At 47.3% G+C, this 57,671-nt stretch carries 43 protein-coding genes, 1 pseudogene and 1 riboswitch (1 of these 45 running past the window's edge); of the genes and pseudogenes, 36 read left to right on the top strand and 8 right to left on the bottom strand.

Annotation, left to right across the window (positions count from 1 at the left end; all coding sequences use genetic code 11):
- Window positions 1–633: the 3' portion of a mismatch-specific DNA-glycosylase gene (locus Ga0451573_RS16320; RefSeq protein WP_231685223.1), read on the top strand. It extends 378 nt beyond the left edge of the window; 633 of the gene's 1,011 nt are visible here — the last part of the coding sequence; its start codon lies off the left edge, out of view; the stop codon is at window positions 631–633.
- A 19-nt stretch (window positions 634–652) separates the two neighbouring features.
- On the opposite strand, the gene Ga0451573_RS16315 is transcribed toward Ga0451573_RS16320, so the two are convergent.
- Window positions 653–970: a MoaD/ThiS family protein gene (locus Ga0451573_RS16315; RefSeq protein WP_231685222.1), complete on the bottom strand. Its 318-nt coding sequence runs from the start codon at window positions 968–970 to the stop codon at window positions 653–655.
- Between the two features lie 225 nt (window positions 971–1,195).
- Between Ga0451573_RS16315 and Ga0451573_RS16310 the strand changes: the two genes are divergently transcribed.
- Window positions 1,196–2,413, top strand: coding sequence for an EAL and HDOD domain-containing protein (locus Ga0451573_RS16310; protein WP_231685221.1), 1,218 nt, complete (start codon window positions 1,196–1,198; stop codon window positions 2,411–2,413).
- A gap of 26 nt (window positions 2,414–2,439) precedes the next feature.
- Window positions 2,440–2,958, top strand: a complete 519-nt coding sequence (locus Ga0451573_RS16305; protein WP_231685220.1) for a DUF2726 domain-containing protein — start codon at window positions 2,440–2,442, stop codon at window positions 2,956–2,958.
- A 12-nt stretch (window positions 2,959–2,970) separates the two neighbouring features.
- Here the strand turns inward: Ga0451573_RS16305 and Ga0451573_RS16300 are convergent, their stop codons facing one another.
- Complete coding sequence (locus Ga0451573_RS16300) at window positions 2,971–3,186, bottom strand: hypothetical protein (protein ID WP_231685219.1); 216 nt, start codon at window positions 3,184–3,186, stop codon at window positions 2,971–2,973.
- Window positions 3,187–3,369: 183 nt separating this feature from the next.
- Window positions 3,370–3,456: riboswitch (cyclic di-GMP riboswitch) on the top strand.
- 146 nt (window positions 3,457–3,602) lie between these two features.
- Here Ga0451573_RS16300 and Ga0451573_RS16295 point away from each other — a divergent pair.
- Window positions 3,603–4,016, top strand: coding sequence for a hypothetical protein (locus Ga0451573_RS16295; protein ID WP_231685218.1), 414 nt, complete (start codon window positions 3,603–3,605; stop codon window positions 4,014–4,016).
- Here Ga0451573_RS16295 and Ga0451573_RS16290 read toward each other — a convergent pair.
- Together Ga0451573_RS16290 and Ga0451573_RS16285 are read right to left on the bottom strand one after the other, a co-directional pair.
- Window positions 3,989–4,306: a hypothetical protein gene (locus Ga0451573_RS16290; protein WP_231685217.1), complete on the bottom strand. Its 318-nt coding sequence runs from the start codon at window positions 4,304–4,306 to the stop codon at window positions 3,989–3,991. The two genes, Ga0451573_RS16295 and Ga0451573_RS16290, sit on opposite strands and share 28 nt — an antisense overlap.
- A 153-nt stretch (window positions 4,307–4,459) precedes the next feature.
- Entirely contained in the window at window positions 4,460–4,675 is a 216-nt protein-coding gene (locus Ga0451573_RS16285; protein ID WP_231685216.1) for a hypothetical protein, read from the bottom strand.
- 272 nt (window positions 4,676–4,947) lie between these two features.
- On the opposite strand from Ga0451573_RS16285, the gene Ga0451573_RS16280 reads away from it, so the two are divergent.
- The 20 genes from Ga0451573_RS16280 to Ga0451573_RS16185 all read left to right on the top strand — a co-directional run bounded on the left by Ga0451573_RS16280 (window position 4,948) and on the right by Ga0451573_RS16185 (window position 36,265).
- Window positions 4,948–6,006 carry a stalk domain-containing protein gene (locus tag Ga0451573_RS16280; protein ID WP_231685215.1) on the top strand — a complete coding sequence of 353 codons (1,059 nt, stop codon included), beginning with the start codon at window positions 4,948–4,950 and terminating at the stop codon, window positions 6,004–6,006.
- A gap of 23 nt (window positions 6,007–6,029) precedes the next feature.
- Window positions 6,030–7,205: a copper amine oxidase N-terminal domain-containing protein gene (locus Ga0451573_RS16275; protein WP_231685214.1), complete on the top strand. Its 1,176-nt coding sequence runs from the start codon at window positions 6,030–6,032 to the stop codon at window positions 7,203–7,205.
- 226 nt (window positions 7,206–7,431) lie between these two features.
- Complete coding sequence (locus Ga0451573_RS16270) at window positions 7,432–10,848, top strand: DNA polymerase III subunit alpha (RefSeq protein WP_231685213.1); 3,417 nt, start codon at window positions 7,432–7,434, stop codon at window positions 10,846–10,848.
- 85 nt (window positions 10,849–10,933) lie between these two features.
- Complete coding sequence (gene mtrB, locus Ga0451573_RS16265) at window positions 10,934–11,161, top strand: trp RNA-binding attenuation protein MtrB (RefSeq protein ID WP_269438353.1); 228 nt, start codon at window positions 10,934–10,936, stop codon at window positions 11,159–11,161.
- Between the two features lie 137 nt (window positions 11,162–11,298).
- A complete protein-coding gene (locus Ga0451573_RS16260; protein WP_231685212.1) occupies window positions 11,299–11,496 on the top strand; it encodes a glutamate decarboxylase in 198 nt (65 codons plus the stop codon).
- A 200-nt stretch (window positions 11,497–11,696) separates the two neighbouring features.
- Window positions 11,697–12,569 (top strand): acetyl-CoA carboxylase, carboxyltransferase subunit beta, encoded by an 873-nt coding sequence (accD, locus tag Ga0451573_RS16255; RefSeq protein ID WP_231685211.1) that lies wholly within the window; start codon window positions 11,697–11,699, stop codon window positions 12,567–12,569.
- Window positions 12,550–13,509, top strand: a complete 960-nt coding sequence (locus tag Ga0451573_RS16250) for an acetyl-CoA carboxylase carboxyltransferase subunit alpha (RefSeq protein WP_231685210.1) — start codon at window positions 12,550–12,552, stop codon at window positions 13,507–13,509. Before accD ends, Ga0451573_RS16250 begins: the two co-directional genes overlap by 20 nt.
- Window positions 13,510–13,557: 48 nt before the next feature.
- Complete coding sequence (gene pfkA / locus Ga0451573_RS16245) at window positions 13,558–14,520, top strand: 6-phosphofructokinase (RefSeq protein WP_231685209.1); 963 nt, start codon at window positions 13,558–13,560, stop codon at window positions 14,518–14,520.
- Between the two features lie 14 nt (window positions 14,521–14,534).
- Window positions 14,535–16,286, top strand: a complete 1,752-nt coding sequence (pyk, locus tag Ga0451573_RS16240; RefSeq protein WP_231685208.1) for a pyruvate kinase — start codon at window positions 14,535–14,537, stop codon at window positions 16,284–16,286.
- 329 nt (window positions 16,287–16,615) lie between these two features.
- On the top strand, window positions 16,616–23,092 hold the full coding sequence (locus tag Ga0451573_RS16235; RefSeq protein WP_231685207.1) for an S-layer homology domain-containing protein: 6,477 nt from the start codon (window positions 16,616–16,618) through the stop codon (window positions 23,090–23,092).
- Between the two features lie 160 nt (window positions 23,093–23,252).
- The gene (locus Ga0451573_RS16230) at window positions 23,253–24,455 is read left to right on the top strand and encodes a glycosyltransferase family 4 protein (RefSeq protein WP_231685206.1); all 1,203 of its coding nucleotides are present in this window, start codon (window positions 23,253–23,255) and stop codon (window positions 24,453–24,455) included.
- Between the two features lie 26 nt (window positions 24,456–24,481).
- The gene (locus Ga0451573_RS16225) at window positions 24,482–26,722 is read left to right on the top strand and encodes an amylo-alpha-1,6-glucosidase (protein ID WP_231685205.1); all 2,241 of its coding nucleotides are present in this window, start codon (window positions 24,482–24,484) and stop codon (window positions 26,720–26,722) included.
- A gap of 5 nt (window positions 26,723–26,727) precedes the next feature.
- Window positions 26,728–28,230, top strand: a complete 1,503-nt coding sequence (locus Ga0451573_RS16220) for an alpha,alpha-trehalose-phosphate synthase (UDP-forming) (RefSeq protein WP_231685204.1) — start codon at window positions 26,728–26,730, stop codon at window positions 28,228–28,230.
- On the top strand, window positions 28,227–29,048 hold the full coding sequence (gene otsB, locus Ga0451573_RS16215; protein WP_231685203.1) for a trehalose-phosphatase: 822 nt from the start codon (window positions 28,227–28,229) through the stop codon (window positions 29,046–29,048). Before Ga0451573_RS16220 ends, otsB begins: the two co-directional genes overlap by 4 nt.
- A 5-nt stretch (window positions 29,049–29,053) precedes the next feature.
- Complete coding sequence (locus Ga0451573_RS16210) at window positions 29,054–30,280, top strand: glycosyltransferase (RefSeq protein WP_231685202.1); 1,227 nt, start codon at window positions 29,054–29,056, stop codon at window positions 30,278–30,280.
- 241 nt (window positions 30,281–30,521) lie between these two features.
- Entirely contained in the window at window positions 30,522–34,082 is a 3,561-nt protein-coding gene (locus Ga0451573_RS16205; protein WP_231685201.1) for a S8 family serine peptidase, read from the top strand.
- Between the two features lie 182 nt (window positions 34,083–34,264).
- Complete coding sequence (locus Ga0451573_RS16200) at window positions 34,265–34,915, top strand: HAD-IA family hydrolase (RefSeq protein WP_231685200.1); 651 nt, start codon at window positions 34,265–34,267, stop codon at window positions 34,913–34,915.
- A 112-nt stretch (window positions 34,916–35,027) separates the two neighbouring features.
- Window positions 35,028–35,429, top strand: coding sequence for an Hsp20/alpha crystallin family protein (locus Ga0451573_RS16195; RefSeq protein WP_231685199.1), 402 nt, complete (start codon window positions 35,028–35,030; stop codon window positions 35,427–35,429).
- 169 nt (window positions 35,430–35,598) lie between these two features.
- Entirely contained in the window at window positions 35,599–35,877 is a 279-nt protein-coding gene (locus tag Ga0451573_RS16190) for a hypothetical protein (RefSeq protein ID WP_231685198.1), read from the top strand.
- A 208-nt stretch (window positions 35,878–36,085) separates the two neighbouring features.
- The gene (locus tag Ga0451573_RS16185) at window positions 36,086–36,265 is read left to right on the top strand and encodes a hypothetical protein (protein ID WP_231685197.1); all 180 of its coding nucleotides are present in this window, start codon (window positions 36,086–36,088) and stop codon (window positions 36,263–36,265) included.
- Between the two features lie 116 nt (window positions 36,266–36,381).
- Here Ga0451573_RS16185 and pduL read toward each other — a convergent pair whose 3' ends face one another.
- Complete coding sequence (gene pduL, locus Ga0451573_RS16180) at window positions 36,382–37,614, bottom strand: phosphate propanoyltransferase (protein WP_231685196.1); 1,233 nt, start codon at window positions 37,612–37,614, stop codon at window positions 36,382–36,384.
- Window positions 37,615–37,850: 236 nt separating this feature from the next.
- On the opposite strand from pduL, the gene Ga0451573_RS16175 reads away from it, so the two are divergent.
- The 10 genes from Ga0451573_RS16175 to Ga0451573_RS16130 all read left to right on the top strand — a co-directional run bounded on the left by Ga0451573_RS16175 (window position 37,851) and on the right by Ga0451573_RS16130 (window position 55,398).
- Entirely contained in the window at window positions 37,851–40,280 is a 2,430-nt protein-coding gene (locus Ga0451573_RS16175) for a glycogen/starch/alpha-glucan phosphorylase (RefSeq protein ID WP_231685195.1), read from the top strand.
- Window positions 40,281–40,444: 164 nt separating this feature from the next.
- The gene (locus tag Ga0451573_RS16170; protein ID WP_231685194.1) at window positions 40,445–41,107 is read left to right on the top strand and encodes a TetR/AcrR family transcriptional regulator; all 663 of its coding nucleotides are present in this window, start codon (window positions 40,445–40,447) and stop codon (window positions 41,105–41,107) included.
- 15 nt (window positions 41,108–41,122) lie between these two features.
- Window positions 41,123–41,827 carry an ABC transporter ATP-binding protein gene (locus Ga0451573_RS16165; protein WP_231685193.1) on the top strand — a complete coding sequence of 235 codons (705 nt, stop codon included), beginning with the start codon at window positions 41,123–41,125 and terminating at the stop codon, window positions 41,825–41,827.
- Entirely contained in the window at window positions 41,827–44,184 is a 2,358-nt protein-coding gene (locus Ga0451573_RS16160; RefSeq protein WP_231685192.1) for an ABC transporter permease, read from the top strand. The genes Ga0451573_RS16165 and Ga0451573_RS16160 overlap by 1 nt, the downstream gene beginning before the upstream one ends.
- A gap of 43 nt (window positions 44,185–44,227) precedes the next feature.
- Window positions 44,228–45,457: an efflux RND transporter periplasmic adaptor subunit gene (locus Ga0451573_RS16155; protein ID WP_231685191.1), complete on the top strand. Its 1,230-nt coding sequence runs from the start codon at window positions 44,228–44,230 to the stop codon at window positions 45,455–45,457.
- A 55-nt stretch (window positions 45,458–45,512) separates the two neighbouring features.
- Window positions 45,513–46,811, top strand: a complete 1,299-nt coding sequence (locus tag Ga0451573_RS16150) for a CCA tRNA nucleotidyltransferase (RefSeq protein ID WP_231685190.1) — start codon at window positions 45,513–45,515, stop codon at window positions 46,809–46,811.
- Window positions 46,798–48,009, top strand: a complete 1,212-nt coding sequence (larC, locus tag Ga0451573_RS16145; protein ID WP_231685189.1) for a nickel pincer cofactor biosynthesis protein LarC — start codon at window positions 46,798–46,800, stop codon at window positions 48,007–48,009. Before Ga0451573_RS16150 ends, larC begins: the two co-directional genes overlap by 14 nt.
- A 182-nt stretch (window positions 48,010–48,191) precedes the next feature.
- A complete protein-coding gene (locus tag Ga0451573_RS16140; protein ID WP_231685188.1) occupies window positions 48,192–50,654 on the top strand; it encodes a cyclic nucleotide-binding domain-containing protein in 2,463 nt (820 codons plus the stop codon).
- Complete coding sequence (locus Ga0451573_RS16135; RefSeq protein ID WP_231685187.1) at window positions 50,654–52,021, top strand: amidohydrolase; 1,368 nt, start codon at window positions 50,654–50,656, stop codon at window positions 52,019–52,021. The genes Ga0451573_RS16140 and Ga0451573_RS16135 overlap by 1 nt, the downstream gene beginning before the upstream one ends.
- A gap of 236 nt (window positions 52,022–52,257) precedes the next feature.
- Window positions 52,258–55,398, top strand: coding sequence for an S-layer homology domain-containing protein (locus tag Ga0451573_RS16130; protein WP_231685186.1), 3,141 nt, complete (start codon window positions 52,258–52,260; stop codon window positions 55,396–55,398).
- A 60-nt stretch (window positions 55,399–55,458) separates the two neighbouring features.
- Here Ga0451573_RS16130 and Ga0451573_RS16125 read toward each other — a convergent pair whose 3' ends face one another.
- Window positions 55,459–55,722: a hypothetical protein gene (locus Ga0451573_RS16125; protein WP_231685185.1), complete on the bottom strand. Its 264-nt coding sequence runs from the start codon at window positions 55,720–55,722 to the stop codon at window positions 55,459–55,461.
- A 151-nt stretch (window positions 55,723–55,873) separates the two neighbouring features.
- Here Ga0451573_RS16125 and Ga0451573_RS16120 point away from each other — a divergent pair, with 151 nt between their 5' ends.
- Complete coding sequence (locus tag Ga0451573_RS16120) at window positions 55,874–56,524, top strand: hypothetical protein (RefSeq protein ID WP_231685184.1); 651 nt, start codon at window positions 55,874–55,876, stop codon at window positions 56,522–56,524.
- On the opposite strand, the gene Ga0451573_RS16115 is transcribed toward Ga0451573_RS16120, so the two are convergent.
- Window positions 56,521–56,706: a hypothetical protein gene (locus tag Ga0451573_RS16115; protein ID WP_231685183.1), complete on the bottom strand. Its 186-nt coding sequence runs from the start codon at window positions 56,704–56,706 to the stop codon at window positions 56,521–56,523. The two genes, Ga0451573_RS16120 and Ga0451573_RS16115, sit on opposite strands and share 4 nt — an antisense overlap.
- 186 nt (window positions 56,707–56,892) lie before the next feature.
- Between Ga0451573_RS16115 and Ga0451573_RS16110 the strand changes: the two genes are divergently transcribed.
- Window positions 56,893–57,225, top strand: a complete 333-nt coding sequence (locus Ga0451573_RS16110; protein ID WP_231685182.1) for a hypothetical protein — start codon at window positions 56,893–56,895, stop codon at window positions 57,223–57,225.
- A 113-nt stretch (window positions 57,226–57,338) separates the two neighbouring features.
- On the opposite strand, the pseudogene Ga0451573_RS16105 reads toward Ga0451573_RS16110, so the two are convergent.
- A pseudogene (locus Ga0451573_RS16105) lies at window positions 57,339–57,671 on the bottom strand (hypothetical protein); the annotation flags it as partial.

Raw genomic sequence — 57,671 nt, 5'->3', positions numbered from 1 at the left:
GTTGGGACCACAAGGATTTTTGTCGCCCCTTCTACTTCTGCCAATGCCCATAAGTACTGGGATGAGAAATGGTGGCAGTTGCTTGCTGACAGTGTGGGTTCCTGTTTTTCCAGGGTCAGTGTGAACAACTATTTTGAGCCTGATGAGATATGCAAATTAATGGAGAATATCGATTTTGTCACAGGAGTCGTGACCAGGACCACTGAAAAAGATTTTATCAGGGCAGTAAGTGATATTGAACTTCATTCCAATATTCCTTTACACATTAAGAATATATTTGAAATTGCCAAGGCTCTGTTTGCTTATGGATACCTATATTACCCATTCTGCACTGTTGCTGTGGAACAAGCCTTAAAGAGCCTGGAGGCGTTAATATCGGAAAAGTATGAGGTTTTCGGGGGGGCGCGGGTAAAAAGAAAAGGCAGTTATCCGGTGTTAAGAGATAAAATTAATTATCTCTATTCGAAGGGATTGGTATCCGGGCAGCAGAGAGAAATACTGCATGATTTCCGTCATCTGCGCAATCTGACATTTCACCCGAAATACCAGCAGATTCTTGGGCATTATGACGGCACACTTCGCGTACTTGCCCATTTAATGAATGAAATTTGGCTGGCCGAGGTTAAAGAGTAACGGCGCTGTCTGGAGCACTTTAATTATTGGGCAGCTTTTTTATGCCCAGGAGCACCCTGTAAGGTCCGGGAGTCCCGGGCGGGATAAAGGCTACCCGGTCCCCTGGTTTTACCACTCCTTCCTCAGGCTGATAGGCTTTTCCGTTGATAAAGACAGCTTCAATCATTTCAGCCGGAAGCTCCAGGGTTTGGGCCAGTTCCTTTGCAGAGCATTCTTTGTCAAGTTTAAGGTAATGGGGGAAGGACCAACCGCGTTCATCAAAAAATTTTTTCAGGAAATTAAAGGCGCGGATTTCAACAGTTTGATTTTGTGGAGAGTCCAGCTCATTTGTTTTCATTTTAGCAATCCTCCAAAAAAAATTATTATGTGGAATCATAGTTTAGATTTGTGGATAACTATACCTAAAGTTATCATATCAGGAAAAACTGATTTTAACAAGAATGTGGTACTGCCGGGAAATAAATTGTTAACAGTTGTAGTAACTTAACAGAGAAGGAAAATTGTAGTCTGATGTAGAATTAAATAAGAATATGGCAAGAAAAGCATCCAGGAGGGGAAAACTATGGATGTATTCGTAGCCCGGCAGCCGATATTTAATAGGCAGCAGCAGGTATTTGCCTATGAACTTCTATATCGCATGGGAACAGACAACTTTTATAACGATCCCGATGGAGACCATGCGACCTCAGAGGTTATCGCCAACAGTTTCCTGCTTTTTGGGTTGGAGTCACTTACAGGTGGTAAGAGGGCATTTATCAATTTTACCGAGAACCTGCTGAAAAATGAGGTCGCCGCGAATCTGCCCAACAACCTGATAGCTGTTGAGATTTTGGAACACGTCAGGAGAAACAAAGAGATTGTGGCGGCATGCAAAAGGCTTAAAGAACTGGGATACATGCTGGTTCTGGACGATTTTGTGTGTGATTCCATTTATGAACCACTTATGGATATTGTGGATATTATTAAGATTGATTTTCTGGGGACCCCGCCTCAGGAACGGAAGAACCTGATACGTAAGTGCGGGGACAGAAAGGTGGAATTTCTGGCGGAAAAAGTTGAAACCATCAGGGATTTTGAACAGGCTTTGGAAATTGGATTTACATATTTTCAGGGGTACTTTTTCAGCAAACCGGTAATCATATCCGGGAAGGATATCCCAGCCAACAAGATGAACTATCTTCAACTGCTGCAGGAGATTAACAGGCCGGACCTGGATTTTGACAGAATAGACAATATTATGAGACGTGACGTTTCCTTGTCCTATAAGCTGCTCAGGTACATTAATTCAGCCGCCTTTGGTTTCAGAAGTAAAATAACTTCGATTAAGCATGCTCTGGTGATGCTTGGGATACGGGAAATTAAAAAATGGCTGTCATTAATTGCATTAAAAGGCATGGTCGAAGATAAACCTAATGAAATACTGACCAGTTCAATTATCAGGGCTCGGTTTGGCGAATTGATCGGACAGAAATGCGGTTTAGCGGACCGGAGTTCGGATATGTTTCTGGTTGGCATGTTCTCCATGATTGATGCCCTTATTGGCAGGCCGATGGCAAAAATTTTAGCTGAACTTCCGGTCTCTGACGATATTAAAAAAGCCTTGTTGGGTGAACAGCATCGCTACAGGGAGATTTTTGAACTGACTGTATCATATGAAAAGGGTGACTGGGAGAGGTTTTCTTATTTTGCATCCCGGATAGACCTGGATGAAAAAGAGATCCCCCGATTTTATATGATGTCTCTGGAATGGGCTAATGGTTTTAATCAAATAGGAATTTAAATTTTATTATTATTAGGAGGGACTGTATGGCAGGGTATGTTTTACTGCTGGTGGTACTGGCAGCAACAGTTTATCTGGTCAAAATTAATAACCGGGCGAATACTATAGCCCAGGAAGGGAATACAGATGAAGATGTTTATGAAATACGTGACAGCCTGTTAAGTGATGTGGAAAGGGATGCTTACATTAAACTAAAGAACATATCAGCCAGGTATCAATGCACTGTATTTCCCCGGGTCGGGCTTCCCAGTCTGGTGGAGATACCAAGGGGTACCGATAACTGGTTGAGCTTCTGGAACCGGATTAATTACAGGTATGTCGACTTCGCAGTCTGTAAGGCAGACAGCTTGGAGCCGCTGGCAGTAATTCAGCTGGATGATTCCGCTCAAAAGGATGCCAAAATTGAAAAAGATGATTTTGTTGAAAAGGTGCTGAAGCAGGTCGGACTGATCGTCCTCAGTATTGACGTTTCCGGATTAGGGGAAGACGAATTAGCTGCTAAATTAGAACCGCTGCTAAATTCTAAGGGAAAAGAGGGGGGTTGAACCCCCTCTTCTTTATTTTCCTGTAAGCATATGAATCTTTGATTTCTCCTTAAATATGTCATGAACTGCCTGGGCGATCATATACCCTACACTTACTGCGCCAATTATTGCATCAGCTGCTGCATTTACGTCCAGATTAAGGTTTTTACCGAAGAATGTATGCAATGTTAGTACTATCAAGGTAAGCAGGGCAACAATGAATTTCTTATAGCCATCGATTTTATTCATATTATTAGCCCCCTTTCAGCCCTTCACTCAACACATTATATTCGCGGCAGTATTCACTTGTTACTTGCTGCATTTTAACCCCTAAAAACCGCATTTTAACCCCTGAAAACCGTATTTTGAGCCGTTTGGCAGGAAAATGAGAATTAATGTTGAAATGAGAATTAAGGAGAAATAAGAAACAAGTTAATATTTTGGCAAACCCAGCGAAAGCCGGGGACGCAAAGCCATGGGTCTAAGGTGATTTTTCACTAGGACTGCCAGGTTGCCGCTCAAGCGAATTACCCCTTTATTCATGGCGAAAAAAGGGGTTGTTATTTTCTTATAGCGGCTCACCGACTTAAAATAGTACGCATTAGCGTAATAAAGATATGGTGAAGTGCTATGCTGACTTAAAGTTAACATAGGGAGGGATATGTATGCATTTTTCGGTAGGAATCTGGGATACCCTGTTTGGGGAAAGGATTCAGCTTGAGATTCCCGACAGTTGTGGGAATACGGTAAGGCGGTCGGTGACAAAAAAGTGGTTTGAGTTGATGAAAAACCAGGAAAGTATACTCAGTCTCTATAAACAGGTCCTCCGTGTTCATATGCTTGATGTTGTTAAGGGATACCGGGTCCTGTACTGGGTTGTCGGTGAAAACATTGATGAAGCAACAGCCAGGATGTTTATGAATCAGGATACGGGGGATATTTATGCAATATATTATTATGAACAGGATGAACCCAAAACTGAAGTGCTAACCAGAAAACGCTGGGATATAGCATACAATAAGATCTATGGGGAATCAGCCGAGGTAGAAAATCAGGTTATCTCGCCTTCCACCTCATAATTAATATAATGGCTCACCGTAAACCTGTTTGCCAGGATATAACTCCTGTTGATCAGAGGTACTTCCCCCACAACCCGGCCATCTTCAGCAAGCACCGGGTATATTGAGAGTTCAATGGGCTTTTTAACTGGTCTGGGGGGCCGGCCTGTTGACATCAGGTGATTGAATAGCCTGATATAACGGTCATCAACAAGGCGGCCGTGACCAAGAAGTTCTCCTTCAGGTGAAATAACCGGATACAATTTTGAGTTCTCCCATTTCAAACAGTTTTTTTTCTGAACAGATGACATGTGATAGCCCCCCAAGGTTTCTATAATCTATCTGTTCGTCAGGCTGGCAATATTTCCTTTACATTGACTGAAAAACAAGAAAACTGACTCCGAAAAAGTTATCTTCGGTGTCAATTTTCTTGTTCAAAGGGGGCACACCCCCGATAACCCGGATTACGGGCTTATTTTTATTGTTTTTCCCTGCCTTCCCTCCAGTTCCCGAGCCTTTTCAGCCGCTTCCATAGGAAGTTTTCCCATTACCACGTGTTCTGCCGCATTATCGAATCTCATCACAATCTTGTCCCCTGGTTCCAGGGCGAGCCTGTCCCTTACTGCCGGCGGAATGTCAATACTGTTATCCTGGTTCACTTGCACAATGTATTCTGGCATCTTCAATCCTCCTCTAAGTTTTCTTTAGAAATATAACCTTAAACATATAATGTAAAATGTGGGCGGTAAATATGCATTCCTGTCAGCATACGCGCCTGGCGGGGAGAACACAGTAATTATTACAAAAACAATACCCAATATTCATAAAAACACAGCAATATCCACAAAAACAATCGCAATATCTTGATAGCATTTATACTTATCAAAATAGTACAATGACTTTAAGTGCAGATTTGTTTTTTCTGTAGAAAACTGTTCGGAAAGGGGGTGTGATGATGAAACAGAGACAGATGTCTCTTTGTACATTACTGGTTTCAGGCATAATGTTATGTAATATGTTCTTTTTCACACCTGTATCAGCGGCTCTTACCTTTCCTATAAAGTATGATCCAATCATCGAGGATCCCTCATTAATAATTGATAATCCTATAATTGATAACCCTATAATTGATAACCCTATAATAATTGACGATTCACTTATCCGTGGGCCTCTAATTGTTGTACCTGCCGCACCATCTGATTTAATAATCGGGGCAACTACTTCCACTGAAATAACCATAGAATGGAGTGACAACTCATCTAATGAAACAGGTTTCACGGTCGAACGGAGGACCGGCAGCAGTAACTGGAGCCAGGTGGGGGAGGTTGGACCAGATGAAACCTATTTTACCAGTGACGAACTTTCTCCTGAGCGGACTTACTACTTCCGGGTTGCAGCATACAACAGTGCCGGCACTTCAGGTTATTCCAACCAAGTATACGGCACTACCGACCAGCCGGCTCCGGTAACAAATATCTATGAGGATAACTCTGAAACAATCATAAATGAAACAGATATAACAAATGAGGCTAATACAACGGTAAATATAAGTGACAGCACAATTACCAACAGCAATATTGCCAGCAACAACCAGGTTAACCAGACAACTACAGTGGCCAACTATAATTCGGCCAGCACGGCTGTCGAGTATGTGAAGATTGTTGTCAATGGTGAGCAGATGAATCCCGGTGATGCCCCGCCATTTATCAATAAGAACAACCGGGTAATGGTCCCGTTCCGGGCCATAGCCGAAAAGTTGGGTGCAGCGGTCCAGTGGGACCCTAGGGAAAGAATTGCCGCTCTCAGCCAGGGGCAGAGAGTTGTCCGGGTTCCTATCGGACAACAGGTTATCGAAGTGGACGGAAACGTGCAGGCAATGGATACCCTGGCTGTTATTAAATCTTCACGTACATATATACCGGTCCGGGCTGTAAGTCAGGCGCTGGGAGCCACTGTGGAATGGGATCAGGCCAACAAAACTGTGATTGTTAAAACGGGTGCCGGGCTGTAAGAAGAAAAAGGGAGATGAAGGTATTGAACAAAAAGGTTTTAAAGAAGAGGGTTCTAAGCCTGGTTTTGGCGCTGGCTTTGGTTATTTCCTTTGCAGTTATGGCCTATGCTGAAGAAACAATTGGTCCTGTTCCGGGAGTTACCGGAGATATAGGAGCAGGAACTACTAATACAACGATCAACAATAACACCACAACCGATAATACCTCGAACATAAATATTAACATATCAGGGAATACCACCATAAATAACAGCAATATCGGCAGCAATAACCAGGTTAACCAGCAGAATACGGTGACAAATACAAATACGGTAACAGTAAAGAAATATGTTACCGTAAATGTTAACGGCGTACCCCTGGAAGCGGATGTCAAGCCGTTTATCAACCAGGACAACAGGACAGTGCTGCCCTTACGGGCGATTGCTGAGGCCTTCGGAGCAGAGCTCCAGTGGGACCCTGCTGCGCAGACAGTTTTACTTACCCTTGGCGACCGGTCTGTAAGGCTTAAAATCGGTGATAAGACCTTTGAGGTTAATGGTCAGGTATTTACCATGGATACCACTGCGTTTATTGAAGGCGGCAGGACATTTCTTCCTGCCAGGGCCATCGCAGAGGCATTGGGATTGACAGTTGGCTGGAATGCCGAAACCGATACAGTTGATATAACTGCACCGGACCAGCCCAACAACGGAACCCAGCCTGCTGCCCCTCCGGCAGCAACACAGCCTGCAAACCCGCCGGCTGCACAGGTGGAAGATACCTCCTGGCAGAATATTTTCCCACTTACGGCTCATAACCGGAATGATAAAATAGACGATGATTCTGACCAGCACATGGAGTCCAATGCTACTCTAAATAGTGCAGGATTTTTACAGGTGACCACCCGGACCTGGACAGATGCCAGGACGTCCGGATTTACCGGAGGAGTTGCAGTAGGTCTTCTTGATGCCAATAATGTTATTATCTGGGTTTCATCACAGCAGAGCTATGGAGTAGATGGTTCGTGGATAGGCACAAATGACCGCACGGAAAACTGGAGTGCAACTGTCCCTCAGGATAAACTGAAAGTAGGGGTTAAGCTTCTTATAGTACATGATCATGCCGGCAAGAACCGCCTGGTAGAGTTTGTCGGCGGGGTCGGTGAAGCAGTTTCAGACGGCGTTGACCTGCTTACACCTGACCTTCCCTGGCCGTTCTAAAATTAGTACGGCAATCGGGCTTCACTAAACTAAAAGTAAGATCTGATCCCGGATAAACCCAAAAGAGCCCTCCTATGGTAAAATAAAAAACTACTATAGGAGGGCATTTGTATGTGGAAACAGACAAAAACATAAACCTGTAGAGGAAATAATACTTTTTAGAGCGAATTATAAGTCAGGGAATTTTACTCTCAAGATATGGCGATTTTAATGGAGGCCAATAATTATGCAGGATTTCGTTCATCTTCATGTACACACCGAATACAGCCTCCTTGACGGGGCGGCCCGCATCAGGGAACTGGTTGCCCTTGCCGCTGAAAGGGGTATGCCGGCGCTGGCCATTACCGACCATGGGGCTATGTTTGGGGTTATCGATTTCTATAAGGCGGCTCACAAAGCCGGCATAAAACCTATCCTTGGCTGTGAGGTCTATGTGGCACCAAGGTCAATGGAGAATCGGGAAGCGGGTAAGGATGATGCCAATTACCACCTGGTCCTTTTGGCTGAAAACGAGACAGGCTACCGCAATCTGCTGAATATAGTTTCCTGTGCCTATACCCATGGCTTCTATTATAAGCCCAGGACCGATAAGGAAGCCCTAAGGAAACACGGCCAGGGGCTGATTGCCCTGAGCGCCTGCCTGGGCGGGGAAGTTGCCACCGCAATCAAGAATTCGCAGTTTAACCTGGCCAGGGAAGCAGCCAGGGAGTATGAAGACATATTTGGCAGGGGGAACTTTTTCCTTGAAATGCAGGAACACGGCTTGGAGGGTCAGCGGGCGGTAAATGCTGAGCTGGTTAAGATAAGCCGCGAACTGGGGATTCCTCTGGTGGTCACTAATGATATTCATTATGTCAAAAAAGAAGATGCCGAGGTCCAGGATGTACTCCTCTGTATTGGAACCGGAAAGACCTTGGGGGACACAGACCGCATGGACTTTGGGACTCAGGAGTTCTATTTCAAGGATGCTGCCGAGATGCGCCTGCTTTTCGGAGAATACCCGGAGGCCCTGGCCAATACGGTGAAAATAGCCGCAAGGTGCAATGTTGCGCTTGACTTTGAACATACTTACCTGCCTGATTACCGGATTCCCCAAGGCCATACTGTGGAAAGTTATCTGGAGGAATTGTGCCTCAAGGGGCTGGCTGACCGTTATCCCGGGGCCGGGCCGGAAGTCAGGGAGAGGCTGGATTATGAGCTTAAGGTAATTGCTGACATGGGGTTCCCCGGTTATTTCCTGATAGTATGGGATTTTGTCAGGTTTGCCAGGGAGAACGGAATTCCGGTAGGTCCGGGGCGCGGCAGCGCTGCCGGGAGCCTGGTCGCCTATGTTCTGGGGATTACTAATGTTGACCCACTTAAATATGACCTACTGTTCGAGCGGTTTCTGAACCCCGAACGGGTGTCCATGCCTGATATCGATATCGACTTTTGTTATGAAAAACGGGAACAGGTCATCCGTTATGTGGTTGAGCACTATGGGGAAGACCGGGTGGCCCAGATTATCACCTTTGGTACCATGGCAGCCCGTGCTGCCATCAGGGATGTGGGCAGGGCGCTGAATATGCCATATGCCGATGTGGACCGGGTGGCCAAGCTGGTGCCTGCGGAACTGGGCATCACCCTTGACCGGGCGCTGGAGAACGGGACTGAACTGCGTCAGCTTTATGACATTGACCCCGGTGTGAAGAAGCTGCTTGATATGGCCAGGGCTATAGAGGGTATGCCCAGGCATGCCTCCACCCATGCCGCCGGGGTGGTGATCGGGAAAGAGCCGCTGACTGCCTATCTGCCCCTGTACAGGGCCACTGACGGTCTGGTGGCAACACAGTTTCCCAAGGATACTGTGGAAGAAATCGGGCTCCTGAAAATGGATCTGTTGGGTCTGAAGACCCTGACCATAATTGATGATGCCCTGACAGTTATCAAACACACCTTAGGTGAGGAGATAGATATTGACAGCATCCCCATGGATGACCCGGCTGCCTTTGAGATGCTGGGGAGGGGGGAGAGTATCGGGGTTTTCCAGCTGGAAAGCTCCGGGATGAGAGCGATTCTTAAGGAGTTAAAGCCAGAGGTCTTTGAAGACATCATTGCCCTGGTGGCCCTGTATCGTCCCGGTCCTCTGGGGAGCGGGATGGTCGAAGACTTTATCAGGCGCAAACACGGCGAGAGCGCGAGTACGTACCTGCACCCGTCATTGGAACCGATTCTGCGGGAGACCTATGGTGTTATTCTGTACCAGGAACAGGTTATGCGGATTGCGGGAGACCTGGCCGGCTTTACCATGGGAGAAGCCGATTTGCTGAGGCGTGCCATGGGTAAAAAGAAACCCGAAGTAATTTCCGGGCTCAGAAGCCAGTTTATTGAGGGCGCCAGGGGAAAAGGAATTGCCCCGGAGATTGCCGGACAGATTTTTGACCTGATGGAGTACTTTGCCGGTTACGGCTTTAATAAGAGCCACAGTACCGCTTATGCCCTGGTGTCATACCAGACTGCTTATTTGAAGGCCAATTATCCGGTAGCCTTTATGGCAGCGCTGCTCACCGGAGCTATCGATTCCGGTGACAAGGTGGCCCTGTATATTGAGGAATGCCGTAAGGAAGGGATTGATGTCCTTCCACCCGATGTTAATGAAAGCCTGGTCAGTTTTACGGTTGTGGGTGACAAGATCCGGTTTGGCCTGGCGGCTGTGAAAAATGTCGGCCGGTCAGCAATTGAGAATATCATTGCCGCCCGCAAAGAGGACGGGCCGTTCGGGTCACTGCAGGATTTCTGTGAACGGGTGGACCACCGTCACGTTACCAAACGGACCTTGGAGAGTCTGATTAAATGTGGGGCTATGGATTCGCTGGGGGCAAAACGCGCCCAGCTAATGGCTGCTACTGACAGATGTATGGATGCCGCCCAGCAAAGTCAGAGGGACAGGGCTAATGGTCAGATATCCCTCTTTGATCTGGGAGAGGACAGTCCTGTTCTGGACAAGACTGCGGAGCCCCTGCCTGATGTTCCTGAGTTCCCTGCCAGGGAGATGCTGGCAATGGAGAAGGAACTTCTGGGGCTGTATATTAGCGGGCATCCCCTGAAAGAATATGAGGGTATTCTCAGGGAAAAGGTTTCCCATAATACGGCACAGCTTGCAGAGTTGGCCGACGAAACCCCGGTTATTATCGGCGGGATGGTGGCAGGGATGCGTCAGATTACCACCCGGAAGGGGGAACCCATGGTCTTTTTAGTCCTGGAAGACCTGCTTGGCAGTGTGGAAGTGGTGATTTTCCCAAGAGTATACAGGGAAAACCGGTTTCTCCTGAAACCTGATGCGGCTCTACTTGTCAGGGGAAGGATCAACTTCAACACCAGGGATGAGCAGGCCAAGGTGATTGCAGAAAAGATTTCCGGTCTTGATGAGAGGCATCCGGCAACCGTTTACCTAAAGGTGCCCGAAGGAGATGGAGAGGACCCGTTATCAGGAATAAAGGAAATTTTGCGCCGTAATCGGGGAGATAACCCAGTAGTACTATACTTTGAATCAAACAAAAAGGTCGTCAAGACGACCAGGGAGTGGTGGGTAGACGGTCGGCCCGGAGCTCTCGCAGAATTGGTCCGGCTCCTGGGTGAGGAGTCTGTATGTCTTAAGGATTAAGGCGTTTGCTGCCAGGGATTTCTTGCAAAGAACCACAAATTGTGGTATCATTACTTTGCCTGAGAATTGATGTGAGGTGAGGAATTTGAAGGAAACACAGATTGTCGGTGAATATATTGTCATTAAGGCCATGGAAAACGGTGTTAATATTATAGGTCTGACGCGAGGGCAGGATACCAAGTTTCATCATACGGAAAAACTTGACAAGGGAGAAGTTATGATAGCCCAATTTACTGAACACACGTCGGCCATGAAGATTCGGGGCAAGGCCCAGATACTGACTAAACACGGCCTGTGCGAGTCAGGTCTTTAGCAATAAATTTGTCCAGGGTTCTGCTCTGGATTTTCTATTTTATTTGTTTAAAAATAAAGGAATATAGATAATACTAGTCGAAGGACTATGAAAGAATTGTTCCATCCCATTGAATGTAGCGGATAGGGGGCTTGGACGTGTGGACAGTAGTCTATATAGCGCCTAATAAATCAGTTGCTGAAAACCTGCAAAGAGTGTTGAGCAATGAAGGCTTGTTAGTTACGTTACGTGCTATTGGATTGCCGCATGGGAACGATACGGGGGCTGTTGAGATACTTGTTCCCGAATCAGAAGTAGATGAAGCTATGGAGATTCTTAACAGTGCTGTAGGATGACCAAACGGCATATACTGATTAAAAAACATTGTGAGTCAACCCTGCCAATGACCGGTACACGATGCTGGCATTGGCGCAGGTTGGCTGTTGTTAATTAAACGCCGGTAAAGATTACTGACCCCAAAAGTACTAGTGGGTGTAATGGGGGCTGTTCAGCCGGCGCTTAGTTTAACAGAGGGAAATGAGGTGCATAGTCTCTGATGTTTAAGGATCTTTTTCGCAAACCGAAATATGTTACCGTACATGCTGATACAGTTAAAAAAGATATGCCTGACGGTTTATGGCAGAAATGTCCTAACTGCAATGAAATTCTTTATGCCAAGGAGCTTGAGAAGGGCCTGAAAACCTGCCGGAAGTGCGGGGGCTACTTCCGTGTCGGAGCCCGGGAACGGATTAAGATAACTGTTGATGAGGGCAGCTTTGTGGAAACAGATGCCGGCCTTCTGTCCACCAATCCGCTTGGATTTGAGGATTACCCGGCTAAAGTTGCCGCTGCGGTGGAGGTTACCAGATTAAATGAAGCAGTTGTGACAGGTGAAGCAGTTGTCGGAGGAAAACCTGTTGTGATAGGGGTCATGGACAATAATTTCATCATGGGCAGCATGGGTTCTGTTGTTGGAGAGAAAGTCACCCGGGCAGTCGAGCGGGCCATGGAGAAAAATATCCCCCTGATTATGTTTACTGCATCAGGTGGGGCCAGAATGCAGGAAGGGGTTATTTCCCTGATGCAGATGGCCAAAACGTGTGGAGCTCTGGCCAGGTTACATGAAGCCGGGCTTTTGTATATAACTGTTCTTACCGATCCTACAACGGGAGGGGTTTTGGCCAGCTTTGCCTCCATGGGTGATATTATCATTGCCGAACCCGGCTCGCTAATAGCATTTACAGGGCCGCGGGTAATCGAACAGACAATGAAAATAAAACTGCCTGAGGGCTTCCAGACGGCAGAATTTATGTTGGATCATGGACTTGTAGATATGGTAGTACCCAGAGCCGAATTAAGGAATACTCTGATTAAAATTCTAGACTTACATATGACCGGAGGAAATGCAGATGCCCAGCATTATGCTTGAGTTTGAAAAGCCTATTTCCGAGCTGGAGGCCAAAATTGAGGAATTAAAAAACTTCAGCAGTGAACAGGGAATTGACCTTGCGGAAGAAATAAAGATAATGCAGGCCAAGGCAGAGGCGCTTAAAAAAGAGATATTTGGCAAGCTTACCCCAGTTCAGCGGGTTACCATTGCCCGGCATCCTGAAAGGCCGGGGACTCTGGAATATATTAAACATATTTTTGAGGAGTTCATCGAATTGCACGGTGACCGCTATTTTGGTGATGACAGGGCCGTTATTGGCGGAATTGCCAGGTTTCGGGGAGTGCCGGTTACGGTTATCGGCCATGCCAAGGGAAAAGATACCAAGGAGAACCTGGCCCGAAACTTCGGTATGCCAAATCCTGAAGGGAACCGCAAGGCGCTTAGGCTGATGGAGCAGGCTGAGAAATTCGGGCGGCCTGTATTCACCTTTGTTGATACCCCGGGCGCTCACTGCGGTATGGGCGCCGAGGAGCGGGGCCAGGCAAGGGCCATTGCGGTTAACCTGACCCGCCTGATGCAGCTAAGGGTTCCTGTAATTAATACGATAATCGGTGAAGGAGGGAGTGGGGGCGCCCTGGCCATTGCGGTGGGTGATCGCCTGATGATGCTGGAAAACTCGGTGTTTTCCGTGATTTCTCCCGAATCCTTTGCTTCAATATTATGGAAGGACCCAACCAGAGCCCAGGAAGCTGTTGGGGCTATGAAGATGACTGCCTATGATCTGGCGGAGTTGGGAATAATTGATGAGATTGTCCCGGAACCTCTCGGCGGGGCTCACCGGAATCCTAAGGAAATAGCTGCCCGGCTGGGGGATAACCTTAAAAAGAACCTTGACAGTCTAAAGGAAATGCCTGTTGCAGAAATGCTGCAGAAAAGATACGAGAAATTCCGTGGCATAGGACAATTTATTTCCGGATAGAATACAGATGACATTCAATGGCCACTGTTAGTTAAGGAGGCTACAGGATTGAAAAAAATCGGTGTTTTAACTAGCGGCGGCGATGCCCCCGGAATGAACCCTGCTATCAGGGCTGTGGTAAGAAAAGCCATTTTCAGCGGGCTGGAGGTTGTCGGAATCCAGCGCGGTTATTCCGGCCTGATTCGGGGTGAATTCAGGGAAATGAACCTGAGTTCTGTGGCAGATATCATCTATCGCGGCGGGACAATGCTCAGGACCGCCAGGTCGGAGAATTTCCGGACCCCGGAGGGGCGTACGAAAGCCGCCGGGAACCTGAGGAGTCAGGGGATTGAAGGTCTGGTCGTCATCGGTGGGGATGGTTCCTTCAGAGGGGCCCAGGCGCTGGGCAGGGAACACGGTATCAGGTTCATCGGAGTCCCAGGCACTATTGACAATGACATTCCCTGCACCGATTATACTATAGGATTTGATACCGCTGTCAACAATGTAGTAGATGCTGTCAACAAGATAAGGGATACGGCCACTTCCCATGAGAGGACTTATGTCATTGAGGTCATGGGACGCAACTCCGGCTTTATTGCTCTTGAAGCAGGTCTGGCAGGAGGGGCGGAGTCTATCCTGATTCCTGAAATGGGTGTCAATATTAATGACATCATCGAAAAGCTTGAGCGGGGCATGCAGCGCGGTAAACTCCACAGTATCATCATTGTTGCCGAGGGGGCAGGCAGTGGAATAGAAATCGGCAGGTTGATTCAGGAAAGGACCGGTTCTGAGACCAAAGTCACCATCCTGGGTCATATTCAAAGGGGGGGAACCCCCACCTCTTTTGACCGGGTTATTGCCAGCAGGATGGGCGCGCTGGCTGTTGATTTGCTGGTCAAAGGTGAAACCGCCAAAATGGTGGGTATGATATCGGGAAGCCTTAAAGATTTTGATATAGATTACGCTTTAAGCCAGGAGAAGACTATTGACAGGTCGGTCTATGAACTGGCAAGTATTCTTGCCATTTAAACGGGGTGGTTACCATGAGACGCACAAAAATTGTATGTACTGTTGGCCCGGCAAGTGATTCTGTGGAGATTCTCAAAGAAATGATTTCCAAAGGAATGAATGTTGCCAGGCTGAATTTTTCCCACGGCAACCATCAACAACACGCCGCCAATGTTGCCTTAATCCGCCAGGCTGCCGGAGAACTGAATGCGGTAGTAGGGATAATGCTGGACACCAAGGGACCGGAAGTTAGGACCGGTATTTTGGAGGCTGACAGGATTACTCTGGAGGAAGGTAAGCGAATAACACTGACCACAGAGGAGATCAAAGGTACTGCGGAGAGGCTTTCTGTCAGCTACCAGGGGCTGCCGGGCGATGTCTGCCAGGGCTCGAAAATACTCATTGCCGACGGGCTGGTAGAGCTTGAGGTCGAGTCTGTAGAGGGGAAGGAAATACACTGCCGCATTGTCAGCGGCGGCGAGATTGGGAGCCGGAAGAACATTAACCTGCCCGGGCAGGTAGTAAACCTCCCTGCCGTTACGGAAAAGGATGTGGCAGACATCAGGTTTGCCGTGGTAAATGATTTCGATTTCATTGCCGCTTCCTTTGTCAGGACCGCTTCAGATGTCCTTCAAATCAGAAAGGTACTGGAGGAAAATGAGTCCTGTATCCAGATCATAGCCAAGATTGAAAACCACCAGGGTGTGGAAAATATAGACGAAATACTGAAGGTTGCCGATGGGATTATGGTGGCCAGGGGCGATCTGGGGGTGGAAACCCCTACTGAAGAGGTGCCCCTGATTCAGAAGATGATTATTGAAAGGTGCAACAGGCTGGGAAAACCGGTAATCACAGCCACCCAGATGCTAGATTCCATGATAAGTAACCCGCGTCCTACCAGAGCAGAAGCTACAGATGTGGCTAATGCTATATTTGATGGGACAGATGCCCTGATGCTGTCAGGTGAGACTGCAGCCGGCAAGTATCCGGTGGAGGCAGTAGCCATGATGGACAGGATTGCCGTAAGGACTGAAAGGGCGCTCGGTTTTAAGGAAATCCTGGGCCGGAAAGAAATTGCCCCAGGACGGACTGTGACAGATGCTATCAGTTATGCCACATCTTCCACCGCCTTCAATCTGGGAGCCACGGCAATCATTACTTCAACAAAGTCTGGCCATACCGCACGGATGGTTTCCAAATACCGGCCCCAGGCGAGGGTTATCGCGGTTACTCCGAAAAAGGAAGTGGTGCGTAAGCTGACCATTGTCTGGGGAGTATCACCATTACTGGTTACAGAGACAGACAGTACTGATGAAATGATAGAGGCGGCAACCAGGGGAGCCCTTGAAGCCGGTCTTATCCATAGTGGTGACCTGGTGGTAATTACAGCGGGAATTCCGGTCGGGGTTCCCGGAACCACTAATATGATTAAGGTTCATATTGTCGGTGATGTAATTGCCAGGGGGACCGGTATAGGGGTCCGGGCAGTAACCGGGACCGTCCGGGTTGTCAAAAATGCGCAGGAAGCTGAACGCGTTATTGCTTCGGGGGATATTTTGGTGACTGCTGCCACTGACAGGGATTTTGTCCCTGCTATGGAAAAGGCCGGTGCGGTGATAACAGAAGCCGGCGGGCTTACTTCACATGCAGCTATTGTTGGCATCAACCTGGGGATTCCGGTTATCGTCGGAGTAGACGGCGCTGCCTCTATTTTGGAGACGGGGATTACCGTTACGGTGGACGGGACCAGGGGACTGATTTACCGTGGGCAGGCCAAGGTGTTGTAGAGGTAAATCCTATATTTGTTGAGTATTAAATTGTAATAAGGACAGGGGTAGATGAATTCCTCCGGCGGACGACAGACTCCGCCTTCCGGAACACATCTACCCCTTGTCTTATCATATTTTTATGACTAAAAATATCACGCAGCCCTCTACATTAGCTGACCTGGCTAAGTGGAGGGCTTTTTAGGTAGTGAAAAAGGAAATAAATAATACAAATTCGTCGAAGTTGCAGGGAAATTGTAGGAGTAAAGAGAAAAAGAACTATTAATGAAAAATTGTGGACGAGATCATTTTCGGGTACAATCATAATTTTATATTAAGGAGAGAGGCACATGATTAAAAAACTTTTAGGAGTAATTCTGGTTTTTTTAATTTGTATGAGTTTCATATATATTGAGAAAGTAAAAGCAGCCGAAATTCCATCAACTAAAGATTATTACTTGGATAACTGGGGTAACTATAATAATAATGATAATTTTATTGTGCCAGATCATTCTGTTCTTATGGTTGGGTGTTATATTTCTGATGGGGTTAACTATGAAAGAGCTGCATTACAATTTGACTTAAATTCAGTTAGCGGGACGATTACAGGTGCGGCATTAAAAATATATATTTCACAAAAAAACGGAAGCCCTGTTGTTAATTTGTATGGCTCAAACAGTGATGCCTGGAGTGAACCCGATACTTCAATCCCTTCTCAAGACTATTCTATAATAACTAATGATAGTAACATAACTCAAGGTCAGTGGAAAGAATTTGATGTAACAGACTTTGTGCTTACACAGGCAGCAGGAGATGGTGTTGCTACATTTGTTTTAACCGGCTATGAAGATGCAACAGATAACGATTTTGCTTTTGACAGCAGGGAAGATTTTAACTATCCACCACAGCTTGTAGTTACTTATGCTACAGATACCACACCACCTTCCATAAGCAGCTTAAGCCCGGCAGATAATGCAGTAGATATAGGGGTAAATGACAACATGGTAATAACATTTGATGAAAATGTTGTGGTGGGAACAGGGAATATAACAATAAAAAGGTCATCAGATGACAGTACAATAGAAGCAATAGATGTAACGGGTGGAAATGTAACAGGTGGAGGAACAGATACGATAACCATAAATCCGAATACTGCTCTGGCAGGAGAAACGGGGTATTATGTACAGATAGATGCAACAGCATTTGATGATGAAACAGGTAACAGCTTCGCCGGAATAGCAGATATGACGACATGGAACTTTACAACAGCCGACGTAACACCACCAACAGTTGTTCTGACTGATAACGAAGCTGATAACATAGTCAAACAAAACGATACAGTAACCATAACAGCGACCTTTAGCGAAGCCATGACAAATGCTCCCACAATAACCATTACCAATGGCGGAGTTACAGGGGCCGCCATGACAGACAGCGGAGACAGCGCTGCCTGGACATATGACTGGACAGTTCCTGCAGGAAATGCAGCTGCAACAGTAACTGTAGCAGGGACGGATTTGGCCGGCAATGCATATGTTGGAAGCGACACTTTAACATTCACAATAGACAATACAGCTCCAAATGGCCTTGCAGTACCATCTATAATCCAGGATCTGGGAGCAAGCGGGTTCGATGGGATTACTAAAGACCAAACCCTTAAAATAGAAGGTACGGCAGAGGCAGGCAGTATAGTAGAGGTCTTTAAAGATGAGGTATCTATAGGTACAACAACAGCGGACGGAAGTGGAAGCTGGAGCTTTGATTATACAGGGACTGCATTACCAGAAGGGACCTATGTGTTCACCGCAGCGGCAACTGATGCTGCGGGTAATACAGGAGCATTATCACCGGGATTCACAGTTATAATTGACCTAACAGCGCCTGAGCCTCCGGTAATAACTTCCTTGGCTGATGATACCGGTGCATCTGCAAGTGATAAAATAACGAATGATAATACTTTGGTATTCTCCGGGACCGCAGAGGCCAACAGCTATATAGAAATATTTAATGCCGATACCTTTGACCCGTGGGGATTAGGCCAAACAGATGAATTTGGCAATTGGAGTGTTGACCTCTCCTCAGACCCGTTTACAACCGGTACATATAATATATTAGCTGTTGCAAGAGATAGCGCCGGAAATCAGAGTAACCCTTCAACAACTTACAGTTTTGCTGTGGACAGAACAGTACCAACAGTTGTCTTGACTGATGACGAAGCTGACAACATAGTCAAACAAAACGACACAGTAACCATAACCGCGACCTTCAGTGAAGCCATGACAAATACTCCTACAATAACTGTTACCAATGGCGGGGTGGCAGGAGCAGCTATGACAGACAGCGGGGACAGCACTGCCTGGACATATGACTGGACAGTACCTGCGGGGAATGCAACTGCAATTGTAACAGTAGCAGGAGCGGATTTGGCCGGCAATGGATATGCCGGAAGCGACACTTTGACATTCACAATAGATAATACAGCTCCAACGGTAACATTGTCGGACAATGATGCTGACGATATAGTTAAACAAAATGAAACAGTAACCATAACCGCGACCTTCAGTGAAGCCATAACAAATACTCCCACAATAACTATTACCAATGGCGGAGTAGCAGGAGCGGCTATGACAGACAGCGGGGACAGCACTGTCTGGACATATGACTGGACAGTTCCTGCAGGAAATGCAGCTGCAACAGTAACAGCAGCAGGTACGGATTTGGCCGGCAATGCATATGCCGGAAGTGATACTTTGACATTTTCAATAGATAATACAGCACCTGTTTTAGTGAGTGTAGTAAGAGACAGTGATACACAGGTAACAGTGGCCCTGAGTGAAGACAGCACTGACATTGCCAAGGCCAATGACGGGGGCTTTACGGTAGAAGAGACAGGAGACCCGTTAACGACATATGCAGTAAGTGGTATAGCCCAGGGTACGGATGCAGGTCATGTGGTGCTGACCGTTGCCGACATGGGTATATCAGCAAAAGAAGGAGTCACGGTAAAGTATACCGCAGGAGGCAATGGGACGGTGCAGGACTTAGCGGGTAATGCCCTGGCCACGGATGCAGCAGGTCTATTAGCTGCTGCATGGGATTCTGCCCCGGCAATGATATCATCAGGGACACTGGCAGCGGACAACTCATACATGGATGTGGTATTCAGTGAAGGAATATATGGAACAGGTGATGGCACTGCAGCCTTAACAGCAGATAAATTAAGTCTTACATTTACGCAAAACGGAGGAACGGCAACAGGTGCAGCAATAAGTTCCGTGAAGCAAAATGACAATGCAGATGAAGGCACAGCATCAGCCCTTACAGGAGGGGAGACAACAGTAAGATTATTTCTAAACATAACAGGAACACCTGACGGAAATGAAACAATAGAGATAACCCCGACAGACGGTGCCTCAGTATATGATGAAGCAGGAAATGCAACAGGAGCAGGGGAAACAACAGGTGTAAAGGCATTGAATGATAAGACACCGCCAACGCTGGTAAGTGCAGTAAGGGACAGTGATACACAGATAACAGTAACCCTGAGTGAAAACAGCACTGACATTGCCAAGGCCAATGACGGAGGCTTTACGGTAGAAGAAACCGGGGATGCGGGTACGACCTATGCTGTAGCTTCCATAGCCCAGGGGGTTGATGCGGCTCATGTGGTGCTGACTGTTGCCGACATGGGTATATCAGCAAAGGAAGGTATAACAGTAAAATACACCGCAGGAGGCAATGGAACAGTACAGGACTTAGCGGGTAATGCCCTGGCCACTGATGCAGCAGGTGTCTCAGCGGCAGGATGGGATTCTGCCCCGGCAATGATATCATCAGGGACACTGGCAGCGGATAACTCTTACATAGATGTAGTATTCAGCGAAGGAATATATGGAGCAGGTGATGGCACTGCAGCCTTAACAGCAGATAAATTAAGCCTTACATTTACTCAAAACGGAGGAACGGCAACTGGTGCAGCAATAAGTTCCGTGAAGCAAAATGACAATGCAGATGAAGGCACAGCATCAGCCCTTACAGGAGGGGAGACAACAGTAAGAATATTTCTAAGCATAACAGGAACACCTGACGGAAATGAAACAATAGAGATAACCCCGGCAGATGGTGCCTCAGTATATGATGAAGCAGGTAATGCAACAGGAGCAGGGGAAACAACAGGTGTCAAGGCATTGAATGATAAGACACCGCCAACGCTGGTAAGTGTAGTAAGAGACAGTGATACACAGATAACAGTGACATTGAGCAAAGACAGCACTGACATTGCCAAGGCCAATGACGGGGGCTTTACGGTAGAAGAGACAGGAGACCCGTTAACAACATATGCAGTAAGTGGTATAGCCCAGGGGGTTGATGCGGCTCATGTGGTGCTGACCGTTGCCGACATGGGTATATCAGCAAAAGAAGGAGTCACGGTAAAGTATACCGCAGGAGGCAATGGGACGGTGCAGGACTTAGCGGGTAATGCCCTGGCCACGGATGCAGCAGGTCTATTAGCTGCTGCATGGGATTCTGCCCCGGCAATGATATCATCAGGGACACTGGCAGCGGACAACTCATACATGGATGTGGTATTCAGTGAAGGAATATATGGAACAGGTGATGGCACTGCAGCCTTAACAGCAGATAAATTAAGTCTTACATTTACGCAAAACGGAGGAACGGCAACAGGTGCAGCAATAAGTTCCGTGAAGCAAAATGACAATGCAGATGAAGGCACAGCATCAGCCCTTACAGGAGGGGAGACAACAGTAAGATTATTTCTAAACATAACAGGAACACCTGACGGAAATGAAACAATAGAGATAACCCCGGCAGACGGTGCCTCAGTATATGATGAAGCAGGAAATGCAACAGGAGCAGGGGAAACAACAGGTGTCAAGGCATTGAATGATCAGACACCGCCAACAGTAAATACTCTAACCCCTGCAGATAATGCCGTAGGTGTAGGAGTGAATAATAACTTAGTGATTACTTTTGATGAAAATGTAGTTGTGGGAGCAGGGAATATAACTATAAAAAAATCGTCAGATGACAGTGTAATAGAAGCAATAGATGTAACAGGTGCAAAAGTATCAGGCGGAGGAACAGATGCAATAACTGTAAATCCTGATTCAACACTGATAAGTGATACTGCTTATTATTTACAGGTAGATGCAACAGCCTTTGAGGATATGGCAGGCAACAACTTTGCAGGCATATCAGATGCAGTAACATGGAACTTTATAACAGCACCCTCAAGTAACGCAGACCTGTCGAGCCTTTCCATAAGCAGCGGCATCCTTACTCCGGCATTTTCCGGTGATACAACAAGCTACACAGCCAGTGTGGCCAACAGTGTATACCAGACTACCGTAACAGCTGCAGTCTATGATGAAACAGCCACAATAAAAGTCAACGGTGCAGCCACAAATAGCGGCGCTCCTTCTGAAGTTATCGGTTTAGATGCAGGTTCTAATTCAGTAGCAGTAGTCGTATACGCTCAGGATGGAGTAACCACTAAAATATATGAAATAACAATTACCAGGGCCAGTCCCCCCAGCAGAAGCAGCAGTAATGATAACAACGATAGTGATCCCGCAGAAGAGGACAGTATAGATGATGTAGGGGATGCTGAAACAACTAATGAAGGAGACCGAACAGTAACCACCGTTACCGTTGATGAAGATAAGATAGAAGAAAAACTTAACCAGGCCGGGGCTAAGGTAAAAATAATTATCCCGGTAAATGACGGTTCTGATGTTGTGGTAGGTGAGCTTACAGGAAAGATCGTCAGGAAAATGGAGGATAAAGAGGCTGTCCTGGAGATAAAAACAGAGAGAGTTATCTATACAATACCTGCCGCCCAGATAAACATTAACGAAATTTCTGCCCAAATAGGAGAGCAGGTAGAGCTTAAAGACATAAAGGTAAAAGTAAAAATTGCTGAACCTGAAGAAGAAATCGTCAGGGTTGTTGAAGATATCGCAGTGAAAGGTAATTACCAGTTGGTAGTCAAGCCTGTTGAATTAGAAATAGAGTGTACCGGTGGGGATAAAACAATTCAGGTATCTAAGTTTAATAATTATGTGGAACGGATGTTTGCGATACCTGAAGGTGTAGATCCTGATAAAATAACCACCGGTGTAGTAGTGAACCCTGACGGGACTTTCTCCCATGTGCCTACGACAGTAATAAAAATCAATGGGAAGTATTATGCCAGGATTAACAGCTTAACAAACAGTATTTATACAACCATTTGGAACCCCAGAAGATTTGCTGATGTAGATAACCATTGGTCTAAAGAGGCCGTTAATGATATGGGTTCCAGACTGGTAATCAGTGGTTATGAGGATGGCACTTTTAAACCGGGCAAAGATATTACCCGGGCAGAATTTGCCGCTATTGTGGTAAATGCCCTTGGATTGAGGGAACCGGCGAAAGAAATAACCTTTAGTGATATTAAAGAAGATAGCTGGTATTATGGAAAAGTAAGTTTAGCTTATGAATACGGTATTGTAAGCGGCTATACTGACGGCAGTTTTAAACCGGATAAAAACATAACCAGGGAAGAAGCAATGGCTATGGTAGCTAAGGCTATGCCAATAGCCAAACTTGATACGGATTTAAATGCAGAAGAAGTAAGTGAGGCTTTAGTGAAGTTTACTGATGCCGGCCAGATAGCCGAATGGGCCAAAGAGTCATCTGCAGCCTGTGTGCGCATAGGCATAATAGGAGGGTATGATGGGAAACTCACACCTAAAGATAAAATAACCAGGGCTGAAACAGCCGTAATAGTAAGGAATGTACTGAAAAAGGCTGAACTTATTTAAGGGTTACAAAGGATGCACCTATGGCGATTGCTGTAGGTGCTTTTTTGTGCTATTTTTATTGCACCAGTGGAGGATAAATTTGGCAGAAATTGTCGCCGGAAGCGAATACAATACCGCTCCGGTGAATAAGGTAAAAAAGAGATGGAGGTGATGCCAAGAAATGAAAATTGCTCATTTGCACTGGGGGTTCCCACCGGTGATCGGTGGAGTTGAAAGCCATTTGGCCATGCTGGGCCCTGAATTGGTAAAAAAAGACTGTAGGGTTTCACTGCTGACAGGGTCTGTCGGGGGGCGTCCTGCAGAAGAATATTATGAGGGGATGTATGTAAGAAGAACCCCTGTCATGGACCTTAACAGTCTTACCCCGGAACTAATTGAAGAACAGCTTGGAGATATCGGGAGAGTAATTGCCCAATTTATAGATGATACAGATCCTGATATCATTCACGCACACAACATGCATTATTTCAGCCCGCTGCACACAGACATTATGAATACAATCAAGCGTGAAAGAAAAATCCCCCTGATGCTTACTGCCCACAATGTATGGCCTGATAATGACCGCACCTGGACAGAAATAAACCAAAGGGCTGATATATGGGATGTCGTAATAGCGGTCAGCCATTACATAAAAGGTGAACTGGTCAGGGCAGGATATAGGGGAGAACGAATTACCACAGTACACCACGGTATAGACCTGGCTAAGTTTGGCCCGTGTACCGGGGATGACAGGGAAAGGATCAGATTCCTTTATCCTGAGTTTGAAGGACGCCGGGTTATCTTTCACCCGGCCAGGATGAATCTGGAGAAGGGAAGCCATATAAGTGTCAGGGCTCTGGATATCATAAGACGGGAGTTTCCGGATACACTCCTGGTTATGGCAGGGACAGAAAAGGCAGTTGACTGGGGGTCCCGGCACCGGAAGCATGTTGACACAGTCATGGGAATGATAGAAGAACTGGGGCTGCAGGAAAATATTTTCGTTAAATTCTTCCCCTGGCACGAAATGCCCCTGGTGTATAAGGCCGCAGAGTTCTGCCTGTCCCCGTCCTGCTTTGAGGAACCCTTTGGCATTGTAATGCTTGAGAGCATGGCCAGTGGAAGACCGGTTATTGTCAGCAGGGCCGGAGGAATGCCGGAAGTCATCAGTGACGGCAGAAACGGCTCTATTGTAAAAATGGCTGATGCCAATGACCTTGCCGAAAAATGCCTTTTCCTGCTGAGAAACCCCGGGGTGTGTTGTGAGATGGGGAAAAGAGGCATGGGGATGGTCAAGGACAACTGGACCAAAGAGAAAATGACAGTAGCGACACTTAAAGTATACCGGAATTTCCTGGAGAGAAAAGACAGCAGTGGTAATTAATGAGGCCTTGACCTCGGAGGTAATATATGGAAGTCTGCAATCAAAATATTCATGACGAATTAAGAGTATCCCCGGCTGATATACGCTCCAGTATTGATGTACTAAAAGAAGGCCGGATGTTTATCAACACCCTGCCGGGAGGGGAAATACCGTGTGATGATCAAGGCGGATTGGGTTTTTACTTTTCTGACACCAGGTTTCTCAGCTGCCTGGAACTAAGTGTGAATAACACATCTCCTGTTTTTCTGTCTCGAACATTAAGAGACAGTCACTTTTCCCAGGTAGAGATGACAAACAATGAGTTTATCAGCAATGACGGACAGCAGGTTTTACTGCAGACAGTGCATCTCCGCCTGCTCAGGATGGTAAAGGATGCCTATTACCAGCGTATCAGGGTGGCTAATTTCGGGTCCTGTTCCTTTGAGGTCACCCTGAGTGTGAAGCTGGGTACGGATTTTGCAGATATCTTCGAGGTGCGCGGGACACCCCGGGAAAAAAAGGGCACATGGCAGGGAAACACCCTGCAGCGGCACAGTGCATCCATAAACTACATGGGTACAGATAATATCAGGAGATCTACCCTGATAAATTTTTCACCGGCACCTGCCCGCCTCAGGGAAGAGGATTGTTTTATAATAGCTCAATATGTCTTGAGGCTGGAACCCAAAGTGAAAAATTATATTTACATTAAAGTTACGCCTGTGGTGGAACCGGCTGCCGGGATGCCCAGTACAGCCTGTGAGGATAGCCTGGAATCTGGCGACAAAGATGATCCGGAGACAGCCGGTAAGCATGATTTGGGGTTTACCGGTGTCGCCCGGTATCTTATTGATGCTTACCAATCGTGGAAGGATGAGTGTGTCCGGATAACATCCGATAATGAGCATTTTAATCAGATGGTTAATGTAGCCATCACCGACCTTAGGGCTCTTAGTACGGTGTATCCGGGTACGGGAGCTGTTATGGAGGCGGGAATCCCATGGTATGCTGCCCCCTTTGGGCGTGATTCCCTGATTGCGGCTTGGCAGGCCCTGTTGATAAACCCGCTCCTGGCCAGGGAAACACTAAGGTACATGGCCAGGTATCAGGGCCGGGAGGTCAACCCGTGGCGTGATGAACAGCCGGGAAAGATTCTTCATGAGATGAGATATGGGGAAATGGCGCTGTCAGGTGAACTGCCTCATACACCCTACTACGGTTCGGTGGACTCGACACTATGGTTTATTATCCTGCTGGCAGAGTATGTCAGGTGGACAGGAGATACAGATTTTCTTGGGGAAATGTCAGAAATCCTGGAAAATGCCCTGAGCTGGTGCCGGGAATTCGGTGATATGGATGGGGATGGATATATTGAATACCTCTGCCGGTCAGAAAAAGGCCTGGTAAATCAGGGCTGGAAAGACTCCTGGGACGGGGTCATTCACCGGGATGGCGCTCTCCCGGAAGGTCCGATTGCTCTTATTGAGGTTCAGGCTTATTATTACCGGGCTTTACTGGATGCAGCCGAGCTATACCAGATGAGCGGCAGCATCCTGAAGGCAGCTGACCTCAGGGAAAGGGCAGACCGGCTGCGGTCACGTTTTGTATATGATTTCTGGACGGATGAGACCGGATTCGCCGTTTACGCCCTGGATGGGTATAAGAAGCCTTTGACCACTATTGTTTCGAACCCGGGCCACTGCCTGTTTACAGGCATTCTTCCTGATGGTTTGGCGGTTAAGGTAATAGAACGCCTGATGGAACCGGATATGTTTTCAGGGTGGGGCATCCGGACAATGAGTGCAGATGAAGCCCCCTATAACCCTATGAGTTACCACAACGGTTCTGTCTGGCCGCATGATAACTCCATTATCGGCTATGGGATGAGACAGTCCGGAGCGCTTAAAGAGCTCAGGCTGCTTACTGACACTCTTTTTGAGGCAGCTCAATTCTTTGACCATATGCGGCTCCCGGAACTTTTCTGCGGCTTTACCAGAGCGGGGAAGGTCGGTCCTGTGAGGTATCCTATAGCATGCGACCCCCAGGCATGGTCTGTGGGCAGTGTGTTCCTGCTGCTAAGGTCAATTCTGGGTCTCCAGTGCCGCGGGAACGAGTTTTACGTGCGCAGCCCGTATCTGCCGCGGTCACTGAAAATACTGCGCCTGGAAAACATCAGGGTCGGGAACGGCGCGGTCAGCCTGGAGTTTGCCAGGAGGGAGGACCAGACATACACCAGTGTTATTGGCACAGAAGGGATGGCTAAGGTAATTTTTGAAAAGGAGGTGTAAAATCGTTGGATTTATTGAAACCTCTTAAACTTAATCCCAGAGGCGGTCTGACAGTAGTATCCAACAGAGGGCCGTACACCTTCAGGAAAACGGCCAGGGGTATTCAGGCAACACCATCGGTAAGTGGATTGGTGTCAGCTATCCAGCCGGTTATCGAACAGATTCATGGCAGATGGGTTGCCTGGGGCGGGAGATACGGCACTGAAGAAGAAACTCTGGGCAGGTCACTTACCTTGCAGAAGACGGATAAGTGGCTTTTTCATGAGGTAATGCTCACCGAACCTGAAACTGCAGGGTATTACGAAGGTATGTGCAATGGCTGCCTCTGGCCTTTATGCCATAATTTTATTGAAAAGTCTGTCTTTGATGAAGAAATGTGGGGGTCTTACCGCCGGGTTAACCGCAAGTTTGCTGAAGTTGTTTTACAGACGACAGGCCCAGGGGACATGATTTGGGTCCAGGATTTTCACCTGGCGCTGCTTCCAGGGTATATCTGCCGTCAAAGGCCCGGGGCCAGGGTTTCCGTCTTCTGGCATATTCCTTTTCCTCCGCCGGAGATATTTACGGTACTGCCATGGGCCAAAGAAATTATTAAGGGTTTGTTGAATTGTGAATTTATCGGATTTCATACGGAAGGCTATGTGCGTAATTTTTTGCTGAGCGTCCGGGAAATCTATGGCGTCGCTATAGATTTCGCCAGAGGCCTTATCTTTGGCCCGGAGCGGATTGTCAGAGTGGGGGCGGTTCCCATCGGCATTGACTGCCGGGAGTTTGAGAATCTTGCTGCCCAACCCGGAGTCATCAGGAAGGCTGCCGGAATCAGAAGCAGTATTGGCGGTGATTATGTGATCATCAGTGTTGATCGCCTGGATTATACCAAGGGTATTCCGGAACGGCTGCAGGCTTTAGAGTATCTTCTGGAGAGCCGGCCTGAGTATAAAGGTAAACTTACCTTTGTTCAGATCGCGGTCCCCAGCAGGACAGATGTTGCCGCATATCGCAGGCTCAGGAGACAGATAGAGGAAATTGTAGGCCGAATCAACGGCAAATATACCAAGAACTTTCATGTGCCTATCAGGTATCTGTTTAAACCATTGAGCAGGGAAGACCTGGCAGCCCATTACCTGGCCGCAGATATGGCTGTGGTTACTCCGCTAAAAGACGGTCTGAATCTGGTTGCCAAGGAATATGTGGCCGTAAAATCCGGCGGCGGCGGGGTTCTGATTTTAAGCCCCTTTGCCGGAGCAGCGGTGCAGTTAACCGAAGCTCTAACGGCGAATCCTTATAACCTGCGGGAAATGGCAAACCAGATTGTTGCGGGTATCGAACTGGATGTGACGGAAAAGAAACGCCGTATGCTGGCATTGGCCAGGTCAGTCAGGGAAGAGGATATTAACTGGTGGTGGCAGAAGATTCAACAAAATTGGCTTATTGATTCGGAAACAGTTGGGGAACCACCCCCAGACAGCTCAATTGGCGGGATGCTGACCCGGGGAGCTGTGTTATGAGCAGTTTACCTTTGACCATCGGCAGCGGAGATGTCTTGGCGGAAATAATAACTGCCAAGCCGCAAGTCCTGGTAATGACAGATTATGACGGGACTCTGGTATCCATCAGGGAAAGACCGGAACTGGCAATACCGGGTTCTGAAGTTGTGGCCGCTGTTGACAGGCTCAGGGAGCTGGAAACTATCGCTTTCGCTGTGATAAGCGGGCGCAGCCTGGAAGACCTGGAGAAAATAATTCCAGTATCCGGGATTCACCTGATCGGCTGTCATGGGGCCCAATTCCGGAATCCCAATGGAGAACGGTTTGAAAGGGTTAACCCGGACAGGCTGCAGCCGGTTATTGACCGGTTAGCGGAACTTGCCTCAGGGTGCATTGGCGGTAAAGAAGGGTTTTTAATTGAACATAAGGGTATTGCCCTGGCCTTGCATTACCGGGAGGCCGCAATTTCGGGGCAGGCTGCAGCCGGGGCGGTCCCGGAAATTCTGGGGAGCTTTATTAAGACAGCCTGTCCTTTAATGGCGGGTTCAGGCCTTGAAACAATAGCCGGGAAGAAGGTTCTGGAGATACGTCCCTGTTATATTAACAAGGGAATGGCGGTAAAATACTTAATGGACCTTTACCCGGAACACTATCCCGTATATTTTGGTGATGATACAACTGATGAGGATGCTTTTGCGGCAGTGGCAGAGCGGGGAACCGGTGTGTTGGTGTCGCGAAGGACTTTGGCAGCATCCGGAAGGTTCTCGGCAGCATCGTTAAGATTGCCTCAACCGGAAGATGTAATCAGACTTTTAGAAAAATTAGCAGCAGGGAGTTGAACTACTTGGTTATAAAAGCAGGTGTTGAACGGAATATTTCACTTAATGACTATGCCTCTTTTGCTGATGAAGAACTGCTGGACCGGATAGATAAACTGTCAACCGGGTTAAGGGGAGCCGCCATTCAGCATATTAATTCCACATTTATTGGCGGCGGCGTGGCTGAGATTTTACAAAGCCTGACTCCTATCATGCGTTCTATTGGTCTTCGGGCAAAGTGGGACATCATAAGTGCGGGTGAAGAATTTTTTGGGGTTACCAAAGCTTTTCACAATGCCTTTCATGGTGAAAAGATTGATTTCAGTGAGAAAATGAAGGAAATTTACCGCCTTACTGCTGCGGCCAATCTTGATGTAGTTGACCGGAATGCCGATTATGTAGTAATTCATGACCAGCAGCCCTTGGGTCTGACTGACCGCAAGGCTGACCACAGAGGCAGGTGGGTCTGGTACTGCCATATTGACCCTGTCAATGTAGATGCCAGGCTCTGGGGATTTTTGAGCCATTATGCCGCCAGGTGTGATGCCGCCATCTACCATATGGCCGAATATGCTAAAAATCTGGGCAGCCGGCAGTTTTTCCTGCCTCCTGCCATTGACCCCTTAAGTGACAAGAACAGGGAAGTTACTGCTGCCGAACGAGACAGGGTGCTTCAGGAGCTTGATTTTCCCCATGATAAGCCGGTAATCCTGCAGGTTTCCCGTTTTGACAGGTTGAAAAATCCTTTCGGTGTTGTCGATGCCTTTCGGCAGGTAAGGGCTGATATCCCCAGTTACCTGATTCTTGCCGGGGGCGCTGCCGATGATGACCCCGAAGGCCTGGAGGTACTTGCCGAGCTTTTGGCAAAGGTCGATAACGACCCCGATATCAGGATTTTGAATTTATCTCCCACCAGCCACCTGGAGATAAATGTCCTCCAAAGGTCCAGTGACATTATTGTGCAGAACTCTATCAGGGAGGGGTTTGGTCTTACGGTTACCGAAGCGCTGTGGAAGGGTAAATCGGTTGTGGCCGCTCCGGCAGGTGGAATCCTAAAGCAGGTCATTCATGAGCAGACAGGGCTCCTGGCAAAAGACGGAGAGGAATTGGCAGGCTGTCTGCGGCGGCTTCTAAAGGACCCCGGTCTGGCCAGGGATTTGGGCCTAAGAGGGAAAGAACATGCCCGGAAAAATTTTATTACCCCGGTTTATCTGTATAACTGGCTTTCACTGATGGATGAGATGAGGGCATAAGAATAAGATGAGGGTAAAGTGTAAGCAACAAGCTGAGATATAGCAGCCACCGGCTGAGCCGGTGGCTGCTATTGTGTGATGCTCTGTCATCAATTTGCACCTGGGTTTGCGATATGTAATTTTTTATTCCCTGAAGGTTTTTTCAGGTAATATGTGGAATTATTATTCAACCGGCAGCGCTGGACATTGATCCGGGCAGTTGGCTCTGGGGATGGGATGACCGAAACGGAGGGAACAATACATGATAAAGCACAAAAAAATAAGGTTTCTGGCGGTATTGACGCTGATTTTCGCCATGATGCTCCCACAAACTGCCGGGGCATCGGAGTATACTGCCGGAGAATCACAGCACACTGCCGGGGCGCCGCAGCAGATGACTGCTGCCTCTTCCGGGACGCCGCAGCGGATGACTGCAGTTTCACCAGGCGTGGGGCAGTATGGGCCGGAACCGGTATACCGCCAAGGTGAGGTTATATTTAAGACCGGCCGCCTGGATGATGCGTTTACACTAATAAAAAAATATGGACTGAAAATGGTCCGGCGGGATACCAGGTTAGGCTATGTTGTTGCAGAGACGCCGGCAGATACCAATGTGGCTGCCCTTTCCCGGCAGCTGAGCAGGGAAAATACAGTGCAGTATGCCCAGCCTAATTATACCTACAGGCTTTTTGGTACTCCTAATGACTCCCAGTATGGGAGGCAGTGGGCCATGAAACAGATTAATGCTGAAAATGGTTGGGGGGTCCGGGGTACCGGCGCTCCTGTCATCATAGCTGTACTGGATTCAGGGGTAGATGTGAACCACCCCGACCTGAAAGGCAGGCTGGTCCGGGGAGTCAATACCGTGAACCCCCTTAAAAGCGCCAGGGACAGTGAAGGCCACGGGACTCATGTGGCTGGGATTGCCGGGGCCGCTGTTAATAATGGTGTAGGTGTGGCCGGCGTGGCCGGAGTACCCGGTGTCAAGATTATGCCGGTTAAGGTTTTTGACGGGTGGGATGGCACAGATACTTCAATCAGTGATGGGATCATATGGGCCGCCGATCATGGAGCCCGGGTTATCAATATGAGTTTTGGAAGCTGGTTTCATTCTGAGGTTTTGAATGAGGCTATTGAATATGCTTACGGAAAAGGGGTTGTCATGGTTGCCGCAGCCGGAAATTGGGCTTCAGAGGATATCAGCTACCCGGCGGCAATATCCAAGGTAATTTCTGTCTCCGCCACAGACAGGGAAGGCAGTCTTGCTGAATTTTCCAGTTATGGACCCCTGATTGATGTGTGCGCACCGGGTGAGGACATATACAGCAGTGTGTGGGACCCGTATAAGGGTTCCACATATACGGAAATGAGCGGTACATCGATGGCATCCCCGATGGTTGCTGGCTTGGCGGCTCTGCTGCTGGCAAAGGACCCGGGATTGACAGCGGAAGATGTCAGGCAGATTATTGAGGTTACCGCTGCTGATCTTGGGGAGCCCGGATGGGATCCTGAGTTCGGTCATGGGAGAATTGATATTGGCAGGGCTTTGGCAGCTACATTTAAGACTGGCGGGGATTCGAACAACAGTATGGAAAATGCAGTAATTCTGGAAAATGATCGGCCGGTATTGGAAAAGATTGGTACCGGAGGCGATGTGGACTGGTTTAAGATAACTATTCCGGCAGGAAACCACTTGCAGGTAGAGGTTCTGCCGGCAGGCAAGGTAAGTCCCGGTGTTGAGGTCTGCGACTCTTCGGGAGAGGCAATATCTGCCTTCAATACGATTGCTGAGGGAGCTTCCGCCGAATGGGAAACTGATATTTTTGCGGTTTACGGAACATCGTTGAAGGTAGCTGAGACAGTTTACGGCCTGGTTACAGACCTTGAGGAAGGCGACTACTATATTAAGGTGTTTGGCAACCATTTCCGCTGGTCTGAAGAGAATTATACCGTTACAGCGAGAATTCTAGCTGATGCCGGCCTTATCAGAGATGCAAATGAACCCAATAATACGTATGAGGAAGCAAAAAAGCTGGAATTGGGGAAAACTGTGAATGGGGTCATTGGGGGCCAGGCGGATGAGGATTGGTTCCAGGTCAGACTGACCGGTAAAGCTTATAAAATCAGTGTGGATGTCCCTGATGGGCTTGACCTGGCAGTTGCAGTGGAGAATTCGAATAACTTCAGTGAATATGATGAAGATGACTATATGAACTATTACAGCAGCTGGTATTATGAGTTGATAAATAATGCCGGTCAGGGTGAGGGTGAAGAAGGAGTAATCATCCTTCCCGAATCAGGCAGCGGCACTTACTACTTAAGGGTCTATGACACCGGAGGTGCTTCTCTGAATGCAAATTACAGCCTAACCGTGTCCGGGTTCAGCTTTGCCAGGGATCGCTATGAAAGAAATGACACCTGGAAACAGGCAGCCCAGGTGGCTCTTGGGGAAGAAATCACAGGTAACTTTCACAGCGAACAGGATGAAGACTGGTATGAATTTGATGTCCCGGAAACAGGATTGCTTTCAGTTGATTTTCAGGAGCCAAAGGGTGGATGGTGCAGCCTTTATGTGTTCAGCGATCCGGAAGAAGAAGCGCTGGGGTATTCCAATGGCAGCGCTGATTATGGATATTTAGGGGATTCTGAAGCGGGCGGTTCTCTTGCCATCAAAGTTAAGCCCGGCAAATACTATATTAGTGTAAGTAATTGGGGATACCAGACTGCGGACAATTATCAATTTAAAGTTGAATCCAGCCGGTATAATTTTGTGGATCAGGAAATGAATGACGAGCCGTTGATGGCAGTCCCCGTTGTTCAGGGGGTCGTCCGGGAGGGGACAATTTTCCCTGATGACGACCTGGATTTTTATGTTTTTGATGTGGTCAAACCCCAGCCATTTCTTGTCTATGTTACACCCCCGGACGAGTTGGATACGGCTGTGGTTGTAATGAAGGAAATTGAACCCGGTGATTCCGCTGCGGCTGAAGAAGACGAAGCAGATACCGGAGAGATGCCGGAACCCGAACTGATGCCGGTGACAGAAATAGATAGCGGGACAGCGGGTCAGCCTGATTCAGGGGTGTTTACTCCTGCCAAGCCGGGTAGGTACTATATTGCTATTTTGTCTGTTGAGGGCAGATCGGAGGAAAGGTATTCATTTGTTATTAAACCATTTACTGCTTCCCCTGATGCCTGGGAAAACAACGATACCCGGGACAAGGCCGCAGCGCTTACCGGTGGGGTTGCAGTAAAACCAACCTTTATGGGGACAGAAGATATTGACTGGTATAAGGTCTATATTCCTGATGCGGGTGTATTGGGAGTGACACTTGATGTTCCCGGGGATATCGATGGCGTATTTGAGGCCTATGGCCCTGACGGCAGACTGTTGGGCAGGGTTGACCAATCCATGACCGGGATTGAGGAAGTGGCCACCTTTAATATTTTCCAAAAGGGATATTACTTCATAAAGGCTTATGACTATCTGGGCAATTCATCAGTTCAGCCCTATGCCCTGACTGCACGATACCTGGAAAGGGTCGCGCCGGTAGTCAGTGAAGTGAAGACCGGCGGCAGGGAGATCTCCTTCAGGGTTTCGGAAGATGTGCGGGTATTCATTAAAGTAATTGACAGCAGTGACCGGTTTATAGCTATGGTGAAAGACGATGTTAAAGTCCAAAAAGGAAAAGTATCGGCCATATGGAACGGGAAGGATGCCCAGGGTGGGGATGCTCCCGCCGGCAGCTACAAGGTAAAGATTGTCGTTATCGATAATTCAGGAAATGCATCTAAACCGGTTTTTGTTGCCATTAAGATTTAGAGATACCTGCCTTCAAGGCCGCTGACAAATTCGGCGGCCTATTCCATATAGGCATGCTTAAGACGGTTATCCCGGAGATTTAGTGTTGTACACTGGATCGTAAAGGTGCTATACTAATAATTATTATAACGGAATCAGTACGGGATAAGAGAAAAGAGGTTTTTACGGAGGAGTCGGGACCGATGAAAAGCAAAAAACTGAAGGCAGCCTGCATATTGTTTGACCTTGACGGGACTCTGCTAAACACTAATGACCTCGTGCTGGAATCACTTCAGCACACTATAAGGGTGCACCTGGGCCATGAAATGGAGCGGTCTGGACTTTACAGGTATTTCGGGGTGCCCCTTGTAAACATTATGGCAGACATTGACCCGGGCCAGGCCGAGGCAATGTGTATAACTTATAGGGAGTACAGCGCTGAAAGACATGATAAGATGGTCAAAGTATTTCCTCATGTTTCCGATACTCTTGAAAAGCTGAGACGATATGATATCCCGATGGCTGTTGTCACCTCCAAGTTGAACAGCCTGGCTTTAAGGGGCCTGAAGTTGTTCAAGCTTGACAGCTTCATTGATACACTGGTAGCTTTTGAGGATACCCAAAAACACAAGCCTGAACCTGATCCGATATTGAAAGCTCTTCATAAACTGGGCATACCTTCGGGAGACGGTGTGGTCATGGTTGGGGACAGCCCCTATGACATCAGATGTGCTCAGAAAGCGGGTGTATTAAGCGCTGCAGTTAAGTGGAGCCTTCATAACAGGGGAGAACTGCTGGACCTCGGTCCGGATTTCTGGCTGGAAGACTTCCGGGAATTACTTGATTATGTATAGAAATGCCTGCTTTTGGTTTGTAAAGGTCATCTTTTCGTGCTTACCGGTTCAGTTGAGGTGGCACACATATTATGTTAATTGCATAATATGTTAACGGAAAGGGGTGACCACTATGGCTGACCTGATAAAATGGGATCCATTCCAGGATATAACCGGTTTTTTTGATGAATTAGACAAATTGTTCACTCATTTTATGAAGTCGTTTTCTGAAGAGCTGTACTCGTCTCAGTTGGCAGGAAACAGGATGAACCTTCAGGTAAAGGAAGAGGGCAGCAATCTGATTATTACCGGGGATATTCCCAATTCAGTAAAAGACAATATTGATGTTGTAGTAAGACAGGACAGTGTGGTGATAAGCGGTGAAAACCTGCTCCAAAAAGAAGATGGCCAACAGAAGGGATATCAGTGGAGCAAATTTACCAGAGCCTGTTCCCTTCCGGTTAGAGTCAACTCTGAAAGAACAGAGATTGATTTTACGGGAGGAAAACTTACCATTCGAGCTCCCAAAGTTTAAGGTTTTGAAGACAACTTGTCTCCCTCAACATTTACGGAAAGAGACCAACTACAAATGTTAGTAATTTTTTCTCCAATCTATTGAAATATATTACAAATTGAGATACAATATTTAAGAATAGTAATATTTATTAAACAAATCTACAATTAACACCGGGAGGGATAGGCTTTTGATGCAGAGATTTTTTCATTTTACAATAACCAGTGATGCCAGAAGGCAAATTCCCAAAATGATACTCGAACGTCTGGTTGACGAGTACATTTGGCAGGGTCAGCAATACCAGTGCGGTGCTGCTTCTGTCAAGGATAGGGCCGAAAGGGTGCGCAAGCTTGTGGAAACTGAAATTACCAGAAGAAATGTTCATAAGGAATTTGACAGGTTGATGAACAGAAGGATGAGAGAATTGGAAATGGAGCCGGAGAATCAGGAAAAACAGGAAGTTAGTTAATATTAAAGGAATTTCAGTTAACTGGAATTCCTTTTTTTGTATTTTTATCGACAATTAACAGGCGTATTGTGTAAGAATTTGACGTACGTTTTTTTACCATTTTGGTTACTACATATGCTATACTGTTTTCAGTGCGAAAAATACAAAACTTCATGTTTAAATTACAGGATTTTTTGAATCCATAAAAACTAAAGGAGGAGAACTGGGCATGATTCGGGCAAGGGTTTCTGAAATAATTGGGGGATTTGCCATTTTGGAATTTGACGGAATTGCTAAAGTTGTGTCATGTACTGAATTGCCTGAATGTGTTAAAGAAGGAGATATTGTATTTTATAAAGATAGAAAAACTGCTTACGTTCAATCCAAAGTCGAAATGCGCTTGCGTTAGACAATAAGACTGCTGGAAAAAAGACTGCTGGAAAACAGGGGTAGATGTATTCCCGGGAAGCGGATAAGTTATCCGCCGCGGAAGACATCTACCCCTATACCTGTTCCGATTGTAAATTAAAGTACCTTGGCAAGGTTGCGAAATGCCTGTTCCAGGGTAATTGTATTTAAATTTGCTTCAACCACAAGTGGTTTAAACATCAACAGCAGCTCCTCGGCAAATTTAAATTTGCCGGATGGGTAAAAGGAGGTGTCAACAGGAATAGCCCCAAGGTTCAAGAAAAACTGCTTCCTGTTGTCAGTTTCGTCCTTTGACCGGCGAACTTCCAGGAGGAGCCCTTCAATTTCAGGATGTTCTTTTTCCAGGAATGAAGTGACTTTATGGTAAAGGAAGCTGCCGATACCACGATTCCTGTATTCTGGAGTAATTCCTATGTGTTCCAGGTATCCCAGCCTGGAATCCGTAAGGTAATAAAAACACGAGATGCCGACTACCTTGTCACCTTCCATAGCCGAGAGGAGATAAAAGCGGGCAGGCTCTATCAGGTGAGGGTTCAGCATTTTATTTACAATTGACTGCTGAGTGCTTACCGGATAATGAAAGACATTTCTAAGCAGGCGAATTCCTTCAATACTGGCATAATCGTGAGGGGTTTTGCCAACCACAAATTTAATATTATCTACCCCAACTTCAACGATGTTGCCATAGTTGTCTTTCACAACCATTTCTCTGTGCTTGATCATTGCCAGGTCGCCCGTATCCACAAAGGCGGCATTAGCCTCATCTGTATCGATATGAAATTCTGTCTCACCTGCATCTGTAACCCTGACCAGGACATTATGATAGCACACGACTTTTGGGCCTTTAATCAGTATACTTACTTTGTCCCGGTCGTGCAGATCCAGAGACTCGGCTTTTTGTTTTGCCATATGGATATGAGCCCTGGGAATAATAACACCTTTACCCAGGACAAGAGGGCCGGCAGGTCCAATAAGGATCGCGCCCGGTGTGTTATCCAGGTCGCCCGAATCCCTGATAGGAGCTTCGATACCTAATTTTACCGCATCAGTTCGACTGATTTCAACCTGTGAGACTTCTCGCGGAGGACCGACAATCCGTACGCGTTCCAGAACCCCTTTGGACCCCACAATATTTACCGTTTCTTTGGCTGCATAGTTTCCCTTCTGAGCCAGTTCTTTGGCAACAGTGAGCTGATATCCTCTGCCAAATAAGATTTCTATATCTTCCTGGGAAAGGTGAATATGCCTGTTTGATACACCTACAGGCACCAGCCATTTGTTGGATTTTACAAAATCCACTTTATCCGGATCGATTTTGAAGTTTATCATTTGCTGTCTCTCCTTCTATTAATATAACTGCCAAGATGACTGTATCTTATTTACACCCGGATATGCACTATTAATTATAACAAGAATCATTACTGCATACAAACCGATTAGGTATACTGGCTGCAGGCATATCAGCGGAAAACTGCTGTTATCTTGTGATAGCTTGCAAAATCAAAAAAATAAAGCAGGATAAACCAGGAGCAGTATCGAACAAGTACCGAAATAGGAGGAATACTATGTTTCGAGATAAAGAAACGTTTAAAAACGCTTTCCTGGAAAAAATGCAGGCTGTGTGCGGCAAATGTCTGGATGAGGCAACTGCCTTTGATAAATACATGGCTCTGGGCGGTATGATCAGGGACTATACAAGCAGAAAATGGGTCAAAACTAATGCCCGTTACCTGGAAGAGGATGCCAAGCAGGTATACTATTTTTCCCTGGAATTCCTGTTGGGCCGCCTGCTGGGGAGTAATCTCCTCAATCTCGGTTTGACTCCTGTCTGCAGGGAAGCCCTGGATGACCTGGGGATAGACCTGAATGAACTGGAAGATGCCGAAGCAGATGCCGGGCTGGGGAATGGCGGTTTGGGCAGGCTGGCTGCCTGTTTCCTTGATTCCATGGCTTCACTGGGTATACCTGGTCATGGTTGTGGTATCAGATACAGGTACGGATTTTTTGAGCAAAGGATTGTCGATGGATACCAGGTGGAGCTTCCTGACAACTGGCTGAGGGACGGTAATGTCTGGGAACTGCGCAAGCCTGATAAGGCTGTTGAAGTGAGGTTTTATGGCGCTGTCAGGGAAGAAAGCAGCAGTGAAAGGACTGTGTTTGTCCATGAAAACTATCAGGCGGTTTTGGCTGTGCCTTATGACACTCCGGTGATAGGTTATGGCAACAATACTGTGAACACATTGCGGCTGTGGAGCGCAGAGGCTGTGCAAACAGATTTTGATTTTTCCTCTTTCAGCCATGGGGATTATCTCCAGGCTGTGGAGTACAAGTACTCCGTTGAAGCTATTTCACAGATTCTTTATCCTGATGACAATCATTATAAGGGCAGGGAGCTTCGGCTGAAGCAGCAGTATTTCTTTGTTTCTGCAGGAATCCAGAGTATTGTCCGCACGTTTCGAAAAAAGAACGGTTCATTAAAGCAGCTGCCGGAAAAGGTTGCCATTCATGTAAATGATACGCACCCGGTGCTGGCAATTCCCGAACTGATGAGGATATTGATTGATGAGGAGGGCATCGGCTGGGACGAGGCCTGGGAGATTACCACTGGCACCATATCATATACCAACCACACCATTCTTGCTGAAGCCATGGAGAAATGGCCAAAAGACCTTTTCAGGAACCTGCTGCCAAGGATATATATGATTATTCATGAAATCAATGAAAGATTCTGCCGTGAGCTGTGGGACAGATATCCGGGAGATTGGGACATGATATCATCCATGGCAATAATTGCCGATAATCACATCAAAATGGCTCACCTGGCAGTTGCCGGAAGCTGTAGTATTAACGGTGTGGCCCGGATACATACCGACATTCTCAAGCGTCAGGAAATGAAGAATTTTTATATTGTTTACCCCCATAAGTTCAATAACAAGACAAACGGGGTTACCCACCGGAGGTGGCTGATGAAAGCTAACCCGGAACTGGCCGGTTTGATAACTGAGGCTATTGGACCTGGTTGGATTCGTGAACCCGCTGAACTTACCGGGCTTTTAAAATATTCTGCAGACCCGTCCTTTAGGGAGCAAGCTGCAGGTGTTAAGAAGCGGAACAAAGCAGTTCTGGCAGGAATGATAAGAGATAAATATTCATTTGATGTTGACCTGGATTCGATATTTGATGTCCAGGTTAAAAGACTGCATGCATATAAGAGGCAGATACTGAATGTGCTTCATATAATGGACCTTTATAACAGGCTTTTGGAAAACCCGAATCTGGATATGGCGCCAAGGACCTTTATTTTCGGAGCAAAAGCCGCGCCAAGTTACTATCAGGCTAAGACTACCATCAAGCTGATCAACACCCTGGCACATATCATCAACAATGACAGGCGTGTCGGGGACAGAATCAAGGTTGTTTTCCTGGAGAACTACCGGGTTTCCCTGGCAGAAATGATATTTCCGGCGGCAGATGTCAGTGAACAGATTTCAACTGCCGGAAAAGAAGCCAGCGGTACCGGAAACATGAAATTTATGCTCAACGGGGCAATTACTATAGGCACCATGGATGGCGCCAACATAGAGATTTATGAAAAAGTCGGTCCTGAAAACATTTTTACCTTTGGGCTTACTGCTGAAGAGGTTATGGACTATTATCGCAGCGGCGGTTACAGTTCACGTGACTTGTATGAAAATGACAGTCGATTAAGACTAACTCTTGACAGCCTTGTCAATGGTTTCTTTCCTGTCCCGGCTGACGAGTTTAGAAACATCTATAACTCATTGATGGTGCACAATGACGAGTTTTTTGTACTTGGGGATTTCGCGGCCTATACCGCAGCCCAGCTAAACCTGGACAGGGCCTTCCGGGATAAAGCGAAATGGTTGGAGATGAGTATAAACAATATTGCCTATGCAGGTACATTCTCCAGTGACCGGACTATTCTGGAGTATGCGAAGGACATTTGGGGAGCCAGACAGCTAAGCGTTGAATGAATGGATGTTTTGCTCTCACTCAGCAGCGATTTTCATTGACATTCGAATTTAACCGGATATATAATATGACCAGACAGTCATATGACTTTTAAGTCACATGGCCGTCTGGTCATAAAATTATCCGGATTAAACTGCGAAATTTGTTAATCCTAAGAGGTGAAATTGTGCCAAAACCAACCTTTTTTAATCTACCCGAAGAGAAGCGAAAGCGCATTCTCGATATGGCTACGGATGAATTTGCCACACACCCCTATAACAAGGCATCCCTGTCCAATATTGTGGCCCGGGCAGGGATTGCCAAGGGCAGTATGTACCAATATTTTAATGACAAAAAGGACCTGTACACATATATACTGGATATGGCTGCCCAAGAGAAGATGTCATATATGAAGCGGGAATTGGACCGGAAGGCCGGGTTTTTTACCACCATGGAACGGCTGGTGGCGGCAGGTACCCGTTTTGGTCTGGAACACCCGCAGCTGGGGCAGGTTGTTGCCAATGCCATTGAGGCGCAAGGAGAGGCGCTCCTGCATGAAATGTATTCCAAAGGCAGGGAAATGGCTATTGACTTTTTTGAACAGATGCTCAAAGACGGCATAGACAGGGGAGAACTCCGGCAGGACATAGACCCCAGGCTGATGGCAACTCTCATGCATTCCCTGCTGGGACAGGGGTTGACAGATTATCTGCTGGAAAATCTGGGGGTTTCTATGGATGAATACATGGCCGAGCCGGAGCTTTGGCAGAAAATGACACCTCAGCGGATACAAAAGGCTGTTGCAGAAGTGATGAAAATTTTGCGGGGCGGCCTTGAAGCCCAGAAATAAAAGGAGCCGGTGCTAATGGAAACTGTAATTCAGACCAGAAATCTTCATAAGATATTTAAGACCGGGGAAGTATCTGTCCATGCCTTAAAGGGGCTAGACCTTGAAGTGCCTGAAGGGCAGTTCGTGGTTATCCTGGGGCCCAGCGGTTCCGGGAAAAGTACCCTGCTCAATATCCTTGGGGGCATGGATACCCCTACTGAGGGGGAATTTAAATACAGGGGAACTCCGCTGCAGAAGATGAATAAACATGAGCTGACGATGTTCAGGAGGAAGGCAGTGGGTTTTATCTTTCAATTCTATAACCTGATGCCAAACCTGACTGCCCTGGAAAATGTAGCTCTGGCTACAGAGCTTACCGATACGCCTCTGGACCCCGGTGAAGTGCTTGCGGAAATCGGGCTGGCTGACCGGGAGGACCATTTCCCTTCACAGCTTTCAGGAGGCCAGCAGCAGAGGGTTGCCATTGCCCGGGCTATTGCCAAGAACCCAGATATTTTGCTTTGTGATGAGCCAACCGGAGCCCTTGATTACGAGACCGGGAAACAGGTGCTCAATTACCTGCAGAAAATCAACCGGGAGCGGGGTAAAACACTTTTGGTAATTACCCACAATGCCGCCATCGGTAAAATGGCTGACCGGGTGGTTAATATAAGAGACGGCAGGATAGACCGGATTGAGGAAAACAGCAGTCCGGTTACAGCAGATGAGGTGAGCTGGTAATGCTGAGACGCAAACTATGGAGAGACATCAGGGGCAACTATGGAGCATATCTTGCAGTTATCAGTGTCTCCATCATCGGGCTGATGCTGTATGTATCTATGGCTCTGATATTGGACAGCCTCAAGACCAGTGTGGACAGTTATTACAGTGAACATGATTTTGCCGAGGGTTTTGCCCGGGTAGTCAGGGGGCCGCAAGGCCTTGTTGAGGATATTCGGGGTATTGCAGGAATTGACCGGGTCAGCGGCAGAATAGTCAGTGATGTGCTCGTCAATAAAGCGGCTGGGGAAGACAATACGACACTGCGCCTGGTTTCTTTTGGCGGGGACAAAAGTGATTTGAACAGGTTTAAACTGGAGGATGGCAAGATACCGTCTGGAGACAGCAGAGAACTTCTGGTATCACCTGCCTTTCTTGCGGCGAATGAACTTAAAATCGGGGATGCGCTGCCACTGATTGTTTCCGGAACGGAAGTCCAGTTTACTATTACCGGGACCGCTATCAGCCCGGAATATGTATATGAGATTCCCAGCGGGCAGACGCTTACACCTGACCCCACCGTTTTTGGGGTGGCTTTTGTGCCTTACAACATCGCTGCCCAGGTATTGGGTATGGATGGTCAGATAAATGACCTTGTTTTTACCCTTGACAGAAATATCAGTTTTACCGGTATCAAAAGGCCGGTGGAGAATATATTAGGGAATTACGGTCTGACCCAGTTGTACCCTCGCAAAGACCAACTGAGCCATTCTATGCTGAATCAGGAAATCATAGGCCTGGAGGCAACGGTAAACACCTCACCTGTGATCTTCCTTCTGGTGGCCGCCAGCATCCTTTATATCATGCTGAGACGGATGGTGGAACAACAGAGGGGGCTAATCGGTATCCTGAAGGCATTTGGCTTTACTGACAGGGAAATAATCACCCATTACCTCGGGTATGCTGTGTTTACTGGGGGACTTGGCGGGCTGGGGGGAGGTCTGCTGGGGACGTGGCTTTCATATTATTTCGCAATAATGTACCAGCAGTTTTATAATATTCCCGGCCTGTCGGGAAGAGTTTCAGCTAAGTACATTATTACAGCTACCTTACTGGCAACTGCCTTCAGCGTAGTGGCCGGTTACCAGGGATGCAAAGGGGTTCTCCGGCTGAGTCCGGCGGAGGCGATGCGGCCCCCGGCCCCCAAAGTAGGAAAAAAGACTCTCATCGAACGAATCGGATTTCTTTGGAATATGTTAACAACTCTGAGTAAAATGGCTGTCAGAAACGTTTTTCGCAGCAAACAGCGGAGCTTTTTGGCAGTGTTTGGCATAGCTGCCTCTTTTAGCCTTATGGTAGCTTCAGGGGCATCCTTTGATGCTGTCTACTATTTAATAAATTTTCAGTATGAGAGGGTGGAAAAATACGACATTAAGGTAGGCCTCAAGAGCTATGTGGACAGAACAGAGGCGATTACCGGAACCAGTTATCTCGATGGCGTTATCAGTGCCGAGCCAATGCTGGAAGTCCCAGTGACCATTGCCAACCGGTGGCGGGAAAAAGACACCCTTATCACCGGACTGCCGCAGGAGGCTTCCCTTTACCACCTCCTTACAGATGAGGGAAAACAGGTCAGCCTGCCGGACCGGGGTATGGTTATCTCAACACAGATGGCCAAGATTCTGGATATTAAGCAGGGTGATACGGTAACAGTCAAACCCTTCCTGGGTGACCGGGAGGAACGGCAGGCGGTCGTCAGGCAGGTTGTACCCCAGTATGTGGGTTTGGGGGCTTATATGGACATTGACTCTCTAAGCAGTCTGTTAAGGGCGCCTCCGGTGGCTTCATCGGTACTGCTCAGGGTTGAAGAGGAAAAGATGTCTGCGGTTCGTGAGGAACTCCGCACCGGGAAAAATGTTGCCGCAATCCATGATAAAAACAAGGTCAAGGCTCAATTTGAGGAGTTGATGGAGACTTCCCAGGCCTCACAGTATATTCTGTTATTCTTTTCCTTTATTATGGGGTTTGCCATCGTCTACAATGTCAATATCATCTCACTCTCGGAGCGGGAACGCGAAATGGCCAGCCTCATGGTGCTGGGCATGACTGAAGGGGAGGTTTCCCGGATTCTGCTGTTTGAACAGGGGTTTCTGGGTGTGGCTGCTATCATTGCGGGAGTACCGTTAGGTTATGGGATGCTTTATGCCATTATCAATGCATCGGGAAGCGAGATTTACAATATGCCTCTGATTATCAATCCCGGCAGCTTTATCAAGGCATTACTGGGTACCCTGCTGTTCTTGCTGGCTGCCCAGTGGAAAATGAAGGGGAGAGTCGGCAAGCTGTCGATGCTTGATGTTCTGAAACAGCAGGATTAGTCCTTATTATTCAGGGCGGCATGTATACAAGGAGGGAAACAACATGAAAAAGTGGAAAAAGCGGGGGCTTATCGGGGCGGGCATAGCTGTTGTGATTGTAATTGCGGCCCTGTCAATGTCCAAGGCGGTTGATGTGGAAGAAGTAAAAGTAATCAGGGGAGATGTGGCTGCAGCCGTCGTGGAAAAGGGCAAGGTGACCAGTGAAGAGAGCGCTGACATTTACAGTGAAATCCAGGGCAAAGTAAATACCGTTTATGTGGAGGAAGGTAATACTGTAGCCAGGGGAGACCGCCTGGCAGAAATAGATGCAGGTGACCTTGAGGCTCAAATTGCCAGACTGGCAGGGGAACTGAAGTCTATTGAAGGCATGGAGAAAGCCGCTTTGGGAGATGCCAGCCAGGTCAGACAGCAGGAATCGGCGCTGCAGCAGGCTGAGCTGTCTTTGGAACTTGCTGAGACCTCATATCAAAGAACACAGCAGTTGTATGCCGAGGGCGCTGTTACCAGGGCTGAACTGGAACGTTCTCAAAATGAGATGGAAAGCGCTTCAGAGGCGGTTGTACAAGCCCGTGCCGCCCTCAATGCAGCCAGAAAGTTGGGTGAGGGTAACAGGCTGCAGTACCAGGGACAGAAGGAAAGCCTGCAGGCCCAGTTAAACCGGCTCAGGGAGCAGAAGGAAAAGGCAGTGGTAACTGCCCCGGCAGACGGGACGGTGTTTGCCGCAGGTATTGAACAGGGAGATTTTGTTTCACCAGGTACGCTGATGTTTACGGTCGGGAAGGCAGGGAAAATACGGATTGAAACCTATGTCAGCACCAAGGATATTCGAAACATTAAAAGCGGTAATAATGTCAGGGTGCTGTTTAAGATGCCGGGAAAGGATACGGAAATTGCCGGAAAAATTATCAGGGTTAATCCGGCTGCCGAAGAGCGGGTATCATCCCTTGGCATTACCGAGGACAAAATAAAGGTGATTGCTGAACTTGGAGAAAAGCCCGGAGAGCTTCGCATCACTCCCGGGATGTCGGTTGATGTGACTTTTACTACCCAGGAAGAGCGGGATGTCCTTGCTGTTCCCCGGGAGGCTGTATTTACTGATAACGGCAAAGATTATGTCTGGGTTATTAAGGACGGGAAGGCTGTCCTGGGGGAAATTACCACAGGTGTCGAGGGCGACGATTTAATTGAGATCAAAAAGGGTCTGCAGGAAGGACAGCAGGTAATTTTAAATCCCCATCAGGAAGGACTTGCAGAAGGGGTCAAAGTGAAATAAAGAACACTAAAGCAGCGCAAAGCAGCCTAAAGCAGCAGCAAAGGAGCAGGTTTTATTGGCAGTCCCCAAATTTATACCTTCAGAGGCAATGACAATATTAAAAACACTGCACAGCAGTGGTTATCAGGGCTACCTGGTGGGCGGGTGTGTCCGGGATATGGTCCTGGGAAGAGAACCGGCGGACTTCGATATCTGCACTTCTGCCCGCCCTGGTCAGGTGAAGGAACTGTTTTCGAAGGTGTATGACAGTGGAATCAAATATGGGACAGTAACCGTTTTGCTTGGTGAAAAGGCCTTTGAGGTCACTACCTTCAGAAAGGGCTTTGGCCCCTGGGAAGATGTAAATTCACGGGATTTTACCATTAACGGACTCCTCTTTGACGGGGAAAGAGTCATGGATTATGTGAATGGTTTGGAGGATTTAAACAGGCGGCTGATCAGGGCGGTTGGCAGCCCGCAGGCAAGGTTCAGAGAAGATGCCATAAGGATGCTGCGTGCGGTCAGGCTAAGCTGCCAGCTGGGGTTTGACATCGAACAGAAAACCTTTGCAGCTATCCCGGAAAACGCGGGTCTGCTGGAGAACACCGCAGTTGAACGCATCAGGGATGAACTGGTGAAACTCCTGACCTGCCGCAACCCCTCCAGGGGAATGAGGAGCCTGCAGATAACGGGTCTGCTCTGTTACTTTCTTCCGGAACTGCAGGATTGTTTTGGATTTGCACAGCATAATTCCCATCATGATAAAGATGTTTTTGAACATTCCCTGGCTGTGCTTGACAATACCACTGATGATCCGGTTCTACGGCTGGCAGCCCTGCTGCACGATATAGGGAAGCCCAGGACATTTACCCTTGACGGTAATGGTAAAGGCCACTTTTACTCTCACCATATTGTGGGTGGTGATATGACGGCTGAGATTATGTCCAGAATCCGGTTTGACAGGAGGACTGCTGCCTCTGTAACTGCCCTGGTGACTGATCATATGAGCCGGTTCGCATTTTTGCGTAAGGGAGGAGTCAAAAAGCTCATAAACAGGGTTGGAACCGAAAACCTGGACAGGTTGGTCAGACTCCAGGAGGCTGATATCCTTGGTTCGGCAGGACCGTATGATTTCAGGCTGCTGCTGGACCTGGTTAAAGAAATAAACAAGGTTTTAAACCGGAATGAGCCCCTTGGGGTTAAAGACCTGGCAGTCAGCGGAAGGGACCTGGTTTCGCTGGGGATAGAGGAAGGACCTGAAGTGGGCCGGATATTAAAAAAACTCCTGGCAAAGGTTTGGGAAGACCCCGAAGTCAACAGCCGGGAGACGTTAGTCACTATTGCCGGGGAGGAGAAGAAATATGACGGACTGTAAAACATTATATTTTGACTGTTTTGCCGGGGCCAGTGGTGATATGATAGTCGGAGCTTTGCTGGACCTGGGACTGGATGCGGAAGTGTTTAAAAACGAAGTGGACAAAATGCCTCTGGAAGGTTATGATATAAAAATCAGGAGAATAATCAAATCCGGGATAAGTGCGATCAAATTCGACGTCCTCCGAGAAACCGAAGAGACCTCTGAACGACACCTGCATGATATTGAGCAGATAATTGACACCAGCCGGCTGACAGCCGAAGTCAAGGACAGGAGCAAAGCGGTTTTTCGCCTGCTTGCTGCCGCCGAGGCGAAAGTTCATGGGACGACACCGGACAAGGTCCATTTTCACGAAGTGGGGGCAGTGGACTCTATTGTTGATATAGTTGGGGCGGTGATTGCATTAAACCTGCTTCGGGTTGACCGGATTGTAGCATCCCCGCTGCCTATGGGCAAGGGTTTTGTCAGGTGCAGCCATGGGCTGATTCCTGTTCCGGCTCCGGCAACGGTGGAACTCCTTAAAGGAATGGTCACATATGGTTCTGAACACGAGGGAGAGACGGTCACCCCAACCGGGGCAGCACTTCTGTCTGCCTTAGCGGGTCAATGCGGCCCGATGCCGGCTCTTGAGGTGGAAGGGGTGGGATATGGCGCCGGAACAAGGGATTATGGGGTTCCTAATGTAGTCCGGGCCATCATCGGGAAGGAAGCCGGCGGCAGTATTGATTTGCTGCAGGACAGCTTGTCTGACAGTACTGCGGGTACGGTTGCAGTCCTTGAAGCAAACATTGATGATATGAATCCCGAGTTTTTTGATCATGTGTTTGAACGATTGTTTGAGAAGGGCGCTCTGGATGCATTTCTCGTCCCGATACATATGAAAAAGAACCGGCCTGCGGTTCTGATGAAAGTGCTTTGTAATGAGGAAGATAAAGAAGGAATTGCGGAAACTCTGTTTCTGGAGACCTCAACAATAGGAATCAGGTTCAGCAGGTGGAGCAGGTACTGCCTTAAGCGGGAAAGCCGTGTAGTCGATACCGAATATGGTGAAATAGGGATAAAGATGGCTGTGCTGCATGGGAATACAGTGAATGAGGCTCCCGAGTACGAAGATTGCCGGAAGAGGGCGCTGGAATGCGGGGTGCCGCTGAAAAAAGTTTACCTGGCCGCACTGAGAGCATTTGAAAAGGATAGTTGACACGAGTAATATCCAGGAGAAGTTGACAAAAGAATATTAAGGCCGGTATTGAAGTTTCCCCCTATTTGGAAATCCTTGTTAAGAGCCTTCCTGAACGTTCAGAGAGGCTTTTTATGTTCCTGTTTTAAGGTGGGACTGATGCGTGTTGACAGACAGCGAACTGCTATATGGAGGTGAGTGCATTGCAGGATAAACGTGAAGAGGGAAAATCGGACAGAAGGACCGAACGGAAAGTGAAGATACTGGCAAAAGTTGAACTACTTTCAGGCCTGAACAGGCAGGAATTGTATGAACTTGCGGGAGATTTCCGGTGGGAAGAACACATGAAGGGGACTTATATATTCCAACAGGATTTGGAGGCACACGGGTTTTACGTTCTGGTAGAGGGGAGAGCAGATGCGTTTATTAACCGGGAAGGCCGGGAGATGATTAGATTGTCTTCTTTTGGGCCGGGTGATGCCTTTGGAGAAGTGGACCTTTTCACGGGAAAACTGGCTTCGGCAAGTGTACAATGTACTGAAGACTGCAGGGTTCTAGCCCTTAGCGCAGAACGCTTTGCCTACATGCTGGTACGCTGGCCCAAGCTTTATGCCGGGTTCGTTACCAGTCTTTCGCAGCGCCTCAACCTGCTTAACAGAGAATTGTGGGAAGAAGGGTACAGAAACTTCCTGCGGTCCGGGCTGCAGTTTCAGCTAAAGTACAAGTCCTATGAATATTGGGGGAGTCCCTATTCGCTTCGGGAAATAGAGGAAAAACTCGCTAAACTGTCAGAAACGGAAGAGAATGTACTATTCCTGGGAGAACGGGGAACGGGTAAAACTCTGGTTGCCTGGCTGCTGCACAAGAAACAGTATGGTGAAAATGCCCCTTTTATAATAGTGGATGGGCGGCATATGGATCAGCAGTGGGGAGATATACTGTTTGAAACCCGGCAGATCCCCGGAAATCCCGAGGGAGCCAAGACATACTGTATTCTCAAGGTGGCTGAAGGCGGGACTCTTTTCATTAAGGACATAAATATGCTGTCATCCAGAGCCCAGTTGAAACTGGCTGAGGTTTTGGGTTCCCGGTGTGCCTCATGCCGCATAGTAGCAACACTGCAGGCAGAGCCTGAAGACCTTTCTGTAAAACTCTTGCCCGAGCTGAAAAAGTTCTTTACCGGAGAAAACAGATTTTTATCACTAAGGGAACGCAAAAGAGATATTCCGGTCATTTCGGCCAGGCTGCTGAAAAAACTGGCGGACCAGCATGGCAGACCTGCTCCCGTGATTGACCGGGAAGCAACCAAAATGCTTTTAAATCATAATTTCCGCCAGACGAATATAGCGGAACTTATTCAGATCGTGGAACGCGCTTTTTTGATTGCAGACGGTGATGTGATAGGGGTAGAACACCTTTTTTTCGGCCCCACAGGCGAGAGAATAGGGCGTAGTTTTAACCTTCTGATTTGGAAGCGTTTCCACTCCTGGGTAAAAGAAGGGCTTTTTCCACTCAGACTGCAGAAGGCAACATTTGCTATCATGATACTTACTACTATTGCTCTCTTATTTATTCCCGGAGAAAAATCAGGTGACTTCGGCCTTACGCTTGTATGGGGACTTTGGTGGCCTTTCATAGTAATTAGCGCCTTCTGGATTGGCAGGGTATGGTGCGGGGCCTGCCCGGTTTCTTTCACAATGGAAATGGTCCAGAAGGTTTACCATTTAAACAGGCCGGTTCCCAATGTTCTGAAAAAGTATGATTACCTGATTACAACCTTTTTGTTTGTATTGGTATTCTGGATTGAAGAAATGACTGATATGCGGCATAACAGGCTGTATGGCGGGCTGTGGCTTTTTACCATTACATCGGCTGCCGCTGTTACCGGGGTAATATTTACCCGCCACACCTGGTGCCGTCACCTTTGTCCCCTGGGTGGGCTGATAGGAATGGCCTCCATCAGCGGAATGGTTGAAGTCAGGGCTGACTCGGAGATCTGTCTGAATAAGTGTACGACTCATGAATGCTATCGCGGTACAGAGGAGGTTGAAGGCTGTCCCATGTCTCAGCACTCAGCCTTCCTTGACAGCAACCAGGCATGTAAGCTGTGCTTTCGCTGTGTACGCAACTGCCCCAATGATGCCGTTAAAGTCAATTTGCGTGTCCCGGCAAGGGAGGTCTGGCACCTTGTAAGGGTTAACCAGGGGTTTGCGTTATTTATTGGTGTTGCCCTGGGGATTCTGATTCCGATTTTATATTTCGGGCCGCTTCACGGTGTGTGGCCCGAAGATCGGTGGCGCTTCTGGTTTAGTGTATCATATTGGGGCAGCGCTGTTCTCAGCGGTCTGATTACATGGATTATTGCCAGACCATTTAGGGAAAAGGCGGCCCCGCGCAGGATTAAGCTTGTTTTTGCCTTTATACCTGTAGTAATTGCCGGGTTTATAGCATATCAGCTGCACTTCCTGCCCGGGAGCCAGTCTGTCCTGTTTGGCCTGGGATATATTCCCCGCATGGGGGCAGACAGTGTTTTTTATGTTCCGCTTTTACGGGTCGGCCAGGCTGGTGCAGCCTTCATGGGAGTGTTATTAACAGGGTTTACTATTATAATGGTCTTGCTGAGGACCGGAAAATTGAAGAACAGGCGAACATCCGGAGGTAATTAATGAATCAAATAGTTATTGAAAACGGGTATATAATATCTATGAATCATGACAGGCAGGTCTTTGAGGGTGGGGATATCCTTATAGAAGGGGACTGCATAACGGCATTGGGCCGCATACCTTCCGGGCTGGTTCGGGAGGATGCGGAGAGGGTAAATGCCCGGGGGAAGCTGGTCATGCCCGGTTTTATTAACTCCCACGTGCACTTATCACAACAGCTGGCGCGGGGGCTGGGAGATGATGTAGACCTGCTGACATGGCTGCACCAACGAATTTGGCCATATGAGAGCAGTATGGAATGGGAAGACTCATATATATCATCACTTGCCTGTTGTATTGAAATGATACGCTCCGGAGTGACGACCTTTGCTGAGGCCGGGGGGCAGGAAGTGGAGGGAATGGCCAGAGCTGTTGAGGAGACCGGTATTAGGGGTATCTTAGCCAGGTCAACAATGGACTGTGGTCAGGGACTTCCTGAGAAGTGGCAGGAGACAGCTGAGGAAACCCTGGCAGTTCAGGAAGACCTGATCAGTAAATGGCATGGCAGCGCCGGCGGCCGTATCAGGGTATGGTTTGCCCTGAGGACAATATTCAATGTTTCTGACAGGTTGATACAAATGACCTATGACCTTGCAGTCAAATATGGTGTGGGAATTCACATGCATGTTGCCGAAGTAAGGGAGGAGGTCAATTATGCCCGGAAAAACAGGGGTAACACTACGGTTAAGCACCTCGCAAATCTGGGCGCATTGGGCGGAAGACTATTGGCGGTTCACTGTGTATGGCTTGATGAGGAGGAAATTGAACTCTTTGCACACCACGGTGTCAAGGTATCACATTGCCCGGCGGCCGGCATGAAGGTACTGGGTTTTGCCCGGATACCGGAAATGCTGGATAAAGGCATTTGTATCTCCATAGGCACTGATGGAGCGCCCTGTAATAACCGGATGGATATCATCAGTGATATGTACCTTGCTTCACTAATACATAAGGGAAGGACCCTGAACCCGGAAACTCTGCCGGCAGAACGCATTTTGGAGATGGCGACTGTAAATGGAGCCAAGTGCCTGCAGTGGGAGGATGAAATAGGGTCACTGGAACCAGGTAAAAAGGCTGACCTTATTATAATCAACCCGGCAGCGGCAGGAAGCCTGCCTGTTCATGATCCTGTCGCAAACCTTGTGTATGCTGTGCAGTCGGCAAATGTAGAGTCCAGTATGTGTGACGGCAGGTGGCTGATGCGAAACAGAAGAATAATGACTGTAAATGAGAAAGAGGTACTCCGGCAGGCCGGGGAAAAGGCTGCTGCCCTGGCATTAAAGGCCGGGATCAGTCTTCCGGAACGCTTCCCGGTAATAAAAGTCCGCTAGCAGAAAGGTAAGATAATAAGCCGTTTTTTCAAGCAAAGCTTCAGGGAATTTCTATGGAGCTTTTTTTATTTTTCTGGAGCAAAAAATGTCGAAATGTTTCGGGGGATAATTCTGTTATTTAGACAAATTGTGCAATGATAATGAGATATAATTATTGGTAAAATTACAATTATTTGTAGGGAATGGAATGATAAAGATGTTGCGGATTAGTACTAAATTGGTAAGGAGGAAACTAAATGAAAAGGAAAACCCTTATTATTGGACTTGTTCTGGCAGTTATGATAACCTGCATGTTTGTCGATGTCATTTTGGCAGCACCTTCCGACATTCAGGGACACTGGGCTGAAGAACAAATTATCCATTGGACAGACCGAAATTTGACTGCCGGCTATCCAGACGATACTTTTAGGCCGGACCGAAATATTACCCGAGCTGAATTTATTGCTCTTGTCAATAAGGTAATGGGATTCATAACTGAGGAAGAATTCAGCTATTCCGATGTCTCTCCGAGCGATTGGTTTGCTGCGGAAATTGGCAAGGCAAAGGCTGCAGGATACATCACCGGATACGAGGATGGTACGATGCGGCCCAATAACTACATCAACCGGGAGGAGGCTGCCATGGTTCTTAGTAAACTATTGGTTTTAGACAACTCCCGGGAGTCAGAACTTATTAAAGAATTTATCGATGAAACTGATATATCACCGTGGAGTAGGGGAGCCGTTGCCGCAGCTGTCGAAAACGGGTATATGAAGGGGTATGAGGATAAGAGTTTTCACCCCCGACGGGGTATAACGCGGGCCGAAACGATAACTTTATTAAACAGGGCTGTTGGATGTCTTTACAATGAAGCAGGAAAATTTACTTGTGACGTCATAGACGGGAATGTTACCATCACAAGTACAAATGTTGAACTGTATAACACGATTGTTAAAGGGGATATTTATTTAACTGCCGGAATATGCAGTGGCAGTGTTGTTTTGGATAATGTTACTGTTTATGGGAGAACCCTGATTTGCGGCGGCGGGGAAAATAGTGTGTATATCATAGGGGATTCGGAGCTGTATAGTGTATTTGTTGATAAAAAAAGCGGCAGGGTCAGGATAGTAGCCAAAGATAATGCTGTAGTTAATTCACTGTGGCTTGCTTCTGGGGCTGTAGTGGAAGAGGCAGACCTGGCAGGAGACGGGTTTGGGGATTTGGCCATAGAAATTCCTGAAGGGGCTGCTGTGGAGTTGATAGGCAATTTTGACAATGTGGACATAAACTCCCCCGGAGCCAGGATTAATCTGTTAAGTGGTTCTGTTGCAAAATTCTGCATCACTGAAGCCGGCAGCGGTTCCGTACTGGAAGTTTCTGAAGATGCAGTGGTCAAAGTACTGGAGATTAATGCAGGTGCATCAGTTACCGGTGACGGGGTTGTTGAAACAGCGAATGTGAATTCAGATGATGTGGTTATGGAGACAGATGTCGGAACCTCGCCTCCCGCCGGCGGCGGCGGTGGAGGTGGTGGAGGTGGTGGTTCAACACCGCCGCCCTCAGACCCGGAGTTCTTGAACGGAGCATTTTCTTCCAGTGGGGAAATTAGAGTAGATGAAGGAACAGTATATGAAGAATACCGGCTAACCTATGAGGGAACTGAAATAAGCCTTGAAGCCGGAAATATTACCGGTGTAACGGTAGTGAAGGATGGAGGAGCAGCGACAGAACTGGTTCCGGATGCTGAACCTGGTTTATGGCTTGACATACAGGAAGCGCCGGGTGAGTATGTTTATACTGTCACCGATAAGAACAGCCAGGTGTATAAAGCCAGTCTGACAAGAATTGGCACGAAAGACGCAGAAGCAATGGCAACAGGATATATGGCTGAATCAGATGGCATAACCTATGTTGAATACATCCTTGGAGAAATTGACCTGTCTGATTTTGAAACAATGTACCAGTTTAGTCCAGATGGCGCAATTTACGAAATACTGCCTGACGAAGACGAGGGAGGCAGTACCCTGTGGTTCCCCATTACAGGGCAGGTAGAAGGCATCCATATAATTTTTGTGAAACAGGAAGGCAAATGGTACAGGTCGGAGATAAGGCATGAAACAGAAAAAGCTATTGTAATTGACACCTATATCTATGATGGTCATACCTGGGTTGATGTGGATATTCGGGGTGAAGGTTACAATTTTGAAGTTTATGCATATTCGCCTGTCGGAAATCCGACAGAAGAGGCAGTCTACAAATATAATCTGATTGGGGGCAAAATAAGCTTCATCGAACCGGTAACAGGTTATATAGATGCTAGAATAACAGATATAGATTACTTTAATTCTGCTGTTGAATTAAACGACAGCTCCTGGTATGGAATTGATGAGAACACTTATGTTTATGACATGACCGGTTATGATCCGGTTTATAAAGATATCGGCAGACTCGCAGTAGGCGACGGGATACAATATGTTCTCAGCGACAGTCCCTGGCGCACCGGGATAATTGATGTAATTGTGAGAAGTTACAGTGCCGGACCGGAAAAAGTCATGGTTATTGACACCTATTATAATGATGGGGATACCTGGGTCTCTGTGGATATTCGGGGCGAAGTCTCCTCATATGAGGTGTATGGAACATCTCCCGTTGCAGATCCGGCGGCAGATACAGTTTACAGGTATGATTTGATTGACAGTAAAATTAGCTTGTTAGAACCTGTAACAGGTTATATTGAGGCTGAAATAACAGACATTGACTTCATTAATTCTTCTATTATACTTAATGACTATATCTTGCGTGGAATTGATGAGGAGACTTATGTCTATGATATGACCGGTGATAACCCGGTATATGCAGATATTAACGGTCTGGCAGAGGGTGACATTGTACAGTGCGTTTTCAGCGATAATCCCTTGCGCAGTAGGATGATTGATGTAATTCTGAAAAGTTGCAGTCCTCAATCAGAAAAACTAATGGTTATTGATAGTTATTTTTATGACGGAGATATATGGGTCACTGCCGATATCCGTGGTACTGTTGAACTTTACGAAGTCAGCAGCGGAAACCCTGTTGCTAATCAACTTTTCGAGTATTCCATGGACGGCGCAAAAATAGTGCTGGGTGTCGCAACGGATCCAACTGTTACTTACGATGTATATGGTGAAGTTACAGATGTTGATACATCGTATAATGCATTCGAAGTGGGTGATGCGGCTTGGTTTGAACTGGATGCAGAAAGCTATGTCTACGATATGACGGATAGTGATCCTGTTTATGTTGAGGATATAAAAAACCTCAATGAAGGTGACAATGTATTTGTCATTGAAGCCACCGATGGCGAGCGAAATGGCGTGGCAGATATTGTACTGATTGTTGATGAGGAAGATATTCCTTAATCAGCAGGTTGTTTTGGGGATTAAGTGAAATTTGTTGATGTGAAGAAAGACTTTTTAAGGCTATCTTCCTGTTTTCCTTGATTCATGGACTTGGCCGTATATTTCGGCCAGAACTGCCGAAACCTGAAAAACATATGCCTCAATTTCATCATGCCGCCTGTCTTCAATTGCAGCCATAAGGTTGCCGAAAGGCCGGCCTAGTATCAGGCCCCAAAGCTCAAGGGGTTTGCCCTCATCTTTTGCAGTATTTTTAAAGCGGTTGATTTTAACCTGGGTAGCAGTCCCTGCCATAAACTTTTCGTAATCAATATGTGGTAAAGACATAATTCTGCCTCCTTTTGAAAGACCGGGTCCGCCCGGTTTTTTAATTTACTGATTTTACTGCAATTCTATTTTACCACTGATAACTTTAGCGAACAAGTGTTTGCTGCATTTCCTGTGATAGATTTTCATATTCCGGGATTCGGGACCGCCGGTGATAAGTGACCTTTTGCCGCCGCCGATGATGGGGACAACGGCAGCAAGGCCGGTTATCTCTGTCAGGGTTGCAGACTCCCTGGGTATAGACTTGAAGAGGGCTACTGTTAGTGTTGACAGGGTTTTGTTGAATACAAGTTTTATACCTGACATTGTCGGGTCGAACGTTTCCGGTACAATATATGCTGTTCCCGGTAGTGATTTAAGTAATGGATTACATTCCGTAGTAGTTAATGTATTTGATATCTCAGGAAACAGTCAGCAGGAATCATGGCAATTTGGTGTTAATTATTTTGAGATGGCTGTTGATTACAGTAACTGCCTTTCATGTCATGAAGGCGCTGCGGCCATAGAACAGAGACACGTCGTAGTACAAGACTGCAGTAGCTGCCATGGCTCTGATTGCGGCGAATGCCACTCGGCCCATACGACTAATTGGCCGCCTCCTGTGGGGAATACCCCATGTGCAAATTGTCATAACTCCGGTAATATTCATAATTCCAATGAAGTCCTGCACAATTTCACTGCATTGGGAAGTGACTGTTCAGACTGCCACATGTCTGAATTAACCAAGGAACATAACATCTACAGGGAAGGAAGCGGAACAGCTCACAGCTGTCAGACCTGTCATGGAGTGCCATATATCTAACATAAGTGCAGAGCATTTGACCCAGGAATCTCACCTGTAATACCTGCCATAGCAGCAGTGACCCCCTTGTTCAACAGGCTATTACAGATAATAATCTCACCTGTAATGCCTGTCATGAAGGAAATGCCGACCATGAAACCGTCCATACAAACAGCCTTGATGCGGCATGTAGAAACTGTCATTCCACAACACTGACTGCTGACCACATTGCAAACAGACCTGTCCTGGGGTTAAACTGCAGTACCTGTCACGATAGTTCTAATTCATCTGTAACAAATGCTGTTAGTACAGGCAGCTTACAATGTGCAGCGTGCCACGACCAGGGCCATGGTTTTGGTCTTGTTTCATCCGTACCTGACGATATTCCGTTGTTAGACGGAGTGTTTTGGTCAACTCCTATGAATGCCAGTATATGGGCAGGAGAACCATGGCTGCCGACAGAGTTTGTGGATGGGGGTAAAGTGGTAGTATCAGGTAGAAGTAATGATATCTCGGCAGAATCCGTGTGGGACTTTTATGAAAGGGAAATGTCAATTCGGGGATGGTCATATAATCAGCCACCGGCTTTAGGCTTGGATTTCTACAAAGTAACCTTCACCAAAGGAACACATAAGGCGCGTCTGTGGTTTTACGGCGGTGCAGGACATGAATCATCACCGGTAATTCCGGGTGGATACCGTGTAGAAATTGTTTATAAATAAGATAACACTTGTGGTAAATTAATTTCACAAAAGCAAAGGAGTGGCAGATATATTCCTCAAAAAGGGACATGATATGCCACTCCTCATTTATGCTAAAGTTTTTGCTTTCGGAATTACATGTTGGATAATTTGAAGAGTTTCTCAATGTGGATGACATCTGCTTCGTGTTTCAGAGAACGGGCTGACAGGACTTCCAAAAGGGCATTATGCTTGCCCAGTTCATCCTTCATGTAACTAACGTCATTTTGAATGCGGGTAACACAGCCCTTATTATAATTAGTTATTTCAGAAATTGAGGCCAGTTGGGCGGTGTTTTCCTCTGTCCGGTGTTCCAATGCTGTGAGAAGCCCGGTATGCTCATTGAGAGTTGATTTCATACCGGTGATATCAGACTTCATTTCGGAGACTTCGGATTTCAGACCTGTGATGTCAGATTTCATACCGGT

Origin of the sequence: Phosphitispora fastidiosa (assembly GCF_019008365.1) — a bacterium.
Lineage (GTDB): Bacteria > Bacillota > Thermincolia > Thermincolales > UBA2595 > Phosphitispora > Phosphitispora fastidiosa.
The sequence above is the reverse complement of the archived record's forward strand: the minus strand, read 5'-3'. Positions and strand labels throughout refer to the sequence as shown.

Coding starts and splice junctions, on each gene's coding strand:
- Ga0451573_RS16295 (WP_231685218.1), top strand. CDS start 3,603: ATGCATTTTTCGGTAGGAATCTGGGATACCCTGTTTGGGGAAAGGATT.
- Ga0451573_RS16290 (WP_231685217.1), bottom strand. CDS start 4,306: ATGTCATCTGTTCAGAAAAAAAACTGTTTGAAATGGGAGAACTCAAAA.
- Ga0451573_RS16300 (WP_231685219.1), bottom strand. CDS start 3,186: ATGAATAAAATCGATGGCTATAAGAAATTCATTGTTGCCCTGCTTACC.
- Ga0451573_RS16225 (WP_231685205.1), top strand. CDS start 24,482: ATGGAAGTCTGCAATCAAAATATTCATGACGAATTAAGAGTATCCCCG.
- Ga0451573_RS16135 (WP_231685187.1), top strand. CDS start 50,654: ATGAATCAAATAGTTATTGAAAACGGGTATATAATATCTATGAATCAT.
- Ga0451573_RS16195 (WP_231685199.1), top strand. CDS start 35,028: ATGGCTGACCTGATAAAATGGGATCCATTCCAGGATATAACCGGTTTT.
- Ga0451573_RS16155 (WP_231685191.1), top strand. CDS start 44,228: ATGAAAAAGTGGAAAAAGCGGGGGCTTATCGGGGCGGGCATAGCTGTT.
- Ga0451573_RS16175 (WP_231685195.1), top strand. CDS start 37,851: ATGTTTCGAGATAAAGAAACGTTTAAAAACGCTTTCCTGGAAAAAATG.
- Ga0451573_RS16205 (WP_231685201.1), top strand. CDS start 30,522: ATGATAAAGCACAAAAAAATAAGGTTTCTGGCGGTATTGACGCTGATT.
- Ga0451573_RS16125 (WP_231685185.1), bottom strand. CDS start 55,722: ATGTCTTTACCACATATTGATTACGAAAAGTTTATGGCAGGGACTGCT.
- Ga0451573_RS16115 (WP_231685183.1), bottom strand. CDS start 56,706: ATGACAGTTTCTACATGCCGCATCAAGGCTGTTTGTATGGACGGTTTC.
- otsB (WP_231685203.1), top strand. CDS start 28,227: ATGAGCAGTTTACCTTTGACCATCGGCAGCGGAGATGTCTTGGCGGAA.
- Ga0451573_RS16285 (WP_231685216.1), bottom strand. CDS start 4,675: ATGCCAGAATACATTGTGCAAGTGAACCAGGATAACAGTATTGACATT.
- Ga0451573_RS16315 (WP_231685222.1), bottom strand. CDS start 970: ATGAAAACAAATGAGCTGGACTCTCCACAAAATCAAACTGTTGAAATC.
- pduL (WP_231685196.1), bottom strand. CDS start 37,614: ATGATAAACTTCAAAATCGATCCGGATAAAGTGGATTTTGTAAAATCC.
- Ga0451573_RS16305 (WP_231685220.1), top strand. CDS start 2,440: ATGGCAGGGTATGTTTTACTGCTGGTGGTACTGGCAGCAACAGTTTAT.
- Ga0451573_RS16250 (WP_231685210.1), top strand. CDS start 12,550: ATGCCCAGCATTATGCTTGAGTTTGAAAAGCCTATTTCCGAGCTGGAG.
- Ga0451573_RS16230 (WP_231685206.1), top strand. CDS start 23,253: ATGAAAATTGCTCATTTGCACTGGGGGTTCCCACCGGTGATCGGTGGA.
- Ga0451573_RS16185 (WP_231685197.1), top strand. CDS start 36,086: ATGATTCGGGCAAGGGTTTCTGAAATAATTGGGGGATTTGCCATTTTG.
- pyk (WP_231685208.1), top strand. CDS start 14,535: ATGAGACGCACAAAAATTGTATGTACTGTTGGCCCGGCAAGTGATTCT.
- Ga0451573_RS16160 (WP_231685192.1), top strand. CDS start 41,827: ATGCTGAGACGCAAACTATGGAGAGACATCAGGGGCAACTATGGAGCA.
- Ga0451573_RS16165 (WP_231685193.1), top strand. CDS start 41,123: ATGGAAACTGTAATTCAGACCAGAAATCTTCATAAGATATTTAAGACC.
- Ga0451573_RS16200 (WP_231685200.1), top strand. CDS start 34,265: ATGAAAAGCAAAAAACTGAAGGCAGCCTGCATATTGTTTGACCTTGAC.
- Ga0451573_RS16280 (WP_231685215.1), top strand. CDS start 4,948: ATGATGAAACAGAGACAGATGTCTCTTTGTACATTACTGGTTTCAGGC.
- Ga0451573_RS16235 (WP_231685207.1), top strand. CDS start 16,616: ATGATTAAAAAACTTTTAGGAGTAATTCTGGTTTTTTTAATTTGTATG.
- accD (WP_231685211.1), top strand. CDS start 11,697: ATGTTTAAGGATCTTTTTCGCAAACCGAAATATGTTACCGTACATGCT.
- Ga0451573_RS16310 (WP_231685221.1), top strand. CDS start 1,196: ATGGATGTATTCGTAGCCCGGCAGCCGATATTTAATAGGCAGCAGCAG.
- larC (WP_231685189.1), top strand. CDS start 46,798: ATGACGGACTGTAAAACATTATATTTTGACTGTTTTGCCGGGGCCAGT.
- Ga0451573_RS16130 (WP_231685186.1), top strand. CDS start 52,258: ATGAAAAGGAAAACCCTTATTATTGGACTTGTTCTGGCAGTTATGATA.
- Ga0451573_RS16270 (WP_231685213.1), top strand. CDS start 7,432: ATGCAGGATTTCGTTCATCTTCATGTACACACCGAATACAGCCTCCTT.